The organism is Acidaminococcus fermentans DSM 20731 (assembly GCF_000025305.1).
GTDB lineage: Bacteria > Bacillota > Negativicutes > Acidaminococcales > Acidaminococcaceae > Acidaminococcus > Acidaminococcus fermentans.
The window spans coordinates 344,276-401,705 of record NC_013740.1 but is presented as its reverse complement, the minus strand read 5'-3'; the positions used below and the strand labels follow the sequence as shown (position 1 = coordinate 401,705).

The 57,430-nt window shown below is 56.8% G+C and carries 52 protein-coding genes, 3 rRNA genes and 1 riboswitch (2 of these 56 cut by a window edge); of the genes, 9 read left to right on the top strand and 46 right to left on the bottom strand.

From position 1 onward, the window contains the following. From rpoB to rplU, 5 genes are all read right to left on the bottom strand, one after another. A protein-coding gene (rpoB, locus tag ACFER_RS01815) for a DNA-directed RNA polymerase subunit beta (protein ID WP_012937739.1) crosses the window boundary here: on the bottom strand, positions 1-3,620 show its 5' portion. The gene continues 115 nt to the left of window position 1, outside the view; 3,620 of the gene's 3,735 nt are visible here — the first part of the coding sequence; the start codon lies at positions 3,618-3,620; its stop codon lies off the left edge, out of view. 291 nt (positions 3,621-3,911) lie between these two features. Continuing rightward, on the bottom strand, positions 3,912-4,298 hold the full coding sequence (locus tag ACFER_RS01810; protein ID WP_012937738.1) for a hypothetical protein: 387 nt from the start codon (positions 4,296-4,298) through the stop codon (positions 3,912-3,914). A gap of 60 nt (positions 4,299-4,358) precedes the next feature. Continuing rightward, positions 4,359-4,649 carry a 50S ribosomal protein L27 gene (rpmA, locus tag ACFER_RS01805; protein WP_012937737.1) on the bottom strand — a complete coding sequence of 97 codons (291 nt, stop codon included), beginning with the start codon at positions 4,647-4,649 and terminating at the stop codon, positions 4,359-4,361. A gap of 5 nt (positions 4,650-4,654) precedes the next feature. Continuing rightward, entirely contained in the window at positions 4,655-4,984 is a 330-nt protein-coding gene (locus ACFER_RS01800; RefSeq protein ID WP_012937736.1) for a ribosomal-processing cysteine protease Prp, read from the bottom strand. A gap of 3 nt (positions 4,985-4,987) precedes the next feature. After that, complete coding sequence (gene rplU / locus ACFER_RS01795; RefSeq protein WP_012937735.1) at positions 4,988-5,299, bottom strand: 50S ribosomal protein L21; 312 nt, start codon at positions 5,297-5,299, stop codon at positions 4,988-4,990. Between the two features lie 257 nt (positions 5,300-5,556). Between rplU and ACFER_RS01790 the strand changes: the two genes are divergently transcribed. Genes ACFER_RS01790 through ACFER_RS01775 form a run of 4 tightly spaced genes read left to right on the top strand, consistent with a single transcriptional unit; the run spans position 5,557 to position 9,264 of the window. Next, entirely contained in the window at positions 5,557-6,561 is a 1,005-nt protein-coding gene (locus ACFER_RS01790; protein WP_012937734.1) for an ABC transporter ATP-binding protein, read from the top strand. After that, the gene (locus ACFER_RS01785; RefSeq protein WP_012937733.1) at positions 6,558-7,418 is read left to right on the top strand and encodes an ABC transporter permease; all 861 of its coding nucleotides are present in this window, start codon (positions 6,558-6,560) and stop codon (positions 7,416-7,418) included. Before ACFER_RS01790 ends, ACFER_RS01785 begins: the two co-directional genes overlap by 4 nt. Beyond that, positions 7,399-8,196, top strand: coding sequence for an ABC transporter permease (locus ACFER_RS01780; RefSeq protein WP_012937732.1), 798 nt, complete (start codon positions 7,399-7,401; stop codon positions 8,194-8,196). The genes ACFER_RS01785 and ACFER_RS01780 overlap by 20 nt, the downstream gene beginning before the upstream one ends. Before the next feature lie 6 nt (positions 8,197-8,202). After that, a complete protein-coding gene (locus tag ACFER_RS01775; RefSeq protein ID WP_012937731.1) occupies positions 8,203-9,264 on the top strand; it encodes a polyamine ABC transporter substrate-binding protein in 1,062 nt (353 codons plus the stop codon). Between the two features lie 42 nt (positions 9,265-9,306). On the opposite strand, the gene ACFER_RS01770 is transcribed toward ACFER_RS01775, so the two are convergent. From ACFER_RS01770 to dapF, 3 genes are all read right to left on the bottom strand, one after another. After that, positions 9,307-9,747 (bottom strand): hypothetical protein, encoded by a 441-nt coding sequence (locus ACFER_RS01770; protein ID WP_012937730.1) that lies wholly within the window; start codon positions 9,745-9,747, stop codon positions 9,307-9,309. A gap of 23 nt (positions 9,748-9,770) precedes the next feature. Continuing rightward, on the bottom strand, positions 9,771-10,970 hold the full coding sequence (locus ACFER_RS01765) for an LL-diaminopimelate aminotransferase (protein WP_012937729.1): 1,200 nt from the start codon (positions 10,968-10,970) through the stop codon (positions 9,771-9,773). An 82-nt stretch (positions 10,971-11,052) separates the two neighbouring features. Continuing rightward, positions 11,053-11,937 carry a diaminopimelate epimerase gene (gene dapF / locus ACFER_RS01760; protein WP_041666351.1) on the bottom strand — a complete coding sequence of 295 codons (885 nt, stop codon included), beginning with the start codon at positions 11,935-11,937 and terminating at the stop codon, positions 11,053-11,055. Positions 11,938-12,089: 152 nt separating this feature from the next. Between dapF and ACFER_RS01755 the strand changes: the two genes are divergently transcribed. After that, the gene (locus ACFER_RS01755) at positions 12,090-12,545 is read left to right on the top strand and encodes a nuclear transport factor 2 family protein (RefSeq protein ID WP_012937727.1); all 456 of its coding nucleotides are present in this window, start codon (positions 12,090-12,092) and stop codon (positions 12,543-12,545) included. Positions 12,546-12,584: 39 nt separating this feature from the next. Here ACFER_RS01755 and ACFER_RS01750 read toward each other — a convergent pair whose 3' ends face one another. After that, positions 12,585-12,905: a winged helix-turn-helix transcriptional regulator gene (locus tag ACFER_RS01750; protein WP_012937726.1), complete on the bottom strand. Its 321-nt coding sequence runs from the start codon at positions 12,903-12,905 to the stop codon at positions 12,585-12,587. Between the two features lie 27 nt (positions 12,906-12,932). Then, positions 12,933-14,270 (bottom strand): purple acid phosphatase family protein, encoded by a 1,338-nt coding sequence (locus ACFER_RS01745; RefSeq protein WP_012937725.1) that lies wholly within the window; start codon positions 14,268-14,270, stop codon positions 12,933-12,935. A gap of 208 nt (positions 14,271-14,478) precedes the next feature. Here ACFER_RS01745 and ACFER_RS01740 point away from each other — a divergent pair, with 208 nt between their 5' ends. After that, positions 14,479-14,799, top strand: a complete 321-nt coding sequence (locus ACFER_RS01740; RefSeq protein WP_012937724.1) for an ArsR/SmtB family transcription factor — start codon at positions 14,479-14,481, stop codon at positions 14,797-14,799. Positions 14,800-14,867: 68 nt separating this feature from the next. After that, positions 14,868-15,893, top strand: a complete 1,026-nt coding sequence (arsB, locus tag ACFER_RS01735; RefSeq protein WP_012937723.1) for an ACR3 family arsenite efflux transporter — start codon at positions 14,868-14,870, stop codon at positions 15,891-15,893. Positions 15,894-16,155: 262 nt separating this feature from the next. Here arsB and rrf read toward each other — a convergent pair. The 29 genes from rrf to ACFER_RS01590 all read right to left on the bottom strand — a co-directional run bounded on the left by rrf (position 16,156) and on the right by ACFER_RS01590 (position 47,489). Then, a 5S ribosomal RNA gene (rrf, locus tag ACFER_RS01730) occupies positions 16,156-16,272 on the bottom strand. A gap of 229 nt (positions 16,273-16,501) precedes the next feature. Next, positions 16,502-19,407, bottom strand: a 23S ribosomal RNA gene (locus ACFER_RS01725). 261 nt (positions 19,408-19,668) lie between these two features. Beyond that, a 16S ribosomal RNA gene (locus tag ACFER_RS01720) occupies positions 19,669-21,225 on the bottom strand. Together the 16S, 23S and 5S rRNA genes form the textbook arrangement of a ribosomal RNA operon. A 484-nt stretch (positions 21,226-21,709) precedes the next feature. Then, a complete protein-coding gene (locus tag ACFER_RS01715; RefSeq protein WP_012937722.1) occupies positions 21,710-22,792 on the bottom strand; it encodes a M48 family metallopeptidase in 1,083 nt (360 codons plus the stop codon). A 126-nt stretch (positions 22,793-22,918) separates the two neighbouring features. Then, positions 22,919-23,662 carry an RsiV family protein gene (locus ACFER_RS01710; protein WP_012937721.1) on the bottom strand — a complete coding sequence of 248 codons (744 nt, stop codon included), beginning with the start codon at positions 23,660-23,662 and terminating at the stop codon, positions 22,919-22,921. An 82-nt stretch (positions 23,663-23,744) separates the two neighbouring features. Then, positions 23,745-24,515: an energy transducer TonB gene (locus ACFER_RS10755; RefSeq protein ID WP_012937720.1), complete on the bottom strand. Its 771-nt coding sequence runs from the start codon at positions 24,513-24,515 to the stop codon at positions 23,745-23,747. Beyond that, positions 24,508-24,924, bottom strand: coding sequence for an ExbD/TolR family protein (locus ACFER_RS01700; RefSeq protein WP_012937719.1), 417 nt, complete (start codon positions 24,922-24,924; stop codon positions 24,508-24,510). The genes ACFER_RS10755 and ACFER_RS01700 overlap by 8 nt, the downstream gene beginning before the upstream one ends. After that, entirely contained in the window at positions 24,921-25,559 is a 639-nt protein-coding gene (locus tag ACFER_RS01695) for a MotA/TolQ/ExbB proton channel family protein (protein WP_012937718.1), read from the bottom strand. Before ACFER_RS01695 ends, ACFER_RS01700 begins: the two co-directional genes overlap by 4 nt. 4 nt (positions 25,560-25,563) lie before the next feature. Continuing rightward, positions 25,564-26,391 (bottom strand): ABC transporter ATP-binding protein, encoded by an 828-nt coding sequence (locus ACFER_RS01690; protein WP_012937717.1) that lies wholly within the window; start codon positions 26,389-26,391, stop codon positions 25,564-25,566. Between the two features lies 1 nt (position 26,392). Continuing rightward, positions 26,393-27,349 carry an ABC transporter substrate-binding protein gene (locus ACFER_RS01685; protein WP_012937716.1) on the bottom strand — a complete coding sequence of 319 codons (957 nt, stop codon included), beginning with the start codon at positions 27,347-27,349 and terminating at the stop codon, positions 26,393-26,395. 54 nt (positions 27,350-27,403) lie between these two features. Beyond that, positions 27,404-28,723, bottom strand: a complete 1,320-nt coding sequence (locus ACFER_RS01680) for an AsmA family protein (RefSeq protein ID WP_012937715.1) — start codon at positions 28,721-28,723, stop codon at positions 27,404-27,406. Positions 28,724-28,727: 4 nt separating this feature from the next. Then, positions 28,728-29,369, bottom strand: a complete 642-nt coding sequence (gene rpe / locus ACFER_RS01675; RefSeq protein ID WP_012937714.1) for a ribulose-phosphate 3-epimerase — start codon at positions 29,367-29,369, stop codon at positions 28,728-28,730. Then, positions 29,366-30,253, bottom strand: coding sequence for a ribosome small subunit-dependent GTPase A (rsgA, locus tag ACFER_RS01670; RefSeq protein WP_012937713.1), 888 nt, complete (start codon positions 30,251-30,253; stop codon positions 29,366-29,368). Before rsgA ends, rpe begins: the two co-directional genes overlap by 4 nt. Then, complete coding sequence (pknB, locus tag ACFER_RS01665) at positions 30,250-32,223, bottom strand: Stk1 family PASTA domain-containing Ser/Thr kinase (RefSeq protein ID WP_012937712.1); 1,974 nt, start codon at positions 32,221-32,223, stop codon at positions 30,250-30,252. Before pknB ends, rsgA begins: the two co-directional genes overlap by 4 nt. Next, complete coding sequence (locus tag ACFER_RS01660) at positions 32,208-32,939, bottom strand: Stp1/IreP family PP2C-type Ser/Thr phosphatase (RefSeq protein WP_012937711.1); 732 nt, start codon at positions 32,937-32,939, stop codon at positions 32,208-32,210. The genes pknB and ACFER_RS01660 overlap by 16 nt, the downstream gene beginning before the upstream one ends. After that, entirely contained in the window at positions 32,936-33,997 is a 1,062-nt protein-coding gene (gene rlmN, locus ACFER_RS01655) for a dual-specificity RNA methyltransferase RlmN (protein WP_012937710.1), read from the bottom strand. The genes ACFER_RS01660 and rlmN overlap by 4 nt, the downstream gene beginning before the upstream one ends. A gap of 8 nt (positions 33,998-34,005) precedes the next feature. Continuing rightward, positions 34,006-35,346, bottom strand: coding sequence for a 16S rRNA (cytosine(967)-C(5))-methyltransferase RsmB (gene rsmB, locus ACFER_RS01650; RefSeq protein ID WP_012937709.1), 1,341 nt, complete (start codon positions 35,344-35,346; stop codon positions 34,006-34,008). Further along, positions 35,343-36,116, bottom strand: a complete 774-nt coding sequence (locus tag ACFER_RS01645) for a DUF116 domain-containing protein (protein ID WP_012937708.1) — start codon at positions 36,114-36,116, stop codon at positions 35,343-35,345. The genes rsmB and ACFER_RS01645 overlap by 4 nt, the downstream gene beginning before the upstream one ends. Positions 36,117-36,120: 4 nt before the next feature. Then, positions 36,121-37,059, bottom strand: a complete 939-nt coding sequence (fmt, locus tag ACFER_RS01640) for a methionyl-tRNA formyltransferase (RefSeq protein ID WP_012937707.1) — start codon at positions 37,057-37,059, stop codon at positions 36,121-36,123. Further along, positions 37,056-37,532, bottom strand: coding sequence for a peptide deformylase (gene def, locus ACFER_RS01635; protein WP_012937706.1), 477 nt, complete (start codon positions 37,530-37,532; stop codon positions 37,056-37,058). The genes fmt and def overlap by 4 nt, the downstream gene beginning before the upstream one ends. Positions 37,533-37,685: 153 nt before the next feature. Further along, complete coding sequence (gene priA, locus ACFER_RS01630; RefSeq protein WP_012937705.1) at positions 37,686-40,079, bottom strand: primosomal protein N'; 2,394 nt, start codon at positions 40,077-40,079, stop codon at positions 37,686-37,688. A gap of 1 nt (position 40,080) precedes the next feature. Further along, on the bottom strand, positions 40,081-41,259 hold the full coding sequence (gene metK / locus ACFER_RS01625) for a methionine adenosyltransferase (RefSeq protein ID WP_012937704.1): 1,179 nt from the start codon (positions 41,257-41,259) through the stop codon (positions 40,081-40,083). A gap of 52 nt (positions 41,260-41,311) precedes the next feature. Further along, positions 41,312-41,420: riboswitch (SAM riboswitch) on the bottom strand. Positions 41,421-41,478: 58 nt separating this feature from the next. Further along, positions 41,479-42,525, bottom strand: coding sequence for a [citrate (pro-3S)-lyase] ligase (gene citC, locus ACFER_RS01620; RefSeq protein ID WP_012937703.1), 1,047 nt, complete (start codon positions 42,523-42,525; stop codon positions 41,479-41,481). Between the two features lie 91 nt (positions 42,526-42,616). Continuing rightward, on the bottom strand, positions 42,617-43,246 hold the full coding sequence (locus tag ACFER_RS01615) for a lactate utilization protein (protein ID WP_012937702.1): 630 nt from the start codon (positions 43,244-43,246) through the stop codon (positions 42,617-42,619). Between the two features lie 87 nt (positions 43,247-43,333). Then, on the bottom strand, positions 43,334-43,882 hold the full coding sequence (locus tag ACFER_RS01610; RefSeq protein ID WP_012937701.1) for a rubredoxin-like domain-containing protein: 549 nt from the start codon (positions 43,880-43,882) through the stop codon (positions 43,334-43,336). 147 nt (positions 43,883-44,029) lie between these two features. Beyond that, complete coding sequence (locus ACFER_RS01605) at positions 44,030-44,608, bottom strand: precorrin-2 dehydrogenase/sirohydrochlorin ferrochelatase family protein (protein WP_012937700.1); 579 nt, start codon at positions 44,606-44,608, stop codon at positions 44,030-44,032. Then, positions 44,605-46,074 (bottom strand): uroporphyrinogen-III C-methyltransferase, encoded by a 1,470-nt coding sequence (gene cobA / locus ACFER_RS01600; protein ID WP_012937699.1) that lies wholly within the window; start codon positions 46,072-46,074, stop codon positions 44,605-44,607. Before cobA ends, ACFER_RS01605 begins: the two co-directional genes overlap by 4 nt. Continuing rightward, positions 46,061-46,927 (bottom strand): hydroxymethylbilane synthase, encoded by an 867-nt coding sequence (hemC, locus tag ACFER_RS01595; RefSeq protein ID WP_012937698.1) that lies wholly within the window; start codon positions 46,925-46,927, stop codon positions 46,061-46,063. Before hemC ends, cobA begins: the two co-directional genes overlap by 14 nt. A gap of 1 nt (position 46,928) precedes the next feature. Further along, entirely contained in the window at positions 46,929-47,489 is a 561-nt protein-coding gene (locus ACFER_RS01590) for a biotin transporter BioY (protein ID WP_012937697.1), read from the bottom strand. 272 nt (positions 47,490-47,761) lie between these two features. Here ACFER_RS01590 and ACFER_RS01585 point away from each other — a divergent pair, with 272 nt between their 5' ends. Then, positions 47,762-48,643 carry a LysR family transcriptional regulator gene (locus tag ACFER_RS01585; RefSeq protein WP_012937696.1) on the top strand — a complete coding sequence of 294 codons (882 nt, stop codon included), beginning with the start codon at positions 47,762-47,764 and terminating at the stop codon, positions 48,641-48,643. A 189-nt stretch (positions 48,644-48,832) separates the two neighbouring features. Here ACFER_RS01585 and ACFER_RS01580 read toward each other — a convergent pair whose 3' ends face one another. The 5 genes from ACFER_RS01580 to ACFER_RS01560 form a co-directional block, all read right to left on the bottom strand. Next, positions 48,833-49,324: a hypothetical protein gene (locus ACFER_RS01580; protein ID WP_012937695.1), complete on the bottom strand. Its 492-nt coding sequence runs from the start codon at positions 49,322-49,324 to the stop codon at positions 48,833-48,835. Positions 49,325-49,330: 6 nt separating this feature from the next. After that, positions 49,331-50,971 (bottom strand): ArnT family glycosyltransferase, encoded by a 1,641-nt coding sequence (locus tag ACFER_RS01575; RefSeq protein WP_012937694.1) that lies wholly within the window; start codon positions 50,969-50,971, stop codon positions 49,331-49,333. Positions 50,972-51,081: 110 nt separating this feature from the next. After that, complete coding sequence (locus ACFER_RS01570) at positions 51,082-51,651, bottom strand: DUF5714 domain-containing protein (protein WP_012937693.1); 570 nt, start codon at positions 51,649-51,651, stop codon at positions 51,082-51,084. An 11-nt stretch (positions 51,652-51,662) separates the two neighbouring features. Then, complete coding sequence (locus tag ACFER_RS01565) at positions 51,663-53,102, bottom strand: aminoacyl-histidine dipeptidase (RefSeq protein WP_012937692.1); 1,440 nt, start codon at positions 53,100-53,102, stop codon at positions 51,663-51,665. Between the two features lie 50 nt (positions 53,103-53,152). Then, positions 53,153-54,709, bottom strand: coding sequence for a YfcC family protein (locus ACFER_RS01560; RefSeq protein ID WP_012937691.1), 1,557 nt, complete (start codon positions 54,707-54,709; stop codon positions 53,153-53,155). Positions 54,710-54,956: 247 nt separating this feature from the next. Here ACFER_RS01560 and aroD point away from each other — a divergent pair, with 247 nt between their 5' ends. Continuing rightward, the gene (aroD, locus tag ACFER_RS01555; RefSeq protein ID WP_012937690.1) at positions 54,957-55,709 is read left to right on the top strand and encodes a type I 3-dehydroquinate dehydratase; all 753 of its coding nucleotides are present in this window, start codon (positions 54,957-54,959) and stop codon (positions 55,707-55,709) included. 75 nt (positions 55,710-55,784) lie between these two features. Here aroD and ACFER_RS01550 read toward each other — a convergent pair whose 3' ends face one another. Together ACFER_RS01550 and ACFER_RS01545 are read right to left on the bottom strand one after the other, a co-directional pair. Next, positions 55,785-56,852, bottom strand: coding sequence for a TRAP transporter substrate-binding protein (locus ACFER_RS01550; RefSeq protein WP_012937689.1), 1,068 nt, complete (start codon positions 56,850-56,852; stop codon positions 55,785-55,787). 28 nt (positions 56,853-56,880) lie between these two features. After that, positions 56,881-57,430, bottom strand: the final stretch of a protein-coding gene (locus ACFER_RS01545) for a TRAP transporter large permease (RefSeq protein WP_012937688.1). The gene runs 746 nt beyond the window's last position; the window shows 550 of its 1,296 coding nt (coding positions 747-1,296); its start codon lies off the right edge, out of view — the gene reads right to left on this strand; the stop codon is at positions 56,881-56,883.

Sequence of the window (57,430 nt, the reverse complement as noted above, 5' to 3'; positions counted from 1 at the left end):
CTCAGTTCTTCACCGCTGTTTTGTTCCGGGTGTTCTTCGCCCACATTGGCTGCGGTATGGGGAGCCTTGTTGGCCATGTCCATATCCAGCTCTCTGGCGATGTCGCCCATTCCGATATCTTCGTCTTCATCGTCCAGATCGATTTCATCATCGTCTTCATCCAGCACCTGGATGTCCAGACCGATGCTCTGCATTTCTTTCACCAGCACCTTGAAGGATTCAGGCACACCCGGTTCAGGGATGTTTTCGCCCTTCACGATGGCTTCGTAAGCCTTCACACGGCCCACCACGTCATCGGACTTCACGGTGAGGATTTCCTGCAGGGTGTAGGCAGCCCCGTATGCTTCCAGGGCCCACACTTCCATTTCCCCGAATCTCTGTCCGCCGAACTGGGCTTTACCACCCAGAGGCTGCTGGGTAACCAGGGAGTACGGACCGGTGGAACGGGCATGGATCTTATCAGCAACCAGATGGTGGAGCTTCAGGTAGTAGATGCAGCCTACGGTAACCGGGTTGTCGAAGGGTTCCCCGGTACGGCCGTCGTACAGAGTGGTCTTCCCGCTGGGATCCACACCGGCCAGCTGCAGGGTCTTTTCCATATCGTCTTCCCGTGCGGAATCGAACACGGGCACAGCCACAGGAACCGCATGATCAACGGTTTCCGGCATGCCGTATTTATCCACATCGTAACCGGCTTCCTTCAGTTCGCCGGCCAGTTTCGGGTCTCCGGATTCGATCCGCATGCCCAGTGCACAGGCAGCCCAGCCCAGATGGGCTTCCAGGATCTGCCCGATGTTCATACGGGAAGGTACGCCCAGAGGGTTCAGTACGATCTGGACCGGTTCGCCGTTGGGCAGGAAAGGCATGTCTTCCCGGGGCATGATCCGGGAAACGACACCCTTGTTCCCGTGACGGCCTGCCATCTTGTCCCCTTCGCTGATCTTCCGTTTCTGGACAATGTGGACACGGACCTGTTTGCTTACGCCAGGGGGCAGTTCGTCGCCGTTTTCACGGGTGAAGATCTGTACGCTGACGATGATCCCGGATTCCCCATGGGGTACCCGCAGGGAGCTGTCCCGGACTTCCCGTGCCTTTTCGGCAAAGATGGCCCGGATCAGCCGTTCTTCCGCGCTCAGTTCCGTTTCCCCTTTGGGGGTGACTTTCCCTACCAGGATGTCCCCGGGACGGACTTCCGCACCGATGCGGATGATCCCGTCTTCATCCAGGTCCTTCAGGGCTTCTTCCGAAACGTTGGGGATATCCCGGGTGATTTCTTCAGGCCCCAGTTTGGTATCCCGGGCGTCGCAGTTGTATTCTTCAATATGGATGGAAGTGAAAACGTCTTCCTTCACCAGGTCTTCACTGAGCAGTACGGCGTCTTCATAGTTGTAGCCTTCCCAGGGCATGTAGGCGGCAATGGCATTGCGGCCCAGGGCCAGTTCGCCGTGATCGGTGGCAGGACCGTCAGCCAGTACCTGGCCTTCTTCCACCTTGTCGCCCTTGAAGACGATGGGACGCTGGTTCACGCAGGTGCTCTGGTTGGAGCGTTTGAATTTCAGTACGTTGTATTCATCAATACCGGCACCGTCGGCACGGGTCACGATGATCTTGTCGCCGCTGACGTATTTCACCGTCCCGGCGTGTTTGGCCAGGATGCAGACACCGGAGTCCACAGCCACCTTGTATTCCATCCCGGTCCCCACCACAGGAGCCTTGGGGTTCAGCAGAGGCACTGCCTGCCGCTGCATGTTGGCACCCATCAGAGCCCGGTTGGCGTCGTCGTTTTCCAGGAAAGGAATCAGAGCGGCGGCGATGGACATAACCTGTTTCGGGGATACGTCCATGAAGTCCACCCGGCTGGGAGGAATGGACAGTACGTCGTTCCGTTCCCGGCAGGTTACGTGGGAGTTCACGAAGGTCCCGTCATCGTTCAGGGGTTCGTTGGCCTGTGCCACGATGTAGTTGTCTTCTTCGTCCGCAGTCATGTAGACGATTTCGTTGGTGACCTTGCCGGTCTTCTTGTCCACTTTCCGGTAAGGAGTTTCGATGAAGCCGTACCGGTTCACCACCCCGTAGGCGGCCAGAGACCCGATCAGACCGATGTTCGGACCTTCAGGGGTTTCAATAGGACACATACGGCCGTAGTGGGAAACGTGCACGTCACGGACTTCGTAACCGGCTCTTTCCCGGGACAGACCGCCGGGCCCCAGAGCGGACAGACGGCGTTTGTGGGTCAGTTCAGCCAGAGGGTTGTTCTGGTCCATGAACTGGGACAGCTGGCTGCTGCCGAAGAATTCCTTCACGGCGGCCACCACCGGACGGATGTTGATCAGAGCCTGGGGCGTGATCACATCGGCATCCTGGAGGGTCATCCGTTCCCGGATCACCCGTTCCATACGGCTCAGACCGATCCGGAACTGGTTCTGGAGCAGTTCCCCTACGCAGCGGACACGCCGGTTGCCCAGGTGGTCGATATCGTCCTTGCCTTCCATGCCGTCGATTACGTTCAGCAGGTAAGCAAAGGAAGCGATTACGTCAGCAGGGGTGATCACCCGGACGGAAGAATCGATGTCCTTGGTCACGATCATCTGTTCCGGTTTTTCCTGATATTTCACCCAGACTTCCGCATAGCCGGGCTGGCTGTAGATGCCGCTTTGTTCAATTTTGTCGATTTCTTCATCACCGATGATGGTGCCGGCCGGCAGGACCACTTCGCCCCGGGTGCCGTCGGGATTTTCGAAGGCAATGGGAGAAGTCAGTTCTTTGCCCAGCAGGCGCTGGCGCCAGCCCAGTTTCTTGTTGACCTTGTACCGGCCCACATTGGCCAGGTCATACCGCCGGTTGTCGGAGAAGATGTTCTTGATCAGCTGGGCGGCGTTTTCCAGGTTGGCCGGTTCGCCCGGACGGAGTTTCCGGTAGATTTCCAGCAGGGCATCTTCTTCGTTCTTGGTGGTATCCTTGGCCAGGGTAGCCATCAGGAAAGGATGTTCCCCGAAGGTCTGGATGATGTCATCGTTGGTGGGCAGCCCCATGACACGGAGCAATGCCGTTGCCGGCAGTTTCCGGGTCCGGTCCACACGGGCATAGATGATGTCGTTCAGATCGGTTTCATATTCGATCCAGGCACCCCGGTTGGGGATGACCGTGGTCCCGTAGAGAAATTTCCCCATGGGATCCATGTCTTTGGCATAATACACACCGGGAGAACGGACCAGCTGGCTGACGATGACCCGTTCCGCCCCGTTGATCACGAAGGTACCGGTATCGGTCATCAGGGGGAAGTCCCCCATGAATACGGTGGATTCCTTGATTTCGCCCGTATCTTTGTACAGCAGACGGACGTCCACATTCAAAGGAGCCGCATAGGTGGCGTCCTTTTCCTTGCAGGTCTCGATATCGTATTTGGGATCCCCGATGGTGAAGTTTTCAAAACTCAGTTCCAGGTTGTCCGTAAAATCCTTGATGGGAGAAACGTCTTTGAAAACGTCGTGCAGTCCTTCTCTTATGAACCACTCATAAGATTTTCTCTGCAGGTCGATCAAATGAGGCATCTTCAGGACTTCTTTGATCCGAGCATAACTGTACCGGATGCGGTCGCCATTATGTACCGGCTTAAACATGTGGTCTCTCACTCCTTTTCTCTAGGCAGGTATTCGAAGAAAGTACCAAGAAATCTATTACACAAAAAAAACAAGGCAGTCAACACAATCAAGATTGATCAGCCTTGTATCCTGCAATGTCTCTCAGTCAGCATTTCGTGCTCCTCTCCTCACTTGAGCGGGAACGCGATGTCCAACCACTGAGCACTCGCGAAACCTATATAATCCTGCTTTTGCAAACTTCATGGACGATAATTATATCATATAATACGGTTTTTCGCCAATTGTATATGTGAATTTTCCGTGAAACTTTTAATGGAATTTTTTCCCGTCCCGGATCAGCCCGTTCCATTCCGGATGGTCCAGGGCCAGCCGGATCACCGTGACCAGACCGTAATTGGAATTGTACCGGTAGAAGATCAGGAATCGGCCGGCTCCATAGCACCGGACCCCTTCCAGATCCAGCAGGGAATCCCCCGCATTGGCCGCCAGTTTGGGGAAGGCTTCCAGTTCCCGGAGCACCCGGTCCAGTGCTTCCATTTCCTCCCGGCTGCAGCAGGTCTCCGCTCCCTTCCGGTCCCGAAGGGCCTCACAGGTGAGCACCAGGTTCCCCCGTGCGTCCGGCAGATCTTCCTGTTCCAGGCTTTCCAGGCCCCGGGCGGCAAAGGCCCGCACCTGTTCCCGCATGGCTTCCTCCATCTTTCCCTCCTGTTGGACAGAAAAAAAAGAGCTGCCGCAAAGCGACAGCCCTTCTGGTCTTTAAGCTTCGGCTTCCACCGGATAAACGCTGATGGTACGGCGGTCCTTGCCCCATCTTTCAAAAGCAACCTTGCCGGCCACTTTCGCATAGATGGTGTAGTCCTTGCCCATGCCAACGTTCTGGCCCATATGGAAACGGGTGCCGCGCTGACGGACGATGATGGAACCTGCGGTTACCAGCTGACCGTCATGGGCTTTGGTCCCCATGCGCTGTGCGTTGGAATCACGGCCGTTGTGGGTAGAACCGGACCCTTTCTTATGAGCGTGTAATTGAAGGATTAATTCGAACACGATGTTCACCTCCTGTGTTCCTTGATCATGAGATAATCCTGGGAATAGGTCTTCTGCAGATGGCGCAGGCCGCAGACCATAGTCTTCAGCACTGCATCCGTCTTTGCATCAGGCTCATCCACCAGTCTTACTGCCAGGCTGCCGTCTTCCTGGTCAATGGAGTAGTCCACCTTCCGGTGAAGGACTTCATTGAGGCCATTGGCGGCCACCTGGGTATTCAGCGATACAGCGTAGCACACTTCGTCGAACCCTTCCGGATTGTACTCTGCATGCCCCGACACTCTGTACCGTCTGATTCTGCCATGTCTGTTGTAGTAGATATCTACGGCAATCATGGCTTAGGCTTCGATAGAAGTGATTTCAACCTGGGTGAACGGCTGACGATGACCCTGGCGTTTCCGATAGTTGGATTTTGCTCTGTATTTGAAAACAAAGATCTTATCGGCTTTGCCCTGTTTGGCAACCTTGGCGGTTACCTTGGCGCCGGCTACGGTAGGAGCCCCTACTTTCACATCGCCATCGTTGACAACAGTCAGAACTTCGTCAAAAACGACTTCCTGGCCTTCTTCAACGTTCAGTTTTTCAACGTTCAGTACATCGCCTTCGCTGACGCGGTACTGTTTGCCACCTGTACGGATAATAGCGTACATATTCTGCACCTCCCTCATTTCAAGACTCGCCGAATACGGTAACTCCTTCCGGAGTTTTTGGGAAACCTCTCCGGGCGGTAGTGCCAAATTCACATTCAGCCTTGCTAGTATACTACGAAAAACGGAAAAAAGCAAGTTTTTTCCTTTCTTTCATGAGTTTTTCTCTGGACAATTCGCTGTTTTTTCTGTATTCCTCAACGGGGAAACATGCTATAATAATTAAATTGCAAACTGCAGAAAGGTCGTGAGAATCAAAGATGAAAGAAATGATCCGTCTGGTTGGAATCACCAAGGAATTCGAAGACAACCTGATCATCCCTACCCTGAACCTGACAATCTATGACGGGGAATTCGTGACCCTCTTAGGCCCTTCCGGCTGTGGGAAAACCACCATGCTGCGCATGATCGCCGGTCTGGAAACGCCTACGGCGGGCCATATTTTTTTGGATAATGAAGACGTGACCCATCTGGCCCCCTATAAGCGGAATGTGAACATGGTGTTCCAGCACTATGCCCTCTTCCCCCACATGACTGTGGAAGAGAATATCCGCTTCGGCCTGATGATGAAAAAAGTGCCCCGGAAGGAACAGCAGAAACGGGTGGCCGAAGTGCTCCAGCTGACCCAGCTGGAAGAGCTCCGGTACCGGAAACCCCAGCAGATGAGCGGCGGGCAGCAGCAGCGGGTGGCCATAGCCCGGGCCCTGGTGAACAATCCCAAGGTCCTGCTGCTGGACGAACCTCTGGGAGCCCTGGATTATAAACTGCGGAAGACCATGCAGCTGGAACTGAAGAACCTCCAGCAGCGGCTGGGCATTACCTTCATCTACGTGACCCACGACCAGGAAGAAGCCCTGACCATGAGCGACCGGGTCATCATTGTCAACGGCGGCCGCATCGAGCAGGACGATCCCCCGGCCCGGATCTACCAGTATCCCCGGAGCCGCTTTGCCGCCGGGTTCATCGGGGAAAACAATTTCTTCCCCATCCCCGGGGATGACAGCCGGCTGATGGCCGTGCGGCCCCAGTTTATCAATGTCCGTTCCCTGGACGAAGTCCCGGCGGAAGAAAGCCGGCCCGTCCATACCGGAACCATCGAACAGATCCAGTTCTGCGGCACCCTGGACAAACTGTTCATCCGGCTGGACGCCACCCGGGAAACCATCACAGCCTACCAATATTATGATGAATACCGGAAGTGGGAAGTGGATGACCGGGTGGCCATCAGCTGGGATGCCAAAGACGGCGTCCAGGTGACGAAATGAAGCGGGGGAAGATGCTGGTGCTGCCGTCCATGGTGTGGCTGGGGCTGTTCTTTGCCCTGCCGCTCCTAATCGTGGTGGGCGTCTCCTTTGCCTCCCGCACCGCCTACGGCCAGGTGGTGTTCCATTGGACCCTGGAAAATTATGCCCGGTTCCTGGAACCCCTGTACCTGACCATTTTCGTGTCCACCCTGGCCACGGCCCTGATCACCACCCTGTTCACCTTTGCCATGGGATATCCGGTGGCCTACACCATTGCCATGGTGCTTCCCAAGAAATGGCAGCAGGCCGGGATCATCCTGGTGATGATCCCCTTCTGGATCAATTTCCTGATCCGGTCCTATTCCTGGGTGATCATTCTCCGGGCCCAGGGGCTGGTGAACACCTTCCTCCTCCACCTGGGAGTGATCCAGGTGCCCATGAGCCTTCTCTACAACAATTATGCGGTAATGCTGGGAATGGTGTATGCCCTGCTGCCCTTTATGGTGCTGCCCATCTACGTTTCCCTGGAACAGATGGACAAACGGCTGCTGGAAGCGGCCAGCGACCTGGGGGCCGCTCCCTTCACCGCTTTCCGGAAGATTACCCTTCCCCTTACCCTGCCGGGAGTGGCCGCCGGCTCCATCCTGGTGTTCATCTCCTCCCTGGGAATGTTCGTGGTGCCGGACATCATGGGCGGTGCCAAAAGCGCCCTTATGGGGAACGTGATCCAGAATCAGTTCCTGGCTGCCCGGGACTGGCCCTTCGGTTCCGCCCTGTCCATCATCCTGGCGCTGCTGTCCCTGGTGATGATCGTCCTGTACTACAAAGCCCTGGAAGCCCAGAAAGGAGGGAAATCCCATGCAGAAAAGCTGGCGTAACGCCACCCTCCTGGCCTATTCCCTGGCCATCCTGGCCTTTTTGTACCTGCCTCTGCTGATCCTGTCCCTGTATTCCTTCAACGATTCCCGGATCAATGCGGTCTGGACCGGGTTCACCCTGAAATGGTATGTATCCCTGCTCCAGAACGACCGGGTGCTGGAAGCCCTGGAAAACAGCCTGCTCATCGCCTCCATCACCACGGCGGTCACCACCGTCATGGGGACCCTGGCGGCTCTGGCCCTCCACCGGTACCAGTACAAATGCAAAATCCTCATCAACAGCCTGCTGTACTTGCCCATCCTGATCCCGGAAATCGTCATGGGCCTGTCCCTGCTGGTGCTGTTCTCCCAGACCGGCGTTCCCCTGGGAAAGACCACCCTGATCATCGCCCACATCACCTTCTGTATTTCCTTTGTGATCATCACCGTAGGTGCCCGGCTGGAAGGCTGCCGGCAGGATCTGGAAGAAGCCGCCAGCGATCTGTACGCCACCCCCTGGCAGGCCTTCCGGTATGTGACCTTCCCCATGATCCTGCCCGGGGTGGTGGCCGGAGCCCTGATGGCTTTCACCCTGTCCATCGATGATTTTGTGATCAGCTTCTTTGTGGCCGGTCCCAATTCCACCACCCTGCCTCTGTACATCTACGCCATGGTCAAACGGGGGATCTCTCCCCAGATCAACGCCCTGTCCACCTGCATGATGCTGGTCACCGTCTCCCTGGTGGTGATTTCCCAGCTGCTGCAGAAAAAGGGCTACCATTCTTCCCGAAAGGACTGATGCTGTGTGAAAAAGCGTTTCTGGCTCCTGGCCCTCTGCCTGGTTTCCCTGCTCCTGGTCCTCACCGGCTGCGGCAGTGAAAAGAAACCGGCCGAAGACGGGAAACAGGTACTGAATATCTTCAGCTGGGCGGACAATTTCGACCCGGAGATGATCAAAGCCTTTGAAAAGAAGTACAACTGCAGAGTCAACTACGATGTGTTCGCCAACAACGAGGAACTGCTGGCCAAGATCCAGGCGGGAGGCGCCCAGTACGATCTGATCCAGCCTTCCGATTACATGGTGTCCACCATGATCAAGCTGGGCATGCTGGAAAAGCTGGACAAGGATGCCCTCCCCAACACCCGACACATGATGGATACCCTCCAGCACCCCCAGTTCGATCCCAGGGGAGAATATTCCGTAGTCTACACCTGGGGCATGACCGGGATCATCTACAACAAGAAATATGTAAAAACACCGCCCACCTCCTGGAACGATCTGTGGGACCCGGCCTACAAGGGCCGGGTGATCCTCCTGAACGACAGCCGGGAAGTGTTCGGCATGGCCCTGAAGAAAAACGGCTGGTCCAACAACTCCACGGATCCGGACCAGCTGGCCAAAGCCTTCCAGGACCTGAAAGAACTGGCTCCCAGCGTGCTGGCCTACGATACGGACAGCCTGAAGCAGAAATTCATTGCGGAAGAAGGCTGGATCGGCACCATGTGGTCCGGAGACGCCTCCTTCAGCTACCGGGAAAACCCCAACCTGGGCTTCGTGATCCCCAAAGAGGGAACCCTGGTGTGGGCGGATACCCTGGCCATTCCCAAGGGCGCCAAACACAAGGCCCTGGCGGAGAAATTCATCAACTTCCTGTTTGATCCGGAAGTCAGTGCCAAAAACTACGAAGCCATCGGCTACAATGATCCCAACAGCAATGCACGGAAATACCATTCCAAAGAATATCTGGAAGACCCCATGCTGAACACCGCCATCACCCATCTGAAAGAGGGAGAATGGCTCCGGGACATCGGCGACGGCATTACCCTGTACGACAAGTACTGGACGGAACTGAAGACGATACGGTAAAAAAAAGAGGGGGCTGCTGCATACGCAACAGCCCCTTGGTTTTTATTTTGCCTGGTTGTTCTTTACCTGTTTCACTTCCACGGGGATCAGGTTCAGACCCTGGAGTTCGGCTTTTTTGCCTTTGACGCTGAATACGAAGGTCATCTGCACATTGGGGGCTTTTTTGGCATCCCCGATGTAGATCAGACGGTCAGCATCCGCAAATTTGTCCAGACGGACCAGCTTCAGGTTGCTGATGCCCCCCAGCTGTTCCGTTACGCCTTTTTTCATGTTGGCCAGAGCCGCTGCGTTGAAGTTCTTCTGGAGGGCCGGAGAGAAACCGGTGGACACTTCCGCCAGCTGGCCTTTACCCTGGATCAGGCTGATCACCTTGGTGGTGGTGGTTTCTTCCTGGGCCAGCAGGTCACTGGCCGGGCTGGCAAAGCCCAGGCTGGCCATGCCCAGAGACAGGACGGCCGTCAGCATCATGATGATTTTTTTCATATCTAATCCATCCTTTCCGTATATCAGATATTGTCTTTCTCGATCCGTTCCATGGCTTCTTTGGTGCCTTCATGGGTCCCGAACGCACTGAGCCGCAGGTATCCTTCGCCCATGGTGCCGAAACCGGCCCCGGGGGTCCCCACAATGGCCAGGTCGTTCAGCAGATGGTCAAAGTATTCCCAGCTGCCCATGCCGTTGGGGCATTTCACCCACACATAGGGAGAATACACACCGCCGTAGTATTTGTAGCCCTTCTTGTCGAAGGTTTCCATCATCATCCGGGCATTTTCCCGATAGTAGGCCAGCATGTCGCCGCATTCCTTTTCGCCTACGGGAGACATGGCGGCTTCCGCCCCTCTCTGGACAATGTAGTTCACCCCGTTGAACTTGGTGGTCTGCCGGCGGAGCCACATTTTGTTCAGGCTCATTTCGTTGCCTTCCGGAGATTTCCGGGTCAGCTGGAGAGGCACCACAGTATAGCCGCAGCGGGTACCGGTGAATCCTGCGGTCTTGGAGAAGGAGCAGAATTCGATGGCGCAGTCCTTGGCGCCGGGGATGGTATAGATGCTCCGGGGCATTTCCGGATTGGTGATGAAGGCTTCGTAAGCGGCATCATACAGGATGATGGCGTCATTTTTCAGGGCATAGTCCACCCAGGCCTTCAGCTGTTCCTTATTGTAGGCTGCCCCGGTGGGGTTGTTGGGGGAACACAGATAGATGATGTCCGCCTTCACCGCAGGATCCGGCATGGGCAGGAAATCGTTTTCCGGGGTCCCGTTCATGTACAGGATCTTCCGGTCCCGCATCACATTGGTGTCCACATACACCGGGTAAACCGGATCCGGAACCAGGATCACATTGCTGTCATCGAACAGGTCGGTAATGTTCCCGCAGTCGCTTTTGGCCCCGTCGCTGACGAAGATTTCCTTGGTTTCCAGTTCCACCCCATGGCGGGCATAGTATTTGGCAATGGCTTCGTGAAGGAATTCATATCCCTGTTCCGGACCGTAACCCCGGAAGGTTTCCTTGTGGCCCATTTCCTGTACCGCCTTGGTCATGGCTTCCACAACGGAAGGAGCCAGGGGCAGCGTCACATCCCCGATACCCATTTTGATCAGTTTTTTGTCCGGATGGGCTTCCGTAAAAGCCTTGACCCGTGCAGCAATATCCGAAAACAGATAGCTTTCCTTTAATTTGGCAAAATTTCCATTCACTAAGGCCATATTGTACTCTCCTTTAATGCAAATCAATGTATTCCGATGGGGAACCTTTATTTATTGTAAAGTAGCCCTGAAGGAATGTCAATTATTTCAAACTTTCTTCCAAAAGTTCTTCCGGAAGTTCGATTTCCCCTTCATAAACCGTGGTGGCCGGTCCCTTCAGGGTCATGGCATCCCCTTCTCCCGTACGGACCTGGAGCATGCCGCCCTTGGCTTCCACCTTCAGGAATTCCCCCCGTTTCCCGGCTTTGCCCAGGGTCACGCAGGTATACCCCACAGCGCAGGCCCCGGTGCCGCAGGCCCAGGTTTCTCCGCTGCCCCGCTCCCAGACCCGGAACTTTACATGGTTTTCATCCACGATCTGGACAAATTCCACATTGGTCCGTTCCGGAAATACCGGAGAGGTTTCAATAATCCGGCCCACAGCTTCCACCGGCGCCGTTTCCACGTCTTCCACAAAGGTGACAAAGTGGGGATTGCCCATGGAGACCGCCGTCCCCCGGACCGTGAATCCTTTCCCGTCCGGTCCGGCAAAAACCACCGGCTGGTCCACACAGGTTTCTTCCGGCCAGTCCATGGGTACATCCGCTGTCCGGACAACCGCCTGTCCCATGTCCACTTCCGCCAGCACCACTTTTCCCTGTTCCACTGTCATATGGATGGTCTTGATGCCCCCCAGGGTTTCCAGGGTGATGGTGTCCTTCCGGGTCAGTCCCTTGTCATAGACATATTTGGCAATGCACCGGGATCCGTTCCCGCACATTTTCCCTTCCGAAGCATCCGCATTGAACATCCGCATCCGGAAGTCCGCCTTGTCCGACGGGCAGATGCAGATGAGTCCGTCAGACCCGATGCCAAAACGACGGCGGCTGACGAATTCAGAGATTTTTCCCGGATTGGGCAGCATCCGGTCCATACAGTCCACATAGACGTAATCGTTGCCGCAGCCATGCATTTTGGTGAATTTCATTTTCATGGAGTTTTCCCCCTTATCTTCTATTGAATCTTCATTATATCATGAAAGCCCCATACCTGCACGGGTAGGGAGTTACCTGAAAGTGCCTTCTTTTATTTTTGCAGAAGTTATGGTAAGCTAACCAAAACAAAGGAGGCTGTATGACTATGCTGAAGAAAAAATTACTCACCCTGTCCCTGGGACTGCTGCTGTGCGGGATGCTGCCGGGTGTTGCTGGCGCAGCTCCCCATTTCAAGAACAACAAAGAACTGGCTGCCTATTTCTGGAACCAGATCTTCAATGAACACCATCCGGAAGTCATTGACCAACTGACGGACGATCACTATATCCAGCACAACCCTGGTTTCAACGACGGGAAACAGGCCTTTAAGGACGGGATCACCGGATTCCTGAAGGAATTCCCGGAAAGCACCGCAGAAATCAAGCACATGGGTGCAGATGGGGACTTGGTATTCATCCACAACCATATCAAACTGAACGCTCAGGACCGTGGCCAGGCGGCCGTGGACATTTTCCGGATCAAAAAGGGCAAAATCGTGGAACACTGGGATGTGATCCAGGATATCCCGGAAAAAACAGAAAACAACAATACCATGTTTTAAAAAAGAGGGGGCTGTTGCTCATGCAACAGCCCCCTCTTTTCATCCCAAACAGCGTTCCACCCACTGATTGATCTGCTCCATGACCTGGACAAGCTGTTTTCCTTCTGGCGAAAGACGGTATTCCACCATTCCGGAAGGAACATCCTGTTCTCTCCGCTCCATCAGATGGTTCCGCTCCAGAATCCGCAGGTTCTCCGTCAGGACCTTGGCGCTGATTCCGGGAAGGGTCCGCTGGAGTTCCCGGAAATGGCAGGGATGGGCAGAAAGAGCCAGCAGCAGATCCGTCCGCCATTTCCCTTTCAGGACGGCAAGGAAACAATCAAAAGGACAGTCATAGGTTTTCCCGTCAAAATGGATCATCCGGATTTCTCCTTTCACACGTTCCGTTCACTGGGCCTTTTTTTCCATGGTGGCCGTGTCCAGCAGGGTTCCATCGGGCAGGAAGGCCTGGAGCTGCAGCTCATCATCCGTCTTAGTCATGACCAGATAGTTGTCTGTTTCCGGCTGGGGCGCCACGTATTCATCCAGAGGATGCTGCTTCCACAGGCCGGGATAGCGCACATCGCCGGCCACCCCGGTGAGGATGTACAGAGGCCCGTCGGGATTGTGGCGGAAATCCCGGATATGGCCCCGGTTCCGGTAGGTGTGGAGATGGGCGCTGAGCACCAGGTCGATGCCGTATTCATCAAAGAGCGGCATCCAGACCTTCCCTTCCTGTTCGATGCCCTCATCACGACCTGTACGGCCCGTAGCCGGATTGAAGGCATACCGGAGAGGATCCTTGTGCATCACCACAATATTCCATTTCTGCCGGTTCTGTTCCATGTCCTTCCGGAACCACTGGATTTCGTCCTGTTCCAGGTTGGGCTCCAGGTCCTTCATTTCGGAAAACACCGTATCCAGCACAACGAAATGCACATCCCCCACCGTAAAGGAATAGAACCGGTTGGGATACTGGGCATAGCCGTTTTGCGGCAGATTGAACAGTTTCATATAGGCTTCCGGGCGGCGGACCTTCCAGTTCAGGTCATAGGTCTCATGGTTGCCTACCGTCGTGGCCATGGGGATCTTCTCAGCCATGGGTTCCACCACATCGAACCAGGCATTCCACTGGCTGGCATCCTGGCCGTTATCCACCTGATCCCCCATGTTCACAAAGAACTGGGCATCTTGGTTCCGCTGCCAGGCCGGCTGGGCCGTAGCCTTCCAGGCGGAATAGTCCGCCGACTGGGAATCGGGAAAGACCAGGGCTTTGAACGTATTCCCGGCAAAAGCCTTCAGGGACATCCATGCTGTGGCCTTCTTTCCGTCCCGGATCCGATATCCATAGGTTTGTCCTGGTTCCAGGCCGCTGATCCGGGCCCGGTAGATCCAGGTGTTCTTTCCCCCATCCGTGAATTTTTCCGCCTGCACCGGCACCGTTTCCCCGTTTTCTTTTCCTTCCATCCGGTATTCCAGTACCGGTTCCTTCACGGCATAGTCCGACTGCCACATGATCACCCGGCTGTGGGCAGGATCCGCTGTCATCACCTGCCGGATGTTCCGGGCTTCCACTTCATCCAGCAGATCATAATGGATGGCTGCGCCCCGGGCCTGTTCCGCCTTGCCCATGGCCCAGGTACGGAACCAGGGGGAAAACCGCCAGGTCCCTGCCAGCACAGCGCCCAGCAGTACCAGGATCCCCACCAGGATCCGGCTATTTTTTATGGAAACGTTCCTTTTCACCCTATTGTTCACTCCTTTTGTTCTGTACTTGTCTGTTTATAGCATAAAAGATTCCGCAGTCCAATACAAATACTTTATGGTCATTATTTTTCATACGGAAACAGTATACCGGGAGAAAAAACAAAAAAGCAACCTTGACACCCGCCGAAAAACATCCTATACTGCAGCTAACAGATTTAAATTGATCAATATGAAAGGAGGCTGGGTTATGAAAAATCTGGGGGGAACGGCCCGCCTGTTCAAGGCTTTAGCCGATGAAAACCGGCTCCACATCCTGGAACTGCTCCAGCGGGGTGAACGGTGCGCCTGTGTGCTGCTGGAAAACCTCCATCTGTCCCAGCCCACCCTTTCCCATCATATGAAGATCCTGTGCGACGCAGGCTTTGTCACCGGCCGGAAAGAAGGCAAATGGGTCTACTATACCCTGAACCATCAGGCTGCCGGAGAACTGGAGGCCCTGCTCCAGGAGCTGTTCCAGGAAAAGACTGCCGCAGAGCCTGATGACTGCCAGTGCTCCCGCTGCCGGTGATTATTTTTACCTTGATATATTGATGAATTTAAATCTATAAATTTAATAAGTTATAAGGAGTCGATTCTATGTCATCAGAAAAAAACTCGGGCATCAGCCCGTTCCAGCGGTATCTTTCTCTTTGGGTCTTTCTCTGTATGGTGGCCGGTGTGCTGGTGGGCCATTTCCTGCCCGCTGTTCCCCGTTTCCTGGACCGGCTCCAGATTGACGGGATCTCCATCCCCATTGCCATCCTGATCTGGATCATGATCTATCCCATGATGATGAAGGTGGATTTCCAGAGCATCCGGGAAGTGGGCCGACACCCGAAAGGGCTCTTTGTCACCTGGATCACCAACTGGCTGATCAAACCCTTCACCATGTACGCCCTGGCGGCCTTCTTCTTTTTCCATGTTTTCCAGGCCTTCATTCCTCAGGATCTGGCCACCCAGTACCTGGCAGGAGCCGTTGTCCTGGGCGCTGCCCCCTGCACCGCCATGGTCTTTGTGTGGAGTACCCTGACCAAAGGGGATCCGGCCTATACGGTGGTCCAGGTGGCCACCAATGATCTGATCATCCTGGCGGCCTTTGTCCCCATTGTAAAATTTCTCCTGGGTGTATCCCACGTAACCGTCCCCTACAGCGTCCTGTTCCTGAGCATTTTCCTGTTTGTGGTGATTCCCCTGGCAGGCGGGATCCTGACCCGGATGACAGTGATCCGGCAGAAAGGCGAAGCGTATTTCAATCAGGTGTTCATCCACAAATTCGACCAGGCGACCACCTGGGGGCTGCTGCTGACCCTGGTGATCATCTTCAGCTCCCAGGCCCAGGTAATCCTGTCCAATCCCTTCCATATCCTCCTGATCGCCATTCCCCTGGTGCTCCAGACCTATCTGATCTTTGCCATCGCCTACGAGGCCAGCAACCTGCTCCATCTGCCCCACAACATCGCAGCCCCGGCCGGGATGATCGGAGCCTCCAACTTCTTCGAACTGGCTGTAGCCGTAGCCATCGCCCTGTTCGGCGTCACCAGTCCCGCCGCCCTGGCCACCACGGTAGGTGTGCTGACAGAAGTGCCGGTAATGCTGAGTTTGGTGAAAATAGCCAACAAATAAAGAACGAGGGTGTTGCACCGACGGTGCAACACCCTCGTTCGGTCAGCGGTCAGTCGTCAGCTGTCAACAGCCGCTAGAAATCAATTTTTGCAAATTGATTTTGAAACAGTAGAAACCGTAGGGGGCGCAAGCCCGGCGTCCCGCCCTGTGCACCGGCAACCGGCATCCAGACGGGCTGCCCGGCGTGCAGCCCCTACGGGTCCGAGTGACAGCTGACCGTTGACAAAAAAAATTCCGCATCCATCAGATGCGGAATTTTCTTAACCGGCAGCTCCCTATCCTCCCGGACCGTTTCCAGTCGAGTACTTTCGGCGTATAAGGGCTTAACTGCTGTGTTCGGCATGGGAACAGGTGGATCCCCTTAGCTATCGCCACCGGATTATGTTACTGAAGGCATGAGCCCTCAAAACTTCATGAAGAGACATATACGTTCTTTCGGACGTAACGTTACGAGCTTCTTTCGCTCACTTACTCTCTTATTTCGTATACCTCAGCCGCTTCGCGGTAGAGGATACTCACGGATGCTCCTTTTCGTCGCATCCTTCTGAGTAAGTTCGCTGGCACGATTCTTTGCTACGCTTCCGCTTGCAAACAATCGGCGACTCACTTAAGTCAAGCCCTCGACATATTAGTACAGGTCAGCTTAACATATTACTACGCTTCCACACCCTGCCTATCAACCTGGTAATCTTCCAGGTGTCTTACCAGCTTACGCTGTGAGAGATCTCATCTTAAGGATGGTTTCACGCTTAGATGCTTTCAGCGTTTATCCGTTCCGGACGTAGCTACCCAACTGTACCCCTGGCGGGATAATTGGTACACCAGCGGTCCGTCCACTCCGGTCCTCTCGTACTAGGAGCAGCCCCCTTCAAATCTCTTGCGCCCGCGATGGATAGGGACCGAACTGTCTCACGACGTTCTGAACCCAGCTCACGTACCACTTTAATGGGCGAACAGCCCAGCCCTTGGGACCGACTTCAGCCCCAGGATGTGATGAGCCGACATCGAGGTGCCAAACCTCCCCGTCGATATGGACTCTTGGGAGAGATTAGCCTGTTATCCCCAGGGTAGCTTTTATCCGTTGAGCGATGGCCCTTCCACTTGGATGCCACCGGATCACTAAGCCCTACTTTCGTACCTGCTCGCCGTGTTTGGCTCGCAGTCAAGCTCCCTTCTGCCTTTACACTCCGCGCGCGGTTTCCGTCCGCGCTGAGGGAACCTTTGGGCGCCTCCGTTACTCTTTGGGAGGCGACCGCCCCAGTCAAACTGCCCGCCTAACACTGTCCCGGCGATCGTTACTCGCTCGGTTAGAATCCCGATAATTGAAGGGTGGTATCCCAACGTCGGCTCCGGCAATCCCAGAGGACTGCCATCCGTGCCTCCCACCTATCCTGTGCATCAAGTATCAGAACCCAATATTAGGTTACAGTAAAGCTCCATGGGGTCTTTCTGTCCAGTCGCGGGTAACCTGCATCTTCACAGGTATTTCAATTTCACCGGGTCCCTCGTTGAGACAGTGCCCAAATCGTTACACCTTTCGTGCGGGTCGGAACTTACCCGACAAGGAATTTCGCTACCTTAGGACCGTTATAGTTACGGCCGCCGTTCACTGGGGCTTCAGTCGAATGCTTTGGGTCGAACCCGGACATCCTTCTTTAACCTTCCAGCACTGGGCAGGTGTCAGCACCTATACTTCAGATTTCTCTTTCGCAGGCACCTGTGTTTCTGGTTAACAGTCGCTTGGGCCTCTTCTCTGCGACCACACCGGGCTCCGGGAGCAAGTCCCTTCACCTTTGTGGCTACCCTTATCCCGAAGTTACGGGTACATTTTGCCGAGTTCCTTAACGAGGGTTCTCCCGCGCACCTTAGGATTCTCTCCCCGCATACCTGTGTCGGTTTACGGTACGGGCGGCAGCTTTCTCACTAGAAGCTTTTCTCGGCAGCGTAGGCTCAATCCCTTCGGGAACAAGTTCCCTCCGCATCACGCCTCAGCCTCAGTTACCGGATTTGCCTGGTAACCAGCCTGCACGCTTGCACACGATCTACCAATCTCGTGCGGACCTGCCTTCCTGCGTCACTCCTTCGTTCAAACGATCACTGCCGGTACTGGAATATCAACCAGTTGTCCATCTCCTACGCTCTTTGCCTCGGATTAGGTCCCGACTTACCCTGAGACGACGATCGTTGCTCAGGAATCCTTATGCTTTCGGTGGAATGGATTCTCACCATTCTTTTCGCTACTCATGCCAACATTCTCACTTCCCACCAGTCCACCGTCCCTTCCAGGACGACTTCAACCCGATGGGAACGCTCCTCTACCACGCATACCTACGTATGCATCCATAGCTTCGGTTCCATACTTTAGCCCCGGGAATCTTCGGCGCAGGGCCTCTCGACCAGTGAGCTATTACGCACTCTTTAAATGGTGGCTGCTTCTGAGCCAACATCCTGGTTGTTTATGAGACCCCACATCCTTTTCCACTTAGTATGGCATTGGGGACCTTAGCTGATGGTCTGGGCTGTTTCCCTTTTGACAACGGGACTTATCTCTCGTAGTCTGACTCCCAGGCTCTGCAGCATAACCATTCGTAGTTTGACAGGGTTCGGTAACCATTACAGTCCCTATCCCGATCAGTGCTCTACCGCCTATGCTTACTGCCTGAGGCTAGCCCTAAAGCTATTTCGAGGAGAACCAGCTATCTCTGCGTTCGATTGGAATTTCACCGCTACCCACGATTCATCCGAAAGTTTTTCAACACTCACCGGTTCGGTCCTCCACACGATTTTACCCGTGCTTCAACCTGATCATGGGTAGATCACTACAGTTTCGGGTCTACGAACACCAACTCTTCGCCCTTTTCAGACTCGGTTTCCCTACGGCTCCGCATTTCCTGCTTAACCTCGCTGGCGCCCGTAACTCGTTGGCTCATTCTTCAATAGGCACGCCGTCGCTTGCGCTCCGACTGCTTGTAGACATACGGTTTCAGGTTCTCTTTCACTCCGCTCCCGCGGTTCTTTTCACCTTTCCCTCACGGTACTATGCGCTATCGGTCACTAAGAAGTGTTTAGCCTTGGAGGGTGGTCCCCCCGACTTCCCGCAAAATTCCTCGTGCTTCGCGGTACTCTGGATACTGGCCCCCTTGCTCTGCCTTTCGCCTACCCGGCTCTCACGGTCTGTGGCTCACCTTTCCAGGTGATTCGGCTAGGCCTGACTCGGTTTATGCCAGTCCGTAACCCCAGGGAGCCGAAGCTCTCTGGTTTAGGCTCTGCCCTCTTCGCTCGCCGCTACTGTGGGCATCTCGTTTGATTTCTCTTCCTCCGGCTACTTAGATGTTTCAGTTCACCGGGTTCCCTTCCCGAAGGATACCATCCCATGACGGATGGTGGGTTCCCCCATTCGGACATCTACGGATCAAAGCCTGCTTGCGGCTCCCCGTAGCTTTTCGCAGCTTACCACGTCCTTCATCGGCTCTTAGTGCCAAGGCATTCACCGTATGCCCTTAGTAGCTTGACTTAAAATTGCTTTCGCAATTTTCTGGTTCAGTTTACTAAGGAACTTACGTTCCCTGGTATTCTCGTTACTCGTTTCTAAATTCGCATTTAGATCAGAGGTGCTTAGACATTCATCACAATGTCTAAGACTTTGTTTTGTCTCTTCTATGAAGTTTTCAAGGTTCATGTTCAGGGACGAGCCCTGAGAACCGAATATTGTTCCTGACAGATGTGCGTCGACGAGAATAGAAGTAAGTCCTTGGACTCCTTCGGTTCTCCATAGAAAGGAGGTGATCCAGCCGCTCGTTCTCGAACGGCTACCTTGTTACGACTTCACCCCAATCATCGGCCCCACCTTAGACAGCTGACTCCTAAAAGGTTATCTCACCGGCTTCGGGTGTTACCAACTTTCGTGGTGTGACGGGCGGTGTGTACAAGGCCCGGGAACGTATTCACCGCAGTATGCTGACCTGCGATTACTAGCGATTCCAACTTCACGCAGGCGGGTTGCAGCCTGCGATCCGAACTGGGGTCGGGTTTCTGGGATTGGCTCCGCCTCGCGGCTTCGCTGCCCTTTGTTGCCGACCATTGTAGTACGTGTGTAGCCCAAGACATAAGGGGCATGATGACTTGACGTCATCCCCGCCTTCCTCCAGGTTATCCCTGGCAGTCTCCTATGAGTCCCCACCATTACGTGCTGGTAACATAGGATAAGGGTTGCGCTCGTTGCGGGACTTAACCCAACATCTCACGACACGAGCTGACGACAGCCATGCACCACCTGTTTTCGTGCTTCCGAAGAAGGGGACCCATCTCTGGGTCTTTCACTCAATGTCAAGCCTTGGTAAGGTTCTTCGCGTTGCGTCGAATTAAACCACATACTCCACCGCTTGTGCGGGCCCCCGTCAATTCCTTTGAGTTTCAATCTTGCGATCGTAGTCCCCAGGCGGGGTACTTATTGCGTTAACTCCGGCACAGAAGGGGTCGATACCTCCTACACCTAGTACCCATCGTTTACGGCCAGGACTACCGGGGTATCTAATCCCGTTTGCTACCCTGGCTTTCGCATCTCAGCGTCAGACACAGTCCAGAAAGGCGCCTTCGCCACTGGTGTTCCTCCCAATATCTACGCATTTCACCGCTACACTGGGAATTCCCCTTTCCTCTCCTGCACTCAAGACTTCCAGTATCCAACGCCATACGGGGTTAAGCCCCGCATTTTCACGTCGGACTTAAAAGCCCGCCTACATGCTCTTTACGCCCAATAATTCCGGACAACGCTTGCCACCTACGTATTACCGCGGCTGCTGGCACGTAGTTAGCCGTGGCTTCCTCGTCAGGTACCGTCAACACCAAAATGTATTATAGATCGGTGCTTTCGTCCCTGACAACAGAGTTTTACAACCCGAAGGCCTTCATCACTCACGCGGCGTTGCTCCGTCAGACTTTCGTCCATTGCGGAAGATTCCCCACTGCTGCCTCCCGTAGGAGTTTGGGCCGTGTCTCAGTCCCAATGTGGCCGTTCATCCTCTCAGACCGGCTACTGATCATCGCCTAGGTGAGCCGTTACCTCACCTACAAGCTAATCAGACGCAGGCCCATCTTCTGGCGATAGCTTACAAGTAGAGGCCATCTTTCATCCTCTCTCCATGCGGAAAGAGGATCTCATTCGGTATTAGCATCCCTTTCGGAATGTTGTCCCCAACCAGAGGGCAGGTTGCCTACGCGTTACTCACCCGTTCGCCACTAAGAACATTCCGAAGAAAGTTCTCCGTTCGACTTGCATGTGTTAAGCACGCCGCCAGCGTTCGTCCTGAGCCAGGATCAAACTCTCCAAAATAGATATTTTGAAGAGCCGCTTGGCTCTCGAAAAACTAGCTTTGATTTTTTAACCTGGTTGTCATCCAGGTGACTCGATCTCATCACTAAAAGTGACTTGACCCGCACATCTGTCAACAATATTCAGTTCTCAAAGTTCGTCTCACTGTCTCAGCGACAGCTTTTTTATTTTATCAGGAATCATTGTTTCTGTCAACAACTTTTTTATTTTCTTTTGAAAACATCTGGTTGTTGAAGCTGATTTCTGACTGCATTCTCTCTCGAGAACGCTTAATTATAATACCATACTTATATCGATCCTTCAAATTCCATATTATCGTTTATATTTTTCTTATTTACGGTTATTTACGTATATTTTACTTTCATATGTATTTTTTACATTCTTTTACTCTTTGTTTCATTTCAACTCGTTCTATTTTTAAAAGAGCGTTTAATTGTTCGGCCTGTCACGGACAATTAAACGCTCTTTTATTTTATTTATTCCATCATTTGATTCGATTCAGTTTGGCTGCCAATTCTTCTGCCGTAGGATCATCCCCGGTACTGGTCATAATAGGCTGTTCTCCCATCATCACTGTATCTCCATTGGCATAAGCTTCCGGGGCCGTCTTGTTGTTGTGGTACACGGCGGCCAGATTCCCCATGACGAAGTAGGACCGTTCCTTGCTGGACATGGAGCCGGTGGCGCTGGGGGTGATGAATTCTTTCTTGTTCACATACACCACGCCGTCTTTGTCATCCACATGTTTGTTGCTCCAGGCGTTGAGTTTTTTCACGTAGTTCTCCCGCCGTTCGGTACAGGTGGGATGGTCGCTCCAATGGACGTTCATATTCCCATATTTTTCCAGGAACCGCTGCCATACGGCTGCCGTGGCGCCCGGATTGTAATTGGTGTGGGTGATATAGTCAAAAGCCAGATTGTCCGCTTCCCATTCCATGGGTTTGGACAAATGGACGTTCCGGGTATAGGTATACAGCTGTCCAATGGCTCCGCTGGCTATACCTCCGGTGGCTGCATTGGCCATCTCTGCCAGTACCGCTGCATTCAGGGATTTTTTCACGCCCTGGATGGGATGGTCTTTCTGGCCATGGCCCAGTTCATGGCCAATCACCACTGCGATTTCATCATCGGTGGGGAACAGATTGAAGATCCCCTTGTATACATTCACATTGTGTCCGATGGTGCAGTACGCGTTGGCATCATCATGGGGGCTGATGAAATAATGATAGGGTTTCTTGTATACCGTAGGATCCACGGCCCCGATTCCCGCGGTTACGTTGGCCATAATGGTATCCAGACGGCTGTTCAGATACTCATTGTCCACCACCCCTTCTTCTTCCTTCATATGTTCGAACCATTCCTGCCGGCCTTTGTCGGTGTTGTTGTACGTCTTGTAGACCCCCATGACCTTGTCCCGGTACATAGTCCCGGCAATGGCGGTTCCCAGCACATCCACCAGCACGCCGCCGGCTTCCGCCTGAGAAGCCGGTACGGCTCCAAATGCAGTCCCCAGCCCCACCAGTCCTGCCAGGGCACACCCCATCAGTTCCTTCTTCCACAGTTTCATCTTTATCCTCTCCTTCTTCCTTGTTCTGACCGGAATTCCCTTCTTCTGTTATTGTAAACCAAAACAGACAGCCAGGCCACTTTTGCCCGCTGTCTGCTCCGGCTGCCGAAAAGAACGTATCCTTCGTTACACTCCCAGCCCCATATTCAGATCGATGATCCCCACCGCATAGGGGGCGATTTCGTATTGTCCAAAGACAAAATGGACATGGCCCTTTTCGTCCAGATAATAGTTTTCCGGCAGTTTTTCCAGGCCCTTGAAATCCTGGAAGAAATAATGACCTTTCCCATATTCCGTATTCCAGAGGGCTTCATTGATTTTCTTCAGGGTAAACTGATCCCGCAGATCCTGACGGATGACTTTCTGCCAGGGTACCCGTTCCCCGGTGGTCAGATCAAAGGTCTTCCCCAGTTCCCAGCTGGTGGGATGGGCCGCCCGTTCCACATAGTCATAGCCATACGTCTGGAAGGACAGATACCGGTTTCCATGGTAACTTACCTGGAAATCCACCCGGGAAGTCAGTTTTTCTTCCATGGTATTGGCCTTGTTGTAGTTTTCCCGGGACAGATTGGCCTGCTTTGCAAAATACCGGGAAATCTTCCTGGATGCCTGGGGATTTCCCATGACTCTTACCTGGGGATAATGGATCAGCAGGTCTTTTTCCCCCAGGATCCCACTCCGGATCACCACTCCGTTCCGGGCATACACAGCCTGTCCGGGCACATGGCTCTGGAGCTCCTGTTCGATTACATGGTGGGCGGCTTCCGAGGCGGTGGCCGGCTGCGCCTGGGCAGCCCCCGCTCCCATCAGCATCCACAATCCTGCCAGCAGGGTGCTGCAGGCAAGGGTACGGATTTTCTTCTGGACCATAGCACATCTTCCTTTCCCTTTTCTCCATCGTCTGTATTATACAAAGAGTCCTTTTCCGGTGCAAGACGGGATTCTTCCGCCTCTACTCCGTAAGGAAATACACCACGGTGACGCTTTTCCGGGAAGGCACAGGATGTCCGGCTGCATCCAGGGCCGGGGAAAATGTCCACTGCCGGGCACTTTTCAAAGCGGCCCGGTCCAGACGGTCATAGCCGGTGCTGCTTTCCAGCCAGGCGGACAGCACCTCTCCTCCGGCACTGATTTCAACCCCCACCTGGGCCGTCCCTTCTTCTCCCGAAGCCCGGGCGGCCTGGGGATAGATTTTGCTGTAGCTTTCCAGACTGGCATCACGGCTCCGGTCCTCCAGGCTTTCCCCGCCGCCCTGGGATGCTCCGGATCCATCCCCTGCACCAGGACCGCCGGAACCGTTCCCCTGTCCGTTTCCTGCCAGGTTCCCGCTTCCCCCAGTTTCTCCGGATCCGCCAGAAGAAGGACTGACCCCAGCCTGCTCTCCTCCCGATTCCTGTGCGCCGTTCCTTTCCGGGCGCTCCACTTCACCCCGGTCATTGACCCGGCTGGGGGCTTCCATCAGCTGTTCCAACAGCCTGTCCTGTTCTCCGGTCCCGGCATGGGCCGTCCCGTTTCCCTGCTGTGCTGCGGAATCCTTTCCTTTTCCCGGGGTTCCGGCATTTCCCCTGCCTCTGTCCGGCCCCGCCAGATGGACCCGGATGGATTCCTGCGGCGTTTCCGGCAGGGACCGATGGGCATAAAGCAGGGCCCCTCCCAAGGACAGGATCAGCAGATGGGCCAGCAGGGACAGGCTGAAATACCGGTTCCATTCCGGCTTAGCCATGGGCTTCACCTGTGGAAACGGAAAGGGAAAATTCTTCCAGTCCCGCCCGTTTCAGTTCCCCCATGATTCCCATGACCCGGCCATAGCTGACTTCCTTGTCCGCCCGCAGGTTTATGGTCTGATGGGGGTTTTCCCTGGCCGCCGCAGCCGCTTCCCGGACCAGTTCCTCCACAGTCACCGGATGATCCTGGTACCAGATAGTCCCGTCCCTGGGCAGGGTCACTTCCACCTGGGCTTTCTGCTGCAGCTGTCCCCGTCCTGCCGGCAGTTCCACCGGTACACCCTTCTGCTGGGTCATGTACATGGTACAGACGATGAAAAAAATCAGCAGCAGGAACACCATATCGATCATGGGTGAAATCTGGATGGAGGGATGTTTCTCTCCCCCTGACCGATGGAGATGGATCATACTCTCTTCCCTCCCTCACGGGGCATATCCCCGGCGTTTTCCATAAAGGCATTGTCCATCTGTTCCACTTCTTCCAGCACCGTATTCACCCGTTGGGAAAAATAGGTGTGGAAGCAGATGGTCCCAATGGCGATCAGCAGGCCGAACACAGTGGTGATCATGGCTTCCGCCACCCCGGCTGTAACCCCCAGGGGATTGTCCCACCGGTCCCCCAGGGCCTGGAAAGAGGACATCATGCCGGTAATGGTGCCCAGGAGTCCCAGGATGGGTGCCAGGGTAACGATGACGGACAGGTAGTTCAGCCCTTTGTCAAAACGGCTTACCAGCTGCTGGCTTTCTCCCAGGATATAACTTTCCTTCTCCCGGGCCTCCGGCGGAGCCGTCAGCAGCCGGATTCCCAGTTCCGCCTGGGCACCCCGGGTCCGGCGGCTCATTGCCAGCAGGTCCTGCCATTGTTTCTGCCGCACCATCCGGCAGAAGGTGCGGGGATAGTCCCTGCCGGAATCTTCCCGCCGGAAAAAAGCCCCCCGTTCCAGGATGAGGGTCAGAGAAACCAGCGAACACAGAAGCAGGGGCCACATCACCACCCCGCCCCGCAGAAAATACATCCATCCATACTCCAGCCATCCAATCATTCGCTTATGCCTCCCTGTTTTCCAAAATCTGCTCCAGCCATTTTTCTTCCCGGGCTTCCCGGTCCGGATCCTGCCGGACCCGGACCGTCAGTTCACCCTCCTGTTCCCGCACCAGGAACGGTACCCCATAGGCCGCCTCCAGCCTTTCTTCCGTCAGCACGTCCCGGGGGGACCCCTGGGCCAGCATCCCTCCCTGCCCCAGCAAAACAAGCCGGGTACAGTACCGGGCAGCCTGACCGATATCGTGGAGGGACAGGACCACGCTCCGTCCGGCACGGGCCAGCTGCCGGCTCAGCCCCAGTACCGTATTTTCATAGACCAGATCCAGTTCCGCCGTAGGTTCATCCAACAGGACCACAGGGGTCTGCTGGATCAGGATCCGGGCCAGCAGCACCCGCTGCCGCTGCCCTCCGGACAGTTCCGTGACAGGCCGTGCCGCCATTTTTTCCAGCCCGAACAGTCCGAGACAGGCCCTGGCCTGTGCTTTTTCCCGGCTGCCTTCCTGCTGCTGCCAGCCCAGATAGGGATACCGGCCCATCAGCACAGTGGATTCCGCCGTATAGCCAAAGGGCAGTTCTCTTTCCTGGGGCAGATAGGACACCTGCCGGCTCCATTCCCGCCGGTTCCATTCTCCCAGGGGCCGGTCTCCCAGGGTCAGTGCTCCGGCCTGGAGAGGCAGGATCCCCGCCAAAGTCCTCAGCATGGTGCTTTTCCCGGCCCCGTTGGGTCCCACAAGGCCGAGGCAGTCTCCCGGTTTCAGGCACAGATCCAGATTCTCCAGGACTGTTTTCCCACCATAGCCCACCTTTCCTTTTGCCATTGTCAGTTCCATATCAGTATCCTTTCAGCAGAGGTTCCCGTTCCAGGGGAAATAGCGGTCTCCCATAGGCTCCGTTGGCCAGGGCCTGGATACCGTAAACCGCCATGGGGGACGCATCATACACATACCGGTCCGGCAGGGCCACCCGGCGGTCATACCCTTTCAGTCCCTGGAGAGCCGGATCGGCAAAGAACTGCTGCTGGAATTTCTCATAGTCCGCTTTTTCCTCCCCATAGGGCAGGGAAATCAGGAAGAAATCCGGATCCGCCTGGAGGATGGCTTCCCGGGTCAGGGGCTGTCCGTTCTGCAGACCGGCCCGGCTCAGCCCGTTGCCCACATGGGCCCGGCGGCACAGGTCGTCATACAGGGATCCGCCGCCTCCATACCGGCTCATGAGCGAAACCAGCATTCCCACCGGTTCCGGCTCCTTCAGCGCGGCCAGGGTCTTTTCCGTCCTTTCCAGCTGGTCATCCATCCGGGCCAGGACTTTTTCCCCCACCGTTTCCCGGTCCAGGGCCCGGGCCATCAGCCGGACATTTTCCCGGATTTCTTCCAGGGTCACCGGACCCCGGCACACCACCACCGGGATTCCCAGTTCCTCCACTTTCTGGATCAGCCCCGGGTCGGACCAGGTGGAAGCAAGAAACAGGTCCGGTTTGGTCCCTGCCACCGTTTCCGGAGTCACCTCCCGGAGAACCGGCTCCACGGACCGGGTTTCTTCTGCAATGAAGGAAATCCCCGACTCCCGGTCCAGGTAACAGGCGCCGGCCAGATGATCCGCCGGCACCAGGGTCAGCAGGGTCTCATCCAGATGGAGGGAGTCGGTAAGGATTTTCCGGGGCGGACGGGGCAGATGCACGGTCTTTCCCCGCACATCGGTCACCGTATAGCCCCCCTGTTCCGGTGCGGCCGGTCCGCATCCGGCAGACAGCAGCAGGAACAGGATCCCCAGGATCCGCAGCAGTTTCATTCTCTTCCTCCTTTTTACCCAAAGAAAGGGGCTGTTTCTCCAACAGCCCCTGTTTTATCCGAAAAAGTGGATCCGTGCCCGGGCGCCTCCCGGCGCCACATAGTACAGATTTCCCATCTGCAGTTTCCCGTCCACCAGCTCGAACTGAGGCGCCACAATGTCGCCGCCGTCCGATTTGATTTCCACATCGCTGAACTTCAGCTGCTTGTACTGGTTGGAAAAAGTCCCCTTGATGGAGTTGAACTTGATGATGGCATAGATGCCCTTGCCGGAATAGAAGGACCCGTAGGTCAGGGTGGACCGGTTGTCCCCATCGCAGAGCATTTTCAGGTCCAGCTGCACCAGGGTCCGGAAATAGGGGATGTTGGTGGCATCTTCACTGTGGAGGTCATGGCCCATGACACTGACCGTATAGGCCTTGGTGTCGATGTTGAAGCCGCCCCGGGCATCACAGTTCCCCTCGAAGATGTCCGCCGTTACATTCTGGGCATCGATGTATCCATCTTCGTATTTGAAATTTCCTTTGACCTCGGTGAACTTCAGACCCGGCAGATTCAGATTGGGCATATACAGTTCTCCCACGATCACCGGTTTCGGCAGCTCTCCCGTTACCGTGGCACTGGCGGTGACCCGTTCCCGGATATTCAGCCCCGTACCCAGAGAGGAGGGATTCAGTTCCTTGATGCCCAGTTTCAGATCATAGGTAGAAACCGGAGGCTTCAGATCCACACTGCCCTGGATGTCCACCCCTTTTCCTTCCAGGGTCCCGCCCAGTTCCCCGGTGGAAAAATCAATGGTGAGCCGGTCATTGCTGTTGTAGCGAAGATCCGCATTCACATCCTGGAAGGTATGGATCCGCTGTCTGTAGCGTGCGGTCATCCGGCAGTGATTCAGTTTCACCCGGGCATCCACGTTTTTCAGCTTGATGTCGAATTTCTTCTTTCCCTTCCGGGCCGCCGGCTGGGACAGTTCCGCCGCCTGGATGCCCCGGATATGCATATGCTCCGTAAAGGTCAGATCGATTTCCGCCTCGTTCAGCTCCAGTTCCTGGATGGTCCGGGTGCTGATTTTCCTCAGGACGATATCCATGGGCTTCACCTGGAAGGATCCTCTGGGGATGAATACCCGGTTGCCGTCATGGCTGCCCTTCCATTCCAGATTTTCAAACCGTACATGGCCCAGAGGGGTGGCCGTCAGCCGTTCCACGGTAATGGTCCCGTCAAAGAAATGCTGCCTGGCCATTTCCCGGTTGAAGATCTGGGCCGCATGGATACTGGCAATGTAGGCCAGCCATGCCAGCACCAGAAAACTGGCCAGGACGCAGAGCAGGATCCATTTGATTTTCCGCCGGTGTTTCTGCAGAAAGGCTTTCATGGTCTTACCGCAGGGCCGCTACCGCTTCCTGCATATCCGCCGCTCCGAACACAAAGGATCCGGCCACCAGCACATCGGCCCCGGCTTCCCGGCAGGCTTTGGCCGTTTCCCCATTGACCCCGCCGTCCACTTCGATCAGGGTCTTCAGGTCCCGCTCCCGGATCATCTGTTTCAGCCGGCGGATCTTGTCCACACTGGTGGGGATGAATTTCTGCCCGCCAAAGCCGGGGTTCACGCTCATGATCAGGATCATGTCCGCATAAGGCAGGATTTCCTCGATCTGGCACAGCGGCGTGGCGGGGTTCAGCGCCACACCGGCCTGGATGCCCTTGCTGTGGATGCTCTGGAGCAGCCGGTGGAGATGGTGGGTGGCTTCCGCATGGACGCAGATCAGGTCGGCCCCGGCTGCGGCAAAGCTGTCCACATAGTTTTCCGGATTTTCCACCATCAGGTGGCAGTCAAAAAACATCTCCGTCCGTTTCCGCAGGGATTTCACCACAGGGGCCCCGAAGGTCAGGTTGGGGACGAACTGGCCGTCCATCACATCGATATGGCACCAGTCAGCTCCCGCATCCTGGATGCGGGCCACTTCTTCCCCCAGACGGGAAAAATCAGAAGACAAAATGGAAGGAGCAATGATGGTCATGATTTTTTACCTCTTTTCTTTGGATCCGCCAGTTCCTGACGGATGGTGCAGTAGGAAGCATAGCGGCTGGGGGCGATTTCTCCCCGTTCCACCGCCGCTTTCACTTCACAGTCCGGTTCATGGGTATGGGTGCAGCCGGTGAACCGGCAGAGGCCCTCCTGTTTCCGGATTTCCCGGAACCCGTCCGCCGCCTGGTCCATCTGGAGTTCGGACAGGTCGATGTTCCCGAAACCGGGGGTATCCACAATATATCCTCCGGCAAAGGGCAGCAGTTCTGCAAACCGGGTGGTATGCCGCCCCCGGCCGATCTTGCTGCTTACGTGACCGGTTTTCAGGGTCAGGGACGGATCCAGATGGTTCAGCAGGGTGGATTTCCCGGCCCCGGAAGGGCCGCCAAAAGCCACCGTATGGCCTTTGACCCGCTCCAGGATGGGTTCCAGTCCCAGGCCTTCCCGGGCCTCCACCGGAAGTACCGGATAGCCCAGGGGCTCATAGATGGACCGGAACCGGTCGATGAGTCCCGCCGGCGCCAGGTCCCGTTTGTTCAGGACCAGAGCCGCCGGGATCCCCGCCGCTTCCGCCAGGGCCAGCAGTTTGTCCACCAGCAGGAAACTGGGATCCGGATCCCCGCAGGCAAAGACCGCCATCAGACAATCCAGATTGGCCACCAGAGGGCGCTGGAGCAGGTTCTGCCGGGGAAGCACCTGGCGGATCATCCCTTCCGCCCCCTGGGCTTCCAGTTCCACCCGGTCGCCGGCGGCCATGATGAAGCGTTTCTGCTTCATCCGCCCTTTCACCTTGCAGGTGTACAGGACTCCGTCGTCTCCCGCCACGTAGTAATACCCGTTGTAGGTTTTGATGATTCTCCCTGTTGCCGTACTCACAGAGCCTTATCCTCCGCCAATTCTCCGTTCACATAGATCTGGACGCTGGCCCCGGAGCCTACTGTAACCGTCCGGGTGATCCGGGTACCGGGAGCCACCGAATCGGAGAAGATGGTCCGGGTACTGTTCTCATCGGATACGATGATTTTCACGTTTTTGGCACTGCCGCTGCCGGGAACCGTGTACCCGATGGTCCGGGAACTGCCCCCGCTGCTGCCGGAACTGCTCCGGCTCTTCTTTTCTTCCTTCTTCCCTGCGGACACCACCAGGCTGACGGCTCCGCCCCGGTCGATCACGGACCCGCTGCCCGGATCACTGGACAGTACCGTATCCTTGGCCTTGTCGCTTTCCTGGGCCTGGATGCTGCCGATGGTCAGTCCCACACTGCTCAGCTGGTTCCGGGCTTCTGCCAGGCTCAGGCCGGACAGATCGGGCACCACGGTCTGGTTGCCGCTGATGTTCACCACCAGATCCACACTGGTCCCTTCGCTGACTTTCTGTTTGGGGGCAATGCTCTGAGAGAGCACGCTTCCCTTGGGGGCTCCCGCTTCATACTTCACGGTTACGTTCCCCACTTTCAGCCTGGCCTTTTCCAGCATGGTGGTGGCCTCCGCCAGGGTTTTCTTCTTCAGGTCCGGCACCACCCCGGGTTCCGGTCCCTTGCTGACCACCAGGTGGATCTTCCTTCCTGCCTTGACCCGGCTGTGGGCAGCCGGATTCTGCTTGATGATCACCCCGGGAGTGGCCTTGGAATCATATTCCTCCGTCAGGGTATACCCCAGTTTATCCCTGGTCAGGATGGCTTCCGCCTCCACAATGGTCTTGCCTTTCAGATCCGGCACCGTCACATCCCCGCTGGTATAGCTGAGGATGGCATAGATGATCCCGGACAGCAGTACGATGGCCGCCATGAAGAAGGCCAGGAGTTTCTTTTTCCCGTATTTTTCCAACAGACCGCCCGCAGAATCCTCCCCATCCTTTTGGGGCTTTTCCGTCTGGGCTTCCGGCCGTTTTTCCGCCGCTTCCGCCCTCTGGGGTTTCAGAATCCCGTCCAGCATGTCGCTTTTGCTGATGACCATAGTCTCATCGCTCACCGGATGCTTCCGGGGATTGCTCCAGGCATCCTCGTCCCCTCCCAGATCTCCAAGCAGATGGGTCTGGGCATGCTTCAGGTCCGTGAGGAAATCATCCGCCGTGGCATACCGCAGCCGGGGATTCTTGGCCAGGGCCTTGGTGATGATGTTGTCCAGATAATAGGGAATATCCGGATCATACCGGCGGGCGGAAGGGGTGGAGGATTCCAGATGCATCCGGGCCACTTCCAGCGGCGTATCCCCGTCATAGGGCAGTTTCCCGGTGAGCATCTCGAACAGCACCACCCCCAGGGAATACAGATCCGATTGGGGAGTCACCGGCTGACCGGCCGCCTGTTCCGGTGAAAGATAATAGACCGAACCGATGACATTTTTTTCAGATGCATTGCTGGGCTGGCCAAAGGCCCGGGCGATGCCGAAATCCGTGATCTTGGGCACCCCTTTGGTGTCGATGAGGATGTTCTGGCTCTTCACATCGCAATGGACGATGGAATGGTCATGGGCCTGTTTCAGGGCCGATGCGATGCCGATGGCATACCGGACGGCCGTCTTGTAATCCAGGGCACCGTTTTCCTGGATGACTTCCTTCAGGGAACGGCCCACCACATATTCCATCACAATATAGTAAATCTCATTTTCGTTGCCGCTGTCGTAGATATTGACAATGTTGGGGTGGGACAGACAGGCTGCATTGCAGGCTTCCTGACGGAACCGGGCCACAAACTGTTTGTCCTGGATGAACTGATCCCGGAGGATCTTGATGCCCACATCCCGGTGGAGTACCGTGTCATACCCGTGGAACACCTCAGCCATGCCGCCTCCGCCGATTTTGTCAATGATTTCATAGCGGCCATTGAGCGTTATTCTACCTTCCATTCTGCAGCCTCCAGATCAATGACAATGAATGAAATGTTATCATCGCCGCCGGCGGTCATGGCGCCGTTCATCAGGCCGTCCGCCAGCCGCTCCAGGTTCCGGTCTCCCAGGGTCCGTTCGATTTCCGCTTCGGAAATCATGTTGGTCAGTCCGTCGGAACAGACCAGCAGCTTCTGGGCCCCGTCCAGCAGGATTTCAAAGGTGTCCACCTGCACCTGGGGATCCACCCCGATGGCCCGGGTGATCATGTGCTTCTGGGAAGAAGTTTCCGCTTCCTCCTGGGTCATCTGTTTCTGGCGGACCAGTTCCGCCACATAACTGTGGTCACTGGTCACCTGCCGCAGAACCCCGTCCTGCCACACATAGATCCGGCTGTCCCCTACATGGGCCACAAAGGCGCTGTGGGGACTGGGCAGATAGACCGCTGTCAGGGTAGTCCCCATGCCGGTGAAATTTTCTTTTTCCCGGGAAAGTTCCCAGATTTTTTTATTGATGTTCTGGATGCTCCGTTCCAAAAACGGAAGGATTTCCTTTCTCTGGAGCCCTTTCAGGTCCAGACGGCTCAACTGGTGCACGGCTTCATAACTGGCCACTTCTCCCGCATCTGCTCCGCCCATGCCGTCAGCAATGGCATACAGATCCGGTTCCCGCACCAGGATGCTGTCCTCATTGTTGGGACGCACCATTCCCCGGTTGGTCCGGCTCACTGCGATCATTGATTCTGTGCCTCCTTTAATGCACTGGCCCGCAGCTGGCCGCAGGCCGCATTGATGTCCTTTCCCATTTCTTTCCGGACCGTCACGTTCAGCCGCCGTTTCTTCAGCATCTGGAAGAACCGGTCCACTGCCCGGTCACTGGGCCGTTCGAACCCTTTTTCCGGCACCGGATTGGCGGGGATCAGGTTGATGACACATTCTTTGTGTTCCAGAGCATCGGCCAGGTTCCGGGCATCTTCCGGCCGGTCGTTGATGCCGGCCAGCAGGATGTATTCATACATGACCTGCCGTCCATTGCTCTTTTCGTAGGCATCCGCCGCCTGGATCACTTCCGGGAAGGGATATTTCCGGTTGATGGGCATCAGCCGGTTCCGCAGTTCCTGGGAGGCCCCATGGAGGGAAATGGCCAGATTGATGTTCCGGCCCTGGGCGGTCAGTTCCTGGATGCCCGGCACCACCCCGCAGGTGGAAACCGTCATGTTCCGGTACCCGATGCACTGGCCCCGGTCACTGTGGAGAATATCCAGGGCCTTGAGGACGTTGTCCAGGTTCAGCATGGGTTCCCCGCTGCCCATGACCACGATCCGGCTGACCCGTTCCCCCCCGGGCTGGAGCCCGCTCTGGAAGAAGTACAGCTGGGCCAGGATCTCCGCTGCCGTCAGATTCCGGACAAAACCGTGGAGCCCGCTGGCGCAGAAGGCGCAGTTCATGGCGCAGCCCACCTGGGAAGACAGGCATACGCTGTAGCCGTAGTCATGGTGCATCAGCACCGTTTCCACTGTGGCACCGTCCGTCAGTTCCAGCAGCACCTTGTGGGTCAGCCCGTCCCGGGAACGGTATTCCTTCAGGACCTTCACCTGGGCCGTGGCAATGGTATACCGGTCGGCCAGCTGCTGCCGGGCGTCCTTGCTCAGGTTGCTCATCTGGGAAAAGTCCGTGGCAGCCTTTTCATACAGCCAGCGGAAGACCTGTTCGGCCCGGAACTTTTTCATGCCCAGGCCGGCCAGCTCCGTCTGGAGTTCTTCCAGGGTCAGTCCCATGATTTCTTTTTTGCACATGGTATGTCTCACTTTCGTTTTTCAAAAAGACAGAGATAGAATCCATTGATCCCGTCCCGCTGGGGGAGGATCTGGAGTTCTTCCACCGGCTCCCCGGTCAGGGGATGGGGAAAAGCGGCCGGAGCAAACTCCGGATGGTTTTCCAGGAACCACTTCCGCACCCGGGTGTTTTCATCCTGTTCCAGGGTACAGGTGCTGTACAGCAGCCGTCCCCCGGGCATCACATACCGGGCGCCGTTGGCCAGGATCTTTTTCTGCAGGGGCGGGAACTGACTCAGGGACCGTTCTTCCTTGGTCCACCGGGCTTCCGCTCTCCGGTTCAGGACTCCCAGGCCGCTGCAGGGAGCATCCACCAGCACCCGGTGGGCGGTATTTTCCCATTCGGGCACAAAAACAGTGCCATCCTGTTTTTCCGTCCGGATGCAGTGGATTCCCAGCCGCCGGGCATTTTCCCGGACCAGGTCCAGTTTGTGATCGTATAAGTCCAGAGCCAGGATTTCTCCCTGGTCCTGCATTTTCTGGGCCAGATGGGTGGTCTTCCCTCCCGGGGCACTGCACAGATCCAGCACCCGTTCCCCGGGCTGAGGATCCAGCACTGCCGCGTCCAGCATGGAGCTTTCGTCCTGGATGTAGATATCCGGTCCGAAACCTTCCACCAGGTCATCCAGAGAAGGCAGGCTGTCACAAAGCAGTCCGTCCGGAGACCATTGGGACGGCCGGGTCCGGATGCCCTTTTCCGCCAGTTTTTCCTGGAGCCCTTCCCGGGTATCCCGGAGGGTATTGACCCGGAACGAGAAAGCCGGACGGGCGTTGTCAAAGGCACAGAGTTTTACCGCCTCTTCCAGTCCATACCGGAATTTCCACCGTCGGACCAGCCATTCCGGATGGTAATATTCCAGGGCGATCCGCTCCAGTTCATGGTCCGGTCCCTGGGGAAATTTCCACTGGTCCCGGGTCCGGGCCAGCTGACGCAATGCTCCGTTCACCAGCTTGCCGGCCCCTTCGTGGACCCACTTCTTGGCCAGCTTGACGCTTTCGTTGCAGGCCGCCGATGCCGGGATCCGGTCCAGGTACAGCAGCTGGTAGGCCCCCAGCCGCAGGATCACCAGCACCAGGGGATCCAGTTTCCGCAGCGGCCGGTTCACCACCCTGGACAGATACCAGTCCAGGGTCCCCATGGTCTTGACCGTGCCATAGACCAGTTCCGTAGTCAGTTTCCGGTCAAGGGGGGACAGGGTAGCCCCCCGCAGGCCCTGATCCAGAGCCAGGTTTGCATAGGCTCCCCTGAGAAAGATTTGTTCCAGTATCAGTAATGCCGCTTCCCGCGGATTCTTGGCAGTTCCCTTCATTGTCCATCCTCTTCCAGAATAAATGACCGTATGGCCTCTTCGATTTTGCCCATATCCGCCCGGGTGTTGAAACAGGGGCCGTTGGGCCGTTCATTGAGTACGCCGATGACCGGCAGCGGGAACACATCCTGGATCCCGCTGGTAAGATCCCGTTCGCAGGCCACCGCCAGGATGGCCTTGGGCCGTGCCTTTTTCACCGCCTGCCGGGCCAGGGTCCCGCCGGTGGCAATGGCCACATGGACTCCGTATTTCTTTGACAGGGCCAGCAGCTGGCCCACCCCGCACCGGCCGCACTGATGACAGTTGGTGATGTCCCGGGTGACTTTATAGGGACAGGTATCCAGCTGGATGCAGTGGGGCGTCAGGATCAGCAGCCGGTTGGCCGGCACCCGCACATGCTGGTTCCGGACCAGATGGTTGCTGACTTCGATAAAGGACTGTTCCACCCGCCGCTTGGAAATGCCCATCAGCTTCCCCAGGAACAGGGACAGTGGATACAGAAAATTGATGATGTGCCAGGCCCAGAAATAAAAGACCCGGATGGTGGGAAACCCCAGGATGGCCAGGACGATGCCCACCACCCCGGAAAGCAGGGACAGGATCAGCAGCAGCACTGCCCATCCCACCACCTGGGGCAGCCAGGGATGGATCTGGGAAAGACCCGGTACCAGAAGCTGCCACAGGCCGTAGGCCGCTGCCCCGGCCAAAAGGACAGCCAGGGACGCCAGCGCCATAAAAAGCCGTTTTTTCGGCCGAATTCCCATATTCATGATCTTATTCCAGTCTGTCCCCCGGTTTTACATGGCCGCCGTTGACAAAAGAAGCCGCCGGCATCCGTTTTTTCCCTTCCGGCTGACATTCCAGGATTTCCAGGGAACCCTGTCCGCAGGCCACCCGGAATCCCCGGCTGTCCGCCTGGAGCACCGTTCCCGGTGCTCCCTGGCTGCCTTCTCCTGCCAGGATCCGGCTCTTCCAGATCTTCAGCCGCTTTCCGTCCGGCAGCAGGGTAAAGGAACCCGGCCAGGGATCAAAGGCCCGGAACTGGTTGTGGAGGTCTTCCGCTTTTTTGTTCCAGTCAGCCCTTTCCATATCCCGGGTAATCAGAGATGCATAGGTTGCTTCTTCTTCCGGCTGGGGAACCGGCTGTACGGTCCCCGCCACGATCCGGGGAATGGTGTCCAGCAGCAGCCGGGCGCCTTTTTCCTTCAGGATGTCATGGAGTTCTCCCTGGGTCATTTCCGGTCCTACGGGAACCGCCGTCCTGCTGAGCATGGCGCCGGTATCCATGCCCACGTCCATCTGCATGATGGTGACTCCCGCTTCCTTTTCCCCTTTCAGGATGGCGTAATGGATGGGGGCCGCTCCCCGGTACCGGGGCAGCAGGGACGCATGGACATTGATGCACCCGTACCGGGGCAGATCCAGGAGCTCTTTGGGCAGGAACTGGCCAAAAGCAGCCACCACGATCAGATCCGGTTGGATTTTTTCCATTTCTGCCTGGAATTCCGGGGTTTTCACCCGCTGGGGCTGGAGCACCGGAAGATCCTGGGTCAGGGCATATTCCTTCACCGCACTCATCATGACCTTGTGGCCCCGTCCTTTGGGACGGTCCGGCTGAGTCACCACCGCAGCGATTTCACAGTTTCCGGATTCCACCAGTGCCTTCAGACTGGCAGCGGCGAATTCCGGCGTTCCCATAAATACAATTTTCATTCTCGGCCTTCTTTCGGCTTGGCAGACAGGCTGACGGCCTTGTCAATGAACAGGACCCCTTCCAGATGATCGCATTCATGCTGGAGAGCCCGGGCCAGGAGCCCGTCGGCGGTCAGCCGGTAATGATCCCCTTTCCGGTCCTGGAAATGGACGGTGATCCGGGCGGCCCGCTTCACTTCCCCTTCGTAATCAGGGACGCTGAGGCATCCTTCGGAATCCACTGCCTCTCCTTCCGGATCCGTCAGTACCGGATTCACGAATTCCCGGATGCCGGCACCGTCTCCGGCATCGATGACCACCAGCCGTTTGCTGAGGCCGATCTGGGGGGCAGCCAGGCCGCAGCCATTGGCCGCATACATGGTTTCCGCCATATCCTTCAGCAGGCGGGCCAGCTTTTTATCGAAACGGGTAACAGGGACTGCCTTCTCCCGAAGGATCGGGGCCCCGACTTTCACAATGTCATAGATTGCCATATATCATCGACTCCTATCGCAATTTTTACTTTCTATTATACCATAGGACATGGAAAAGGGGGGGTGTGAAAAAAATTCACACCCCCCAGTCGCGGGTCACGGGTCGCGAGCCGCGACTCCAACAAGGAGCTGTTGCCCATGCAACAGCTCCCCCTACACCACACTGATGGGATCCACGTCAAAATACACATTGGGCAGTTCCCGGTATTCTGACTGGCGGAGCCATTCTTTCACCGGTTTCATCCGGGGGCTTTTCAGCAGCACGTTGATCCGGTAGATCTGGTTCACCCGGGCCACAATGGCCGGGAAAGGTCCCAGGATCTCCAGGGGATGCCCGCTTTCCAGCTGCCAGGCCTCCAGGGCGTTCACCAGTTTCTGGGCAATGGCCAGGGCCTCTTCCTCCTTTTTGTGGAGGACGGTGATCTTCAACATCCGGGTAAAGGGCGGATAGCTCAGTTCCTTCCGCTGCTCCAGTTCCATTTTGGCGAAGCCTTCATAATCCTGCCTGGCCGCCAGCTGGAGGATGGGATTTTCTGCATCATAGGCCTGGAAGATCACTTCCCCCGGCTTATCCCCCCGGCCGGCCCGGCCGGCTGCCTGGGTCAGCAGGGCAAAGCACCGTTCTCCGCTGCGGAAATCCGGCAGGTTCAGCTGGGAATCCGCACTGAGCACCCCCACCAGGGTCACATTGGGGATATCGTGGCCCTTGGCCACCATCTGGGTCCCCAGCAGCACATTGTACAGTCCGCTGCGGAAGGCCTGGAGGATCTGCTCATGGGCGAATTTTCCGCTGGTGGAATCCTGATCCATGCGCAGGGGCTTCACTCCCGGACACAGCTCCCGGATTTCCCGTTCCGCCTTTTCTGTCCCGGTCCCGAAGAACCGGATCCGGGGACTGCCGCAGTAGGGACATTTGGTGGGCACCGGTTCCGTATAGCCGCAGTAATGGCATTCCATCAGCTGCTCCCGGGCATGGTACACCAGGGAAACCGCACAGTTGGGACAGCTGAGGGATTCCCCGCAGTCCCGGCACAGGACAAAGGTGGAAAAGCCCCGGCGGTTCAAGAGGACAATGGCCTGTTCCCCGTTCTGCACCACATGCTCCAGCCGGGTCCGCAGGGCTTCGGAAAGCACCGTCCGGTTCCCCTGATGGAGCTCTTCCCGCATATCCACAATCGAGACTTTGGGCAGATGGCTGCCGGACCTGGCCCGATGGGTCAGCCGAAGGAGGGTATAGCCCCCCTTTTCTGCCAGATAATACGATTCCAGGTCGGGGGTAGCCGATCCCAGCACCACCGGCACCTTCCGGTAATGGGCCCGGTACTGGGCCACCAGCCGGGCATGATAGCTGGGCCGTTCTTCCTGTTTGTAGGTTCCTTCATGCTCTTCATCGATAAGGATCAGTCCCAGATCCGCAAAGGGGCAGAACACCGCCGACCGCACCCCGATCAGGACCCGGGCCTGGCCGGACCGCATCCGGCTCCACACATCCCCCCGCTCACTGGCGGAAAGACGGCTGTGGGCCACCGCCACTCCGGCTCCGAACCATGCCTTGAACCGTTTGACGATCTGCCCGGTGAGGGCGATTTCCGGCACCAGCACCATCACCTGCTGGCCAGCCTGGAGTGCTCTGGCCGCCAGCCGCAGATAGACTTCCGTCTTGCCGCTGCCGGTGATGCCCTGGAGCAGGAAGGTCCGGGCTTCCCGGTTTTCCCGGGCTGCGTCCACTGCCTGGATGGCCGCCTGCTGTTCCTCCGTCAGTTCCAGGGTTTCTTTCCGGGCTTCCAGGCCCTGATAGCTGTCCCGGAGGACCCGCCGCCTGCCTTCCAGCAGCCACCCCTTCCGGACCAGATTCCGCAGGACGGCGGAGGTGATGCCCCGGGCTTCCAGTTCTCCGGCACTGGCGGTCTTTCCATACGGCAAAAGGTCCAGGGCAGCCTGCTGGCTTTTGCCCCGGACCTCTCCGTTTTCCTGTGCGGCCAGTCCTTCCGGCGTTGCTGTGAAGGTCCGTTCGGTTTTTTCCCGCAGTTTGTATTTCACATCGTAGGAAAGGACCACCGCCTTCCGGGCGATCAGTCCCTTCAGGGCCGTCTCTCCCCCGGGGATCCGGCGGATGGCCTTCCGGGGCAGCGGCCCCTTCAGTGTCAGGAAATCATACAGTTCCTGCTCTGGCCGGGACAATCCTTCCGCTTCCGGCACCGGCACGTATTTCCCCACTGCCGCCAGGCTTTTCCGGCCTGGAATGAACAGGCGCAGGGCTTCCGCCAGGGTGCACAGGTAATACTGGGACAGCCAGTAGGCCGTGGCCAGCATCTCACTGTCGAACCAGGGTTCCGTCCCCACCACATCCGCAATATCCTTCAGTTCCCGGGACAGATCCGGTTCCCGGTCCTCTTCCACAATAAAGCCTTCCAGCAGCTGCTGGCCGAAAGGCACCACCACCCGCCAGCCCTGGCCCAGGAAATCCAGGGTTTCCGGCACATGATAGGTGAACTGCCGGAAAATGTTTTTGGCAGGCAGATTGATGGCAACCTTGGCGTATTCCATCTTATTCCAGTGCTTTTTTCAGCACATCCACTTTATCCAGCCGTTCCCAGGGCAGATCCACATCGGTCCTGCCGAAATGGCCATAGGCCGCCGTCTGCCGATAAATGGGCCGGCGCAGGTCCAGGCTCCGGATGATCCCGGCCGGGGTCAGGGAGAAGTTCTTTTCGATCAGTTCCACGATTTTTTCTTCCGGAATGGCCGCCGTACCAAAGGTATTCACACTGATGGATACAGGACGGGCCACCCCGATGGCATAGGCCAGCTGGATTTCGCATTTTTTGGCCAGGCCGGCAGCCACCACGTTCTTGGCCACATACCGGGCTGCATAGGCGGCACTCCGGTCCACCTTGGTGGCATCCTTCCCGGAGAAGGCGCCACCCCCGTGACGGGCCATGCCCCCGTAGGTGTCCACGATGATCTTCCGGCCGGTAAGACCGGAATCCCCCTGGGGCCCGCCGATGACGAACCGGCCGGTGGGGTTGATGTGATAGATGGTCCTGTCATCCAACAGGCTGGCAGGCACCACCGGACGGACCACCTGTTCCAGGATATCCTTCCGCAGCTGTTCCATGGTGATTTCCGGGCTGTGCTGGGCAGAAACCACAATGGTATCCACCCGTACGGGCTGGTCATCCTCATATTCCACCGTTACCTGGGTCTTGCCATCCGGGCGGAGATAAGGCAGGGTACCGTCTTTCCGCACCTGGGCCAGCCGGCGGGCCAGCTTGTGGGCCAGGGAAATGGGCAGGGGCATGTATTCCGGGGTTTCATCGGTGGCATACCCGAACATCATGCCCTGGTCACCGGCACCGATTTTTTCCGTTTCATCCTGGGCACCCTGTTTGGATTCGTCCGATTCATCCACCCCCTGGGCAATGTCCGGAGACTGTTCATCGATGGAAATCAGCACCCCGCAGGTGGAACCGTCAAAGCCGTACTTGGCCCGGTCATAGCCAATATCGATCACCGTCTGGCGGGCGATCTTGGCAATGTCCACATAGCAGCTGGTGGAAATTTCCCCTACAATATGGATCTGGCCGGTGGCCACCAGGGTTTCGCAGGCAACCCTGGCATCCGGGTCCTGTTCCAGGATAGCGTCCAGCACCGCATCAGAAATCTGATCGGCGATTTTGTCAGGATGGCCTTCCGTAACGGATTCAGACGTAAATACTTTTTTCATTGTTTCCTCCTTGCACAAAAAAAATACTCCCAAAATGAGAGCACTTATAGGACTCTCATCTTACAATCGACAAACCGCATTGCAGGAATTAGCACCGTTGGCCACAGGCCATGGTTGCTGTGGTTTCATAGGGCCATTCCCTCCGCCACTCTTGATGAGCTGTATTCGATTTAGCTTTGTAATTATAACAAATACAGTAGGGAAATGCAAGACGGGCCCTTAATAGTGGACCACGTCCTGCTCTTTCCGGATCCGTTCCAGGATGGGACGGGCAGCCTCGCTCTGGAGGAATTCCAGGGTGGTGGCAGGCACCTGTTCCCGGACCAGTGCCCAGTTCCCTTCCTGGAGCGCCTTCCGGACGATGGATGCACTGACCACCTGGCCCTGTTCTTCCCGGCGGGGCACCACGATGCACTGGATGCCGGCTTCCGGCAGCCGCCGCTGCATCACCTGGTTGTACAGGCCGGTCACCACACTGGTGGGCTCTTCCCCCACATACCGGACGGTAATGCCCAGCCGATGGGCGATTTTGGTAAAGATGGCCAGATCCAGATTGGCATGGCTGGCGATCACCGCTTCCGCATCCTTCTGGAAATAGCTGGGGAAGGTAGCCTGGCTGATGATGTAGGGGCCGCTGTCATGATACCGGAGATTGGACAGATGGCGGGTGCCCTCCTGGATCAGCTGTTTCCGCACGGCATAGGGGAACAGGCTGGCATCCTCGCTGACCATGAACAGATGGACCAGATCATTTTCCGCCGCGGCTTTTTCCACCAGATACTGGTGCCCCAGGGTAAAGGGATTGGCGTTCATGACAATGGCTGCCACTTTGGGCGCTTCCACCCGGCTCCGGGCCAGATTGTCCAGGTAACTGGAAAAGCCGTCCTTCCGGTTTTCCATAAAGACGATCTGGTCTTCGATCCGGGCGATCTCATAGAATCCCAGATCGCCGAAAAATTTGGCGGAACTGCATTTGGTATAGAGGAAAAGATGGAGGTTGCCCCGTTCATACTGGTATTGGACCAGGTGGGAAACGATTTCATTCATCAGCCCTTCTCCCTGGTGATGATGGTCCACGGCCATGCAGCGCAGGGTGTTGCCGAAACAGCTGCCGGTGGCAATGGCATGGTAGTCATTGTCGAACATCACACAGGTATAATCCAGGTTGGCATCCCGGCGGATCCCCTCCTGCTCCAGCAAGGCATCCACCTGGGCATTGGTCCGCTTGTCGGAAGGATATACTTGGGAAATAAAATAATCAGACATTCTGGTCTCCTTCAGGTTTCAAAGTCCTATCATTATATCACAAAAAAGAGAACGGAGTGGTTGGTCCGCCAACTTCCGTTCTCTTCTCCTGTCAGAACCCCAATTGGTCATTGACCAGGATCACATGGATCCGCTCCGGGTGCCGGGCGTACCGGGTAATGAGGATTTCACAGCAACGGGTTTCCGGCGCTTTGCAGTGGGAACAGAACCCGGTGGTCCGGCAGGGAGTCTGGATGTCGAACTTCTGGGCGCAGACTGCAGCCGCCGTATTCTCCGCCCGGTCCAGGGCCGTTTCCAGGCTGGAGCACACCTTGTTCAGGCTCACCAGGAACAGCACGTGATGGGGCCCGTAGGAAATGGCGGATACCCGGTTCCCGTTGCCGTCGATGTTCACCAGGATCCCGTCCCGGGTCATGGCGTTGCAGCTGGCCAGATACCAGTCCGCATCATAGGCTTTCAGATGGGCCGGACGCCGGGAGGGATATTCCTCCCGGTCGATGAACGTCCAGTTCCCCGCCTTCAGCCGTTCCACCAGGCCGCTTTCCCGTACGGTGGTACTGCCCCCCATGGTCACCACACTGCCCTGGGGAATCAGTTCCAGGGCCTTCTGCACCGCTTCTTCCACATTGGCGGCATAGTATCCCTTCATGTTCCGGGATGCCAGCCCCCGGATCGCCACCTGGGCCAGCAGTTCATTCCGTCTTCTCAGTGCTTCCTGCATGTCATTTCCCCCTCATCCAGCATTTTCCTTTCATTGTACCATAGAAAAAGGGGCTGTTGCCCACGCAACAGCCCCTTTTTGTCTTTTTTATTTTGCGAAGTAACGGGCCAGCAGACCATCGAATACACGGCCGTGACGGGCTTCGTCCTTGGCCATTTCATGGACGGTGTCATGGATGGCATCGTAGCCCAGCTGTTTGGCCAGGGTGGCGATTTCCTTCTTGCCGGCGCAGGCACCCTGTTCGGCGGCAGCCCGCATTTCCAGGTTCTTCTTGGTGCTGTCGGTGACCACTTCGCCCAGCAGTTCAGCGAATTTGGCAGCGTGTTCCGCTTCTTCGAAAGCGATCCGTTTGTAGGCTTCCGCCACTTCCGGATACCCTTCCCGGTCAGCCACACGGCTCATGGCCAGGTACATGCCCACTTCGGAGCATTCACCAGTGAAGTGCTGACGCAGGCCTTCCAGCACCCGTTCATCCACGCCCTTGGCAACGCCAACCACGTGTTCATCAGCGTATTCCTTTACGCCTTCTTTCAGTTCATCGAATTTATCTTTCGGGGCGCCGCACTGCGGGCATTTTTCCGGAGCTTCGTCCCCTTCATACACATAACCGCACACTCTGCAAATGAATTTTTTCATACGATTTTCCTCCCCTGAATATCCGGTTCCTTTTTAAGGAACTGGTATTTATTGATAGTAGTTATCTCTTACGGTTATTATTATAGCAGACTGTTAAAATAATGCAAGTCTTTCTGGAAAATATTTTTCCATTTCTACTATTTTCTTTTACAGAGTGTGTTCCTGGCTCTCCAACAGGGACCGTAGCTTGTCCTGGAGCCGTTTTTTCCGTTTGTCCGGATTCGTTTCTTCCCCTTTCAGCTGTTTCCGGAAGGCTCCCATCTGCTCATTGATCCATCCCAGGCCGGCCGGAAGCACCTGGCGGATCTTCTCCTTTACATACTGGGTCACAAGGGGGCTCCGTCCGCCGCTGCTGACGGCACAGACCACTTCCCCCTCCCGGAGCAGCGCCGGGAAATAGAAAGAACAAAGTTCCGGATCATCCACCACATTCACCGGGATCCGTCTCTGCCGGCAGAGGCGGCTGACCTGCCCGTTCACCGTCCGGCAGTCCGTAGCCGCCACCACCAGGGTCCAGTCCGACTGTTCCAGGTCCGCCCCGGAAAAAGGACGCCGCTCCACCTGGACCGGCAGCTGTTCCAGTTCCGGCAGCACCTCCGGCGCCACCACCCGGACACAGGCCCCGAAATCCACCAGGATCCGGGCCTTGTGGAAAGCGGTCCGGCCGCCTCCCACCAGCAGCACCGGTGCCTGGTCCAATTGGATCATCAGGGGAAAATAACTCATGGCCGGCTTCCTTTCTTTTCCAGAGCATCCCGGATGCCGGCCGCCGAATGGATGGCCGCCGTTTCCACCTGGCTGCATCCGGCTTCCCGGGCAGCCCGGGCCGTAACCGGTCCGATGCACAGCACCCTGGTTTCCGGAGCCAGGGTAAACCGCCGGAAAAACTCCCGGACCCCCCGGCCGCTGCCAAAGATCATCACCTGAGGTGCCAGGCGGGTTTCCGCCCCGGTCAGGATTTTCCGGGTACGGATCCGGTAAAGAGGCACATCCCGGTATTTCCGTCCCGCCCTGTCCAGTTCCCGGACCAGATCCGGGGATCCTTCTTCCGCCCGGAGCAGAAGACAGCGGTCCCCGGCTTCCAGGGTTTCTCCCAGAAGCCGTCCCAGGTCTTCCGCCGTAAACACCTCCGGCATCAGATCCGCCTGGAATCCCTGATCAGCCAGTTCTTCCGCCGTACCCTGGCCGATACAGGCAAACCGCACCTGTCCCAACCGCCGGAAATCCTGCCGGGCAGACCGGAACCAGCGGAAAAACAGCCGGACCCCGTTCCGGCTGGTAAAGACCAGCCAGCCATACCGGTCAAAATCTTCCGGGATATTCTGGAACAAGGGTTCCAGCTCCAGGATGGGCAGTTCCGTGACCGTTTTTCCAACCGACGCCAGGGCTCTGGCCACTTCTCCGCAAAATACCGGGGTCCCGGTGACCAGGATCTTTTCCGGATCGTCTTCCCGGGCAGGCCGAAGTCCCAATCCGGCTACAGGACCCACCAGGATAATGGCCGGGGCAAAGGCTCCCTGAGCCCGGGCTTTTTCCGGCAGATCCGCCAGGGTCCCGTCGAGGCGGATTTCCTGAGAAGTGTATCCCCCGCACAGGATGCTGGCCGGTGTATCCGGTGCCTTTCCTTCCAGGATCAGCCGGCGGCAGATGGTTTCCAGCCGTTCCAGCCCCATCAGGAAAACCAGAGTCCCCTGCAGCCGGGCCAGGGCCTGCCAGTCCTCTTCCTGCCCGTCCCGGGTGTGGCCGGTGACCACGGTAAAGGACCGGGCCAGCCCCCGGTGGGTCACCGGAATCCCGAAATGTTCCGGCACGGCAATGGAAGAACTGACACCGGGCACCACATGCCAGGAAATCCCCGCGGCCTGGAGCGCCAGGGCTTCCTCCCCGCCCCGGCCAAAGACGAAGCTGTCCCCGCCTTTCAGCCGCACCACCATCTTCCCTTCCCGGGCCTTCCGGATCAGCAGACCGTTGATGGACTCCTGATCCATGCTGTGACGGCCGCTGCGTTTGCCCACCGGCAGCCATTCCGCCCGGGGATTGATTTCCCGGAGTCCGTCCAGGGGCACCAGGGCATCGTACAGCACGGTGTGGGCCCGGGCCAGGGTTTCCCGCCCTTCCCGGGTCAGCAGACCCCTGCCGCAGCCGGCTCCCACCAGCCACACTTCGCCTGCCGGGCCTTTATTTTCGGTCATACAGTTCCTCCTTCAGGGAAGCACACAGGGCCTTCCCTTCTTTCTCCATTCCCAGCCGCCGGGCCCGTTTCCCGTCCACCATGGCCAGCAGTTCCATCCGGCCGCTTTTCAGCAGCCGGCAGTGGATTCCCACCGGACGGGAACAGTCCACTTTCATGCTGGTGAACAGCTGCCGCTCCCACTGGAACCGCCGCCAGGTTTCCGGATCGGATATCTGCTGGAGCAGCCGGACCAGTTCCCGGTCCTTCTGCCGGCATTCCACTCCGATGATGCCCTGACAGCCGGCCGGGATCACCTGCTCCGTGGAAAGAGGTCTGATCTGGAACTGTTCCATATCCAGGGCCAGCCGTTGGATACCGGCCATGGCCAGCACAATGGCATCATATTCTCCCCGTTCCAGTTTGTGGAGCCGGGTGGTCACATTGCCCCGGATATCCCGGAAAACCAGTTCCGGCAGCACCCGGCTGATTTCCCGGATCCGCCGGGGACTCCCGGTCCCCACCACGGAGCCCGCTTCCAGTTTCCGTTCCTTCAGCAGCACCAGGGCATCCCGGGGATCCGCCTGTGAAGGCGTCCCGGCGATCACCAGCCCGGACGCCAGCTGGTAGGGAAGATCCTTGGCACTGTGGACGGCGATATCCGCTTCGCCGCTGAGCAGTTCCCGTTCGATTTCCCGGACGAAGATCCCCCGGCCGCCGATTTTCACCAGAGCATGGATCCGGTCCCGGTCCCCGGCCGTGGTGATGGTCCGGATTTCCGTCTCCACCCCCGCTTCCTCCAGGAGCCGGCATACAATATGGGTCTGTGCCAGGGCAAGGCGGCTGCCCCGGGTGGCCACAATCAGTTTTTTCATCTTATCTCCTTACCATGGGTGCCAGCTTCCGATAGACCAGGACGGCCAGGGCACAAAGGACCCAATCCGGCAGCACCGTACTCAGGAACCAGATCTCCAGCAGCCGTACCAGTCCGATGCCTCCGGTATTCTGGAGCACCAGATTGAACATCACATCATAATAGACCAGCCCGCAGGCATAGTAGACCATTTCTCCGCCAAAGGCTGCCCCCAGCAGCCGTTTCAGCCCGGCCCGGGACGGATTGCCCGCCAGCAGACCGGTCATCCAGGCCGCACAGGGAAACCCCAGCAGAAAGCCAAAAGTGGGCTTCATCAGATACCCCAGTCCCCCGCCATGGGCAAAGACCGGCAGCCCTGCCAGCCCCAGGACCAGATAGGCCAGGACGCTGAGGAACCCCAGCCGGCGGCCCAGGAAAAGACCTGCCAGCACGGCCACAAAAATCTGCAGGGAAATGGTCACCTGCCAGATTCCCAGGGGTACCATGATATGGATGAACGCTCCCACGGCCATCAGAGCCGTAAACAAGCCGCAAAGGGCCAACGGTGCATGGTTTTCCTTCATGTACTTCTCTCCTTGTGTCCCTTCTCGAAAAAGCAGAGGAAAGGACGGTGATATCTTTTCTATTATAACAGGGATCGTCTTTTTGCACCGTTGTTTTTCCTACAAATTTCTTTCTTTTGGAATTATCTATTTCTTTTATAATAATCATAAGTGAACCTGCTGTTATTTTTCCCGACTATTTTGTATATAATGTATACAATACAAGACATTACTGGGTAGGAAGTACAGGATATTTTTGTCCTGGCTGTACCCCCAGGTTGGGAGGAACATCCATGAAATTACATCAATTGCGCTATTTTCAGGAGGTCTGCCGTCAGCACAGCATCACCAAGGCAGCGGAAGAACTTCACATATCCCAACCTGCTGTTTCGGCGGCCATCCGGGAACTGGAAGAGGAATTTGGCCTGAAGCTGTTCAAGCGGTCCCACAAAAAGCTGGTGCTCACCACGGAAGGATCCTATTTTTCTCTGGAAGTGGAAGAACTGCTCCAGAAGGCCAATCAGATTGCCGATGATATGACCCGTCTCCAGAAGAAAAACACCTCCATCCGGGTGGGACTGCCCCCCATGATGGAAGCCCTGGAAATCCCCTTTCTGGCTCTTTTCCACAGAAAGCATCCGGAAATCCGGCTGGAACTCCATCACGGAAACTCCCTTTCCCTGCGGAAAGCCCTCCAGGATGGCCGGATCGACATTGCCATTGTCAGCGGCAAGGGAGCGGACCAGGATGACATGGCCACCCGTGCCATGAAACACTGCGAAATTGTCTACTGTGTCAGCCGCAGCCATCCCCTGGCCCGGGAAACGGCCATTTCCATTCCCCAGCTGGCCCAGGAGGATCTGGTGGAAATCGAAAACAGCCAGAAATTCAGGGAAACGGTCCTGGAACGGTTCCACCAGGATCACTGCACCCCCCGGATCCAGTGGTCCACCTCCCAGCTTTACACCAAGATCCAGCTGCTTCGCAGCGGAGTGGCCGGCGGATTCCTGTACCGTGCAGTGGCGGAACGGGAACCGGACCTGGTTCCTCTTTCCCTGACCCCGCCTCTCTATTATGAAATCGAGATGCTGTGGCAGAATAGTGCCCTGGAAAATGAAACCATCCGGACCTTCCTGGAATTTGCCCAGGAACATGGAACCATTGAAAAACCGTAAAAACCGTACCATACGGAAAAAGCCTTCTGCTGGGGAAGCAGAAGGCTTTTTCCTTGAAAGGAAGTTGTTTATGATGATTTGATGGGGAAGATGTAACAAGGAGGGGTAATCCCTGTTACGGTTATCAGTATACCCATGACCTGTGTCAAAGGAAGGGCAAATTCTTGAATGATTTGTGAATTTGACTCTTCAGTCAGACAACCCGAAATATTCATAGATATTCTGGATCAGTCCCTGGGCATTTTCCGGGCTCAACCCCGCTTTTTCACTGAGCAGCAGCAGCCCCTTCAGCTGCTGTTTCAGAAAGCGGTTGAATTTCTCCGGGTCCAGGGACAGATTGTCCCCTTCCACCCGGTCGCTCTGGCAGGTAAGCATCACCAGCAGTTTCAGGGTTTCCCCCTCCTTTTCCGCCAGAAAGAAGAGAAAAGGAAAGGCATCTGCCATTTTCTCCACGAATGCCACCGCTGCCGGATTGGTCCAAAGGGTGGAACCGCAGTCCTCCCCGAAGGAAAGCCCCCAGCGGCTGCAGAACTTCCGGGCCAGGGCCGGATGGCTCCCCACATACTCCAGCAGCTGGAAATACCGCTGGAGCTGTTCCGGATGGTCCAGTTCCTCCTGGCGCACCCGGAATCCAATAAACTCCTGCCGTTCCAGATAGGAACGGATTTTTTCTTCGTCCATGTTTTCCTACCTCTCTTTGATCATAACCGTCCACTGTCCGGGCAGCTTCACCCGTTTCCAGGTACCCGGCCAGTCTTCCTCCAGCTTTGTCTTCAGTTTCCGTGTCTTGGTGTCCACCAGCACCAGGGCCTTCCCCTGCTGTTCCCGGACCTGACCATAGGTGGTCCAGGGCATGATGTTCTTGGCGGACCAGCTGTCTTGCCTGGGTTTGAAGGCTTCCGCCTCCTCATCGGGCACCAGCATCACCATTTCCCGGCCGGTGTAGAACACCCCGGAAGTGGGATAGCCGCCGCCCCGGATGTAAATGGGCATATCCGCCGGGACCAGGGCGTTGATGAACTGGGCCGCAGTCTTCCCGGTCACGTCCTCCATCAGAGGTTTGGCCAGCAGATCCAGACTGCAGCAGTGGAAGGCAATGGTCAGCATCACCACGGTGGAAAATACTTCCTGGCTGCTTTTCCCCTTGTATTTGTGGAAGGCCAGCACAACCATGCAGAGTGTGTAGATCAGCATGAAATAGAAGAGATTGCCGGGATTGGGAAACACCCCGGGGGCCAGTTTGGTCACTTTGGAAGCGGCAAAGGTCAGGGCCCCGTAGAAAAGGATATTGCACAGCAGCATCCCCTTCAGGGGCAGGCTGCTTCCCTTTTTCCAGATATAGTCCGCCGTCAGCACGCACAGGGGCAGCAGCAGGGGGTAAGTGTAGGTAATGTATTTAGTGGCCATGCACTGGAAGAATACAAAAATGGCCGCCATCCACAGCAGCAGGAAAGCTTCCCGGGCAGCCGGATAATTCCATTTTCCGTTTTTCCGCAGCAGGTTCCACAGCATGCCGGGCACAAAGCCCACCCAGGCATAGGCGTTCAGGATATTTACCGCCGTATAGTACCAGATCACATTGTCCCGGGGATGTTCAGAAACCGTAGCCCGGAGCACATTCTGGGTACCCAGAAAACTGCCCAGGAAATCCGGATGGACCCGGGCCATGGCAATGTACCAGGGCAGGGCCACCAGCAGGAACAGCGGGATCCCGGTGGCCAGTTTGGCGTCTTTCAGACATTTCCAGTCCTTCTGGTACAGCAGGAAAAGCGTAATGATGAACCCGGGCATGAGAAATCCGATGGGCCCTTTGGTAAGGGTGGCCAGAGCGGACAGGAGATACACCCCGTAATACCAGTTCTTTTCCCGGCTGCTGTATCCCAGGAAAAAACACAGCAGCGCCCCGTCCATGAACAGGAACAGCATGCCGTCGGTCAGGACACTTTTGGAAATAGTAAAAAACTCCAGGGTCATCAGCAACAGGACACCGCTTAAAAAGCCCACTTCTTCCCGATACAGCCGTTTTCCCGCCTGCACCGTCAGCCACAGGCCTCCCAGTCCGAACAGGGACGGAAAGAAACGGGCCCCGAATTCGCTGAACCCGAAAATCTTGAAGCCAAGGGCGATCATCCAGTAGGCGAAAACCGGTTTGTCATACCAGTACCGGCCGTAGATCTGGGGAGACAGCCAGTCTCCGCTGAGGACCATTTCCTTGGCCGTCAGGGCATAGTTCCCTTCCACGCTGTCCGTCAGAGGCAGGGATGAGTTCATGAAAAACAGCAAAAAAACAGCCGCGGCCCAAAACCCCAGCCAGTATTTCTTCTTCATACATTGTTCCTCCAATACAGTATCATAGCATCGACGTATTGAATCTATTTTACACTAGAATCAAAGAAGAAGAAAGGGGCTGTTGCCTGAGCAACAGCCCCTTCGGACCGCTAGTCGCAAAACTGCGGATTATACGGACACCTTTCCTCCAGGCACTGCTGGTTCCTGGGATAGAAACCACAAACGGTTTTTTCTTCCGGCAGGGTGATCCCGAACCGTTCCTTTACATAGGGAATGGCTGTTTTCAAAGCCGTATATGCATCCCGCTTGCAGCAGCGTGGCCCGCCAATGGCCGCCAGATTGGCCAGGGCCCTGGCCGTGCAGGTCATGTGGCTGCCCCAGGAAGAATCCGTGGTCAAAGGCCCGGTTTCTTCCAGGAGAGCCAGGGCAGCCCCTATGGAAGCCACGGCACCGCAGACGCCCCAGTGGCCGCAGATGGCCCCGGGCATCTGGAGTCCCTCCTGCCGCAGCCTGCCCAACAGCTCCCTGAGATCAAATTCCATACCGGCATTGTGGAGCGCTGTCAGCAGGCAGGCTCCATCCAGCACATGATGTTCCGGTCCATGGATCCGGACAAAATCCCTGCTGGCCACATGACGGAAAATGGCCAGGGGATTGGTTTCCTTTTCCTGGGCACAGGCTTCGATGATGGCCTGGGTCCGCTGTTCCATATCATTCATGGTGTACACCCTCATTTCATCCGTTTCAGTACTTCCAGCAGCAGGTTCCAGGTCCGCTGGACGGAAGCGATGTGCATGGTTTCCCGATACGTATGGATTTCCGTCAGGGTGGGCCCCAGGGAAATGCAGTCCAGTCCCGGGAGCTTGGCGGCGAACATGCCGCATTCCACCCCGGCGTGGATGGCTTCCACTTTGGGTTCCTTTCCATACTGTTCCCGGTACACCTGGACAAACAGGTCCCGGAGAGGCGAATCTGCCCGGTAGGCCCAGCCCGGATAGTCCCCGGAGCGGATGGCCTGTCCTCCCAGCTGCCGCAGCAGCCCTTCGATCTGTTCCGCCACCATTTCCTTCTGGCTTTCCACACTGCTGCGCACCAGCAGGCCGGCGCACACCTGCCCGTCTTCCGTATAGAGGATCCCCAGGTTCAGGGAGGTCTGGACCATGCCTTCCAGTTCCGGACTCATGACCTGGACCCCTCCCGGCAGACTGGTCAGGAGACACTGGACCTTTTCCGTGGATTCCCGGTCCATGGGCAGGCGTTCCGCCCTTGCCGGCTCTGCCGTCACCTGGAGGTCCGGATCGGTCACCTGGAATTCCTGCCGGAGAATCCGGTCAAAAGCCGCCACTGCCTGCCGGAGTTTTTCCGGTTCGGGAGTCAGCACAGCCGCCCTGGCTTCCCGGGGAATGGCGTTGTCCTTGGTTCCCCCTTCCACTTCAACCAGCCGGTACAGGACTTCCCGGTCCAGATGGAGCAGGAGACGGCCCATGAGCCTGTCCCCGTTGGCCCTTCCCTTGTGGATTTCCGCTCCAGAGTGTCCCCCTGTCAGGCCGCTGATCTTCAGTTCCAGGCAGGTGCCGGCAAAGGCTTCCCGCCGGACGGGCAGGGCGCAGTTCACATCCACTCCGCCGGCACAGCCTGCGGTGAAGACCCCTTCTTCCTCCGAATCCATATTGATCATCCGCCGGCCTGCAAGTCCGCTGGCATCCAGATCCACTGCTCCCAGCATGCCGATTTCCTCGTCCACGGTGAACACCGCTTCCAGCCGGGGCCGGGGAATGGAGGGATCATCCAGCAGGGCCAGGCCCATGGCCACGGCAATCCCGTCATCCGCCCCCAGGGTGGTCCCCCGGGCGGTGATTTCATCCCCGGACACTTCCAGATCCAGGCCTTCCTTTTCCATGTCCTTGGGGCAGTCCGGGGCCTTTTCACAGACCATGTCCATGTGGCCCTGGAAAATCACCGGCTCTGCCTGTTCATATCCGGGAGAAGCCGGTCCCACCAGGACCACATTGTTCAGGGCATCCTGACGGACTTCCAGGCCCCGTTTCCGGCCAAATTCCACCAGCCAGTCACTGATGGCTTTGGTATGGCCGGACCCATGGGGAATCCGGGAAATTTCTTCAAAGAAATGGAACACCCGGCGGGGTTCCAGAGAATCCAGTACGGTCATGACAGCAAAACTCCTTTTCTTGTTGATTGGTTCCATTATACCCCAAAAGGTTACAGGATGCCCAGCATGGGCGCCACGGAAACGATGATCCCGCCGGTAACGAGCAGCAGCAGGGCCCCTTTCAGGATGAACTTCAGGTAGATGTCATAGGGTACCTTGTAGAGTTCCAAAGTCCCCATGTTGGTGGCACTGGGATACAGGGCACTGGTGAAGTTCAGCCCGATGGTGAAGCTGGCGATCAGCAGTACCTGCCCCCCCACCGGCCCGATGGGAGCGGTTTCATACAGGGCATAGGCCACGGCCCCCAGGATGGGCATGGTGATCCCGGCTACCCCGCTGGTGGACTGCATGAAGAACCCGATGGCCACATAGGACAGGATGACGGCCAGGGAGAAAGCCCAGGAAGGCACGCCCTGGAGGGCATTCTGGATCCAGTACACAAAGGTGACGGACATGCCGGCGGTCTTGCTGCCCATGATCACGGAAATCCCATTGGCAATGGCCAGCACCAGCACCACGCTGAGCAGGTCCCGGGCTCCGGCGATGAATTCTTTGATGAAGGTGGCTTCCGGGATCTTGTTGATGATTCCCAGCAGCAGGGCACCGGCCAGGAATACGAAGGAAAATTCTTCAAAATACCAGTCTCCGAACTGGGTGTAATGTTCCGCGCCCAGCAGGTTCCCCAGTACCGGTACCTTGGCCAGGGTGGTAAAAGGCAGATTCACCAGGGTCTTTGCCGTGGTTCCATCCGCAAATTTAATGGAGTCCCAGGGCACATAGCCGCAGATCATGGCAATGACGATCAGTACCAGGAGCCCGATGGAAAGAGCCTGACGGGAGGTGATTTCCACCTCTTCCTGCCTTTCCTCCACCATGGTGTTCACCGGCAGTCCGGCCACAATGGATCTGGAGGGATCTTTCTTCACCCGGGCCGCATACTGGAGCACATAGGCCAGGGCCACCAGATAGAGCACGGCGAAAAGCACCAGCCGCAGGACGATGCCGCTGCCCAGGGACAGGCTTTCATTGCCGATGGCCCCCACGGCAGCCCCCAGGGAGAAAGGGTTCACCACGCTGGCCATGTTGCCGGCCGTGGCCCCCACCGTCAGCACCCCGATGCCGGTGACCACATCATATCCGGCCAGGACGAACAGGGGCACCACCGCCATGGAATAAGCGGGGATCTCTTCCCAGAGGCCGTAAACGGCCCCGAAAAGGGCGGAGAAGAAGGTCAGCACCACAATCAGGGTCTTGCCGGTGAACCGCTTCAGCAGCCAGCCGATCCCGGCCCGCATGGCTCCCACATAGTTCAGCAGATGGAGGAACGCTCCGGCCATCAAGAGGGCAAAGCACAGCTGGGCCGCCTTCACGAACCCCTTGGCCGGGGCCATGATGATGTCCCACAGCCCCATGGGCTGGAGCCCCTGGCCGGCCATCACTTTTCCCTTCACCAGGATGGCATCATAGATGATTTTCTTGGTTCCATGGTCGTTGATGACCACGGACTGGGGCACGAACCAGGTCAGGATGGCTGTGAAGATCAGGAACAGGAAAACGATGGAATAGGAACTGAGCATTTTTCTTTGTTTCTTGGGTTGATCCGCCATGAGGCATTCCTTCTTTCTGCAATGGCATTTTTGGTGATACAGCCGCTGTCTGCGGCAGGGTACAGGAAAATTATACCATGGATTTTTGAATTTTTCGAACTTTTGCACAGTTTTATCTGACAGGAAAACATACGGGAGGACTGTCCTGAAACTTCAGCCTTCCTGTATGCAGCCAGCAGCCTTTATTGACACTTTTCCACCGGCTGCCGTATACTGGAACAAAGAAGAAAAAAGGAGCATATCCATCATGGCCCAACCTGTACTTGTAAAAAATCTGGCAATCGGCGAAGGACAGCCGAAAATTGCCGTCCCACTGACAGCCCCCACCCTGTCCGGACTGGAAGAAGCCCTGGATCAGCTGGCAGAATGTCCCTGTGACCTGGTCGAATGGCGAGCGGACTGCTATGGTCCCATCCGGGAACCGGGCAGCTGGAAAGCTCCCCTGGCCCTTTTCCGGGAAAGGATTCCCCACCTGCCCCTGCTTTTCACCATCCGTACGGCGGCGGAAGGCGGAAACCTGGCCATTTCCACGGAGGCCTATGTCCAGCTCCTGGAAGAGGCCATGGACAGCGGCGCCATGGATCTGGCGGACGTGGAACTGTCCCGGGGCTCCCAGGTGATGGAACGCCTGGTGGACCGGGCCCACAGAAAGGGAATCAAAGTGGTGGGTTCCTGCCACGATTTCCAGAAGACCCCCTCCCGGGAAGCGCTGGTCCGTACCCTGTGCGCCATGCAGGATCTTGGCTGTGATCTGGCCAAATACGCAGTGATGCCCCAAACGGAACAGGATGTGCTGACCCTGCTGGCAGCCACCCTGGAAATGAAGGAGGAACATCCCCGGACCCCGGTGATCACCATGTCCATGGGAGCCATGGGGGCCGTTACCCGGATCGGAGGCGGGCGGTTCGGTTCCGCCGTGACCTTTGCCACCGCCGGTCCGGCCTCCGCACCGGGCCAGCTCCCGGCTGATCTGCTGGCCCAGGTATTGCCGAGGGTATGAAAAAGGAGATGTGAAAAAATGATTTTTCATTTTTTCACATCTCCTTTTTTATCAGCGGTCAGCAGCCCCCGTCTTTCATTTCCCCAACTCTTCCACCATCAGCGTTCCCAGGCCTCCGGTCTGGGCGTCGATTTTTTTGTACAGTTCCTGGACTGCCGGCTGGTTCCGGACTTCCTGGTAGAATTCCGGTCCGTAGGTGACCAGGGTCATGCCCTTTTTCTGAAGCTTCTCTTTGCAGTCCCGGTCCACCTGGACCAGGGTGGGCGACAGTTCTTCCAGGGCCTCCCGGACGGACTGGTCCAGTACCTGTCGGTAGGCTTCCGGCAGGCTGTCCCAGGCTTTTTGGTTCAGGACCATTTCATTGGCATAGAGAATCACGTTGGTTTCCCCCACGTATTTCTGGACTTCGTTGAAATTGGCGGAAAGGATGCTGTCCGCCGCATTTTCCTCCGCATCCACGATGCCGCTCTGAAGGGAGAAATACAGTTCCGGCCAGGCCAGGGGGGTGGGATTGGCGCCCAGAGCGGACCAGAAGGCCATATGGTTCCGGTTGCTCATGGTCCGGATCTTCAGCCCCCTGAAATCCTCCACCGTCTTCACCGGCCGGTTGGAGGTCATCAGCCGGTAGGTCCCGTTCTGAAGGGTCCCCATGTAATGGAGCCCGGCTTTTTCGTAGGCGGCGGCCAGTTTCTGCCGGAAGGGGCCCGGTCCATTCAGCACCCGGTCGATGGTCTTTCCGTCATAGGGAGCGAAGACCATGGGCAGGTCGAACACCGCTCCTTCCGGCACGAAAGCCGTCACCGGAGCCATCTGGCCCACCACCAGCTGGATATCATTGGCCCGGAGCTGCCGGAGAAGGTCTTCATCCCCTCCCAGTTCCGCATTGGGATGGTAATCGATTTTCAGCCGTCCACCGGATTTCTCTTCCACTTTCCGGGCCACCAGTTCCCCGAACTTCTGGCCCACGGACCCTTTTCCGGCAGAATCTCCCCCTACCAGCACCACCTGGGGCAGATTCTTATAGGGCCCCGCTGTTTTTTCTTCAGGCTTTGCGGCAGCCGGTGCTTTCCCGCAGGCGGTGACCCCGAAAAGGAGCAGTCCTGCCAGACAGAGACCGGCCAGTTTTTTCCATGGTTTTTCCATTGTATTTTCCTCTCTCTGTACAGGATCGTTACCAAAGGGCCGGCAGGAAGGTGGAAAGAGCCGGAATATAGGTGATTCCCACCAGCGCCGCCAGGAACGCACAGATAAAAGGAATGGATTTCCGGGCCACGCTCATGGGCTGCTTCCCGGCAATGTTCCCGGCCACAAACAGATCCAGTCCAAAAGGCGGCGTCGCCAGCCCGATGGACAGGCAGCATACCAGCACCACCCCCAGATGGACCGGATCCACCCCCAGTTTTTTGCAGGCAGGGAGCAGCACCGGCACCAGGATGATGATGGCCGGTCCCGTATCCATGACCATCCCCAGGAGCAGGAAAATCAGCACCAGTACCGTCAGTACTGCCACCCCGGAAGTAAAGTTCCCCAGGATGAAGCTTTCCACCACCTTGGTGGCCCGGGTCATGGAAAGTACCCGGCCAAAGGCCGTGGCAAAAGCCAGGACGAAGGCCAGTCCCCCATAGGTCCGGACCGATTCCCGGAGCATGGGCAGGATATCCCCGAAGGTCATGGTCCGGTAAACAAAAAGAGATACCAGCAGGGCATAAAAAACAGAAACC

Bases quoted from the DNA above. Each gene is read 5' to 3' on its own strand.
- ACFER_RS01785 (WP_012937733.1), top strand. From the start codon at position 6,558: ATGAAGCGGGGGAAGATGCTGGTGCTGCCGTCCATGGTGTGGCTGGGG.
- ACFER_RS01780 (WP_012937732.1), top strand. From the start codon at position 7,399: ATGCAGAAAAGCTGGCGTAACGCCACCCTCCTGGCCTATTCCCTGGCC.
- ACFER_RS01565 (WP_012937692.1), bottom strand. From the start codon at position 53,102: ATGACCGTACTGGATTCTCTGGAACCCCGCCGGGTGTTCCATTTCTTT.
- ACFER_RS10755 (WP_012937720.1), bottom strand. From the start codon at position 24,515: ATGGCTAAGCCGGAATGGAACCGGTATTTCAGCCTGTCCCTGCTGGCC.
- ACFER_RS01690 (WP_012937717.1), bottom strand. From the start codon at position 26,391: ATGGAACTGACAATGGCAAAAGGAAAGGTGGGCTATGGTGGGAAAACA.
- ACFER_RS01580 (WP_012937695.1), bottom strand. From the start codon at position 49,324: ATGGACGAAGAAAAAATCCGTTCCTATCTGGAACGGCAGGAGTTTATT.
- rlmN (WP_012937710.1), bottom strand. From the start codon at position 33,997: ATGTGCAAAAAAGAAATCATGGGACTGACCCTGGAAGAACTCCAGACG.
- ACFER_RS01770 (WP_012937730.1), bottom strand. From the start codon at position 9,747: ATGAAAAAAATCATCATGATGCTGACGGCCGTCCTGTCTCTGGGCATG.
- ACFER_RS01660 (WP_012937711.1), bottom strand. From the start codon at position 32,939: ATGATCGCAGTGAGCCGGACCAACCGGGGAATGGTGCGTCCCAACAAT.
- ACFER_RS01755 (WP_012937727.1), top strand. From the start codon at position 12,090: ATGCTGAAGAAAAAATTACTCACCCTGTCCCTGGGACTGCTGCTGTGC.
- aroD (WP_012937690.1), top strand. From the start codon at position 54,957: ATGGCCCAACCTGTACTTGTAAAAAATCTGGCAATCGGCGAAGGACAG.
- citC (WP_012937703.1), bottom strand. From the start codon at position 42,525: ATGTCTGATTATTTTATTTCCCAAGTATATCCTTCCGACAAGCGGACC.
- ACFER_RS01790 (WP_012937734.1), top strand. From the start codon at position 5,557: ATGAAAGAAATGATCCGTCTGGTTGGAATCACCAAGGAATTCGAAGAC.
- ACFER_RS01695 (WP_012937718.1), bottom strand. From the start codon at position 25,559: ATGATTGGATGGCTGGAGTATGGATGGATGTATTTTCTGCGGGGCGGG.
- ACFER_RS01740 (WP_012937724.1), top strand. From the start codon at position 14,479: ATGAAAAATCTGGGGGGAACGGCCCGCCTGTTCAAGGCTTTAGCCGAT.
- ACFER_RS01680 (WP_012937715.1), bottom strand. From the start codon at position 28,723: ATGAAAGCCTTTCTGCAGAAACACCGGCGGAAAATCAAATGGATCCTG.
- rpe (WP_012937714.1), bottom strand. From the start codon at position 29,369: ATGACCATCATTGCTCCTTCCATTTTGTCTTCTGATTTTTCCCGTCTG.
- fmt (WP_012937707.1), bottom strand. From the start codon at position 37,059: ATGAAAATTGTATTTATGGGAACGCCGGAATTCGCCGCTGCCAGTCTG.
- rplU (WP_012937735.1), bottom strand. From the start codon at position 5,299: ATGTACGCTATTATCCGTACAGGTGGCAAACAGTACCGCGTCAGCGAA.
- metK (WP_012937704.1), bottom strand. From the start codon at position 41,259: ATGAAAAAAGTATTTACGTCTGAATCCGTTACGGAAGGCCATCCTGAC.
- ACFER_RS01550 (WP_012937689.1), bottom strand. From the start codon at position 56,852: ATGGAAAAACCATGGAAAAAACTGGCCGGTCTCTGTCTGGCAGGACTG.
- ACFER_RS01715 (WP_012937722.1), bottom strand. From the start codon at position 22,792: ATGAAACTGTGGAAGAAGGAACTGATGGGGTGTGCCCTGGCAGGACTG.
- ACFER_RS01685 (WP_012937716.1), bottom strand. From the start codon at position 27,349: ATGAAACTGCTGCGGATCCTGGGGATCCTGTTCCTGCTGCTGTCTGCC.
- ACFER_RS01585 (WP_012937696.1), top strand. From the start codon at position 47,762: ATGAAATTACATCAATTGCGCTATTTTCAGGAGGTCTGCCGTCAGCAC.
- hemC (WP_012937698.1), bottom strand. From the start codon at position 46,927: ATGAAAAAACTGATTGTGGCCACCCGGGGCAGCCGCCTTGCCCTGGCA.
- rsmB (WP_012937709.1), bottom strand. From the start codon at position 35,346: ATGAAGGGAACTGCCAAGAATCCGCGGGAAGCGGCATTACTGATACTG.
- priA (WP_012937705.1), bottom strand. From the start codon at position 40,079: ATGGAATACGCCAAGGTTGCCATCAATCTGCCTGCCAAAAACATTTTC.
- ACFER_RS01800 (WP_012937736.1), bottom strand. From the start codon at position 4,984: ATGATTGCCGTAGATATCTACTACAACAGACATGGCAGAATCAGACGG.
- ACFER_RS01750 (WP_012937726.1), bottom strand. From the start codon at position 12,905: ATGATCCATTTTGACGGGAAAACCTATGACTGTCCTTTTGATTGTTTC.
- ACFER_RS01810 (WP_012937738.1), bottom strand. From the start codon at position 4,298: ATGGAGGAAGCCATGCGGGAACAGGTGCGGGCCTTTGCCGCCCGGGGC.
- cobA (WP_012937699.1), bottom strand. From the start codon at position 46,074: ATGACCGAAAATAAAGGCCCGGCAGGCGAAGTGTGGCTGGTGGGAGCC.
- dapF (WP_041666351.1), bottom strand. From the start codon at position 11,937: ATGAAATTCACCAAAATGCATGGCTGCGGCAACGATTACGTCTATGTG.
- def (WP_012937706.1), bottom strand. From the start codon at position 37,532: ATGGCAATCTATGACATTGTGAAAGTCGGGGCCCCGATCCTTCGGGAG.
- ACFER_RS01575 (WP_012937694.1), bottom strand. From the start codon at position 50,971: ATGAAGAAGAAATACTGGCTGGGGTTTTGGGCCGCGGCTGTTTTTTTG.
- ACFER_RS01560 (WP_012937691.1), bottom strand. From the start codon at position 54,709: ATGGCGGATCAACCCAAGAAACAAAGAAAAATGCTCAGTTCCTATTCC.
- arsB (WP_012937723.1), top strand. From the start codon at position 14,868: ATGTCATCAGAAAAAAACTCGGGCATCAGCCCGTTCCAGCGGTATCTT.
- ACFER_RS01765 (WP_012937729.1), bottom strand. From the start codon at position 10,970: ATGGCCTTAGTGAATGGAAATTTTGCCAAATTAAAGGAAAGCTATCTG.
- ACFER_RS01615 (WP_012937702.1), bottom strand. From the start codon at position 43,246: ATGCAGGAAGCACTGAGAAGACGGAATGAACTGCTGGCCCAGGTGGCG.
- ACFER_RS01610 (WP_012937701.1), bottom strand. From the start codon at position 43,882: ATGAAAAAATTCATTTGCAGAGTGTGCGGTTATGTGTATGAAGGGGAC.
- ACFER_RS01605 (WP_012937700.1), bottom strand. From the start codon at position 44,608: ATGAGTTATTTTCCCCTGATGATCCAATTGGACCAGGCACCGGTGCTG.
- ACFER_RS01570 (WP_012937693.1), bottom strand. From the start codon at position 51,651: ATGAATGATATGGAACAGCGGACCCAGGCCATCATCGAAGCCTGTGCC.
- ACFER_RS01700 (WP_012937719.1), bottom strand. From the start codon at position 24,924: ATGATCCATCTCCATCGGTCAGGGGGAGAGAAACATCCCTCCATCCAG.
- ACFER_RS01710 (WP_012937721.1), bottom strand. From the start codon at position 23,662: ATGGTCCAGAAGAAAATCCGTACCCTTGCCTGCAGCACCCTGCTGGCA.
- ACFER_RS01645 (WP_012937708.1), bottom strand. From the start codon at position 36,116: ATGAATATGGGAATTCGGCCGAAAAAACGGCTTTTTATGGCGCTGGCG.
- ACFER_RS01590 (WP_012937697.1), bottom strand. From the start codon at position 47,489: ATGAAGGAAAACCATGCACCGTTGGCCCTTTGCGGCTTGTTTACGGCT.
- pknB (WP_012937712.1), bottom strand. From the start codon at position 32,223: ATGGAAGGTAGAATAACGCTCAATGGCCGCTATGAAATCATTGACAAA.